Annotated in this window: 64 protein-coding genes (2 of these 64 only partly in view); 27 read left to right on the top strand and 37 right to left on the bottom strand. The window is 57.6% G+C overall.

Features of this window, described 5'->3' with window-relative positions:
* Together ACP0GE_RS05690 and ACP0GE_RS05685 are read left to right on the top strand one after the other, a co-directional pair.
* On the top strand, window positions 1-210 hold the end of the coding sequence (locus tag ACP0GE_RS05690; protein ID WP_424831025.1) for a TolC family outer membrane protein. Its footprint begins 1,209 nt before the window's first position; 210 of the gene's 1,419 nt are visible here — the last part of the coding sequence; its start codon lies beyond the left edge, outside the window; its stop codon occupies window positions 208-210.
* A 76-nt stretch (window positions 211-286) separates the two neighbouring features.
* A complete protein-coding gene (locus ACP0GE_RS05685; RefSeq protein ID WP_424831024.1) occupies window positions 287-1,075 on the top strand; it encodes a hypothetical protein in 789 nt (262 codons plus the stop codon).
* Here ACP0GE_RS05685 and ACP0GE_RS05680 read toward each other — a convergent pair.
* Together ACP0GE_RS05680 and ACP0GE_RS05675 are read right to left on the bottom strand one after the other, a co-directional pair.
* A complete protein-coding gene (locus ACP0GE_RS05680) occupies window positions 1,056-2,519 on the bottom strand; it encodes a cobyric acid synthase (protein ID WP_424833815.1) in 1,464 nt (487 codons plus the stop codon). The genes ACP0GE_RS05685 and ACP0GE_RS05680 overlap by 20 nt on opposite strands.
* 226 nt (window positions 2,520-2,745) lie before the next feature.
* Window positions 2,746-3,066: a DUF6280 family protein gene (locus ACP0GE_RS05675; protein ID WP_008757056.1), complete on the bottom strand. Its 321-nt coding sequence runs from the start codon at window positions 3,064-3,066 to the stop codon at window positions 2,746-2,748.
* A 218-nt stretch (window positions 3,067-3,284) separates the two neighbouring features.
* Here ACP0GE_RS05675 and efp point away from each other — a divergent pair, with 218 nt between their 5' ends.
* Entirely contained in the window at window positions 3,285-3,848 is a 564-nt protein-coding gene (gene efp, locus ACP0GE_RS05670; protein ID WP_170530793.1) for an elongation factor P, read from the top strand.
* Window positions 3,849-3,906: 58 nt separating this feature from the next.
* On the opposite strand, the gene ACP0GE_RS05665 is transcribed toward efp, so the two are convergent.
* The 4 genes from ACP0GE_RS05665 to ACP0GE_RS05650 form a co-directional block, all read right to left on the bottom strand.
* Window positions 3,907-4,587 (bottom strand): ABC transporter ATP-binding protein, encoded by a 681-nt coding sequence (locus ACP0GE_RS05665; RefSeq protein ID WP_424831023.1) that lies wholly within the window; start codon window positions 4,585-4,587, stop codon window positions 3,907-3,909.
* A 13-nt stretch (window positions 4,588-4,600) separates the two neighbouring features.
* Entirely contained in the window at window positions 4,601-4,843 is a 243-nt protein-coding gene (locus ACP0GE_RS05660; protein WP_424831022.1) for a hypothetical protein, read from the bottom strand.
* 106 nt (window positions 4,844-4,949) lie between these two features.
* Complete coding sequence (locus ACP0GE_RS05655) at window positions 4,950-5,687, bottom strand: YgfZ/GcvT domain-containing protein (RefSeq protein WP_424831021.1); 738 nt, start codon at window positions 5,685-5,687, stop codon at window positions 4,950-4,952.
* Window positions 5,688-5,773: 86 nt separating this feature from the next.
* Window positions 5,774-6,619, bottom strand: coding sequence for a hypothetical protein (locus tag ACP0GE_RS05650; RefSeq protein ID WP_424833814.1), 846 nt, complete (start codon window positions 6,617-6,619; stop codon window positions 5,774-5,776).
* A gap of 105 nt (window positions 6,620-6,724) precedes the next feature.
* Here ACP0GE_RS05650 and ACP0GE_RS05645 point away from each other — a divergent pair, with 105 nt between their 5' ends.
* A complete protein-coding gene (locus ACP0GE_RS05645; protein ID WP_424831020.1) occupies window positions 6,725-7,495 on the top strand; it encodes an alpha/beta hydrolase in 771 nt (256 codons plus the stop codon).
* Window positions 7,496-7,513: 18 nt separating this feature from the next.
* On the opposite strand, the gene ACP0GE_RS05640 is transcribed toward ACP0GE_RS05645, so the two are convergent.
* The 3 genes from ACP0GE_RS05640 to parE all read right to left on the bottom strand — a co-directional run bounded on the left by ACP0GE_RS05640 (window position 7,514) and on the right by parE (window position 10,828).
* Window positions 7,514-7,795 carry a hypothetical protein gene (locus ACP0GE_RS05640; protein ID WP_424831019.1) on the bottom strand — a complete coding sequence of 94 codons (282 nt, stop codon included), beginning with the start codon at window positions 7,793-7,795 and terminating at the stop codon, window positions 7,514-7,516.
* Window positions 7,796-8,094: 299 nt separating this feature from the next.
* The gene (locus ACP0GE_RS05635) at window positions 8,095-8,877 is read right to left on the bottom strand and encodes a hypothetical protein (RefSeq protein WP_424831018.1); all 783 of its coding nucleotides are present in this window, start codon (window positions 8,875-8,877) and stop codon (window positions 8,095-8,097) included.
* Entirely contained in the window at window positions 8,870-10,828 is a 1,959-nt protein-coding gene (gene parE, locus ACP0GE_RS05630; protein WP_424831017.1) for a DNA topoisomerase IV subunit B, read from the bottom strand. Before parE ends, ACP0GE_RS05635 begins: the two co-directional genes overlap by 8 nt.
* 157 nt (window positions 10,829-10,985) lie before the next feature.
* Here parE and ACP0GE_RS05625 point away from each other — a divergent pair, with 157 nt between their 5' ends.
* Together ACP0GE_RS05625 and ACP0GE_RS05620 are read left to right on the top strand one after the other, a co-directional pair.
* Window positions 10,986-11,594, top strand: coding sequence for a peroxidase-related enzyme (locus tag ACP0GE_RS05625; protein WP_424831016.1), 609 nt, complete (start codon window positions 10,986-10,988; stop codon window positions 11,592-11,594).
* 219 nt (window positions 11,595-11,813) lie between these two features.
* Window positions 11,814-13,166: an MATE family efflux transporter gene (locus ACP0GE_RS05620; RefSeq protein WP_424831015.1), complete on the top strand. Its 1,353-nt coding sequence runs from the start codon at window positions 11,814-11,816 to the stop codon at window positions 13,164-13,166.
* 4 nt (window positions 13,167-13,170) lie between these two features.
* Here ACP0GE_RS05620 and ACP0GE_RS05615 read toward each other — a convergent pair whose 3' ends face one another.
* Window positions 13,171-13,572 carry a hypothetical protein gene (locus tag ACP0GE_RS05615; RefSeq protein WP_424831014.1) on the bottom strand — a complete coding sequence of 134 codons (402 nt, stop codon included), beginning with the start codon at window positions 13,570-13,572 and terminating at the stop codon, window positions 13,171-13,173.
* 15 nt (window positions 13,573-13,587) lie between these two features.
* Window positions 13,588-14,790 carry a pyridoxal phosphate-dependent aminotransferase gene (locus tag ACP0GE_RS05610; protein ID WP_424833813.1) on the bottom strand — a complete coding sequence of 401 codons (1,203 nt, stop codon included), beginning with the start codon at window positions 14,788-14,790 and terminating at the stop codon, window positions 13,588-13,590.
* A gap of 91 nt (window positions 14,791-14,881) precedes the next feature.
* Here ACP0GE_RS05610 and ACP0GE_RS05605 point away from each other — a divergent pair, with 91 nt between their 5' ends.
* The 3 genes from ACP0GE_RS05605 (at window position 14,882) to ACP0GE_RS05595 (ending at window position 16,104) form a co-directional block, all read left to right on the top strand.
* Entirely contained in the window at window positions 14,882-15,274 is a 393-nt protein-coding gene (locus tag ACP0GE_RS05605) for a helix-turn-helix domain-containing protein (protein ID WP_424831013.1), read from the top strand.
* Complete coding sequence (locus ACP0GE_RS05600; protein WP_424831012.1) at window positions 15,271-15,528, top strand: succinate dehydrogenase assembly factor 2; 258 nt, start codon at window positions 15,271-15,273, stop codon at window positions 15,526-15,528. The genes ACP0GE_RS05605 and ACP0GE_RS05600 overlap by 4 nt, the downstream gene beginning before the upstream one ends.
* Window positions 15,529-15,606: 78 nt before the next feature.
* Entirely contained in the window at window positions 15,607-16,104 is a 498-nt protein-coding gene (locus ACP0GE_RS05595; RefSeq protein ID WP_424831011.1) for a MarR family winged helix-turn-helix transcriptional regulator, read from the top strand.
* A 3-nt stretch (window positions 16,105-16,107) separates the two neighbouring features.
* Here ACP0GE_RS05595 and ACP0GE_RS05590 read toward each other — a convergent pair whose 3' ends face one another.
* Entirely contained in the window at window positions 16,108-16,800 is a 693-nt protein-coding gene (locus ACP0GE_RS05590) for a DUF1194 domain-containing protein (RefSeq protein WP_424831010.1), read from the bottom strand.
* Complete coding sequence (locus tag ACP0GE_RS05585; RefSeq protein WP_424831009.1) at window positions 16,797-17,225, bottom strand: VOC family protein; 429 nt, start codon at window positions 17,223-17,225, stop codon at window positions 16,797-16,799. The genes ACP0GE_RS05590 and ACP0GE_RS05585 overlap by 4 nt, the downstream gene beginning before the upstream one ends.
* Before the next feature lie 176 nt (window positions 17,226-17,401).
* Between ACP0GE_RS05585 and thyX the strand changes: the two genes are divergently transcribed.
* Complete coding sequence (gene thyX / locus ACP0GE_RS05580) at window positions 17,402-18,313, top strand: FAD-dependent thymidylate synthase (RefSeq protein ID WP_424831008.1); 912 nt, start codon at window positions 17,402-17,404, stop codon at window positions 18,311-18,313.
* A gap of 62 nt (window positions 18,314-18,375) precedes the next feature.
* Window positions 18,376-18,675: a hypothetical protein gene (locus ACP0GE_RS05575; RefSeq protein WP_424831007.1), complete on the top strand. Its 300-nt coding sequence runs from the start codon at window positions 18,376-18,378 to the stop codon at window positions 18,673-18,675.
* Window positions 18,676-18,756: 81 nt separating this feature from the next.
* Here ACP0GE_RS05575 and ACP0GE_RS05570 read toward each other — a convergent pair whose 3' ends face one another.
* A complete protein-coding gene (locus ACP0GE_RS05570) occupies window positions 18,757-18,963 on the bottom strand; it encodes a cold-shock protein (protein WP_008758035.1) in 207 nt (68 codons plus the stop codon).
* 216 nt (window positions 18,964-19,179) lie between these two features.
* Here ACP0GE_RS05570 and ACP0GE_RS05565 point away from each other — a divergent pair, with 216 nt between their 5' ends.
* Both ACP0GE_RS05565 and ACP0GE_RS05560 read left to right on the top strand, forming a co-directional pair.
* Complete coding sequence (locus ACP0GE_RS05565; RefSeq protein WP_424831006.1) at window positions 19,180-19,497, top strand: arsenate reductase family protein; 318 nt, start codon at window positions 19,180-19,182, stop codon at window positions 19,495-19,497.
* A 41-nt stretch (window positions 19,498-19,538) separates the two neighbouring features.
* Window positions 19,539-19,907 carry a hypothetical protein gene (locus tag ACP0GE_RS05560; RefSeq protein WP_424831005.1) on the top strand — a complete coding sequence of 123 codons (369 nt, stop codon included), beginning with the start codon at window positions 19,539-19,541 and terminating at the stop codon, window positions 19,905-19,907.
* Between the two features lies 1 nt (window position 19,908).
* Here the strand turns inward: ACP0GE_RS05560 and ACP0GE_RS05555 are convergent, their stop codons facing one another.
* The 5 genes from ACP0GE_RS05555 to thrS all read right to left on the bottom strand — a co-directional run bounded on the left by ACP0GE_RS05555 (window position 19,909) and on the right by thrS (window position 24,594).
* On the bottom strand, window positions 19,909-20,427 hold the full coding sequence (locus tag ACP0GE_RS05555; protein WP_424831004.1) for a hypothetical protein: 519 nt from the start codon (window positions 20,425-20,427) through the stop codon (window positions 19,909-19,911).
* Window positions 20,424-21,185 carry a putative DNA-binding domain-containing protein gene (locus ACP0GE_RS05550; protein WP_424831003.1) on the bottom strand — a complete coding sequence of 254 codons (762 nt, stop codon included), beginning with the start codon at window positions 21,183-21,185 and terminating at the stop codon, window positions 20,424-20,426. The genes ACP0GE_RS05555 and ACP0GE_RS05550 overlap by 4 nt, the downstream gene beginning before the upstream one ends.
* Window positions 21,182-22,039 carry a DUF692 domain-containing protein gene (locus tag ACP0GE_RS05545; RefSeq protein ID WP_424831002.1) on the bottom strand — a complete coding sequence of 286 codons (858 nt, stop codon included), beginning with the start codon at window positions 22,037-22,039 and terminating at the stop codon, window positions 21,182-21,184. The genes ACP0GE_RS05550 and ACP0GE_RS05545 overlap by 4 nt, the downstream gene beginning before the upstream one ends.
* Window positions 22,040-22,111: 72 nt before the next feature.
* The gene (locus tag ACP0GE_RS05540) at window positions 22,112-22,414 is read right to left on the bottom strand and encodes a DUF2282 domain-containing protein (RefSeq protein WP_424831001.1); all 303 of its coding nucleotides are present in this window, start codon (window positions 22,412-22,414) and stop codon (window positions 22,112-22,114) included.
* Between the two features lie 221 nt (window positions 22,415-22,635).
* Window positions 22,636-24,594 carry a threonine--tRNA ligase gene (gene thrS / locus ACP0GE_RS05535; RefSeq protein ID WP_424831000.1) on the bottom strand — a complete coding sequence of 653 codons (1,959 nt, stop codon included), beginning with the start codon at window positions 24,592-24,594 and terminating at the stop codon, window positions 22,636-22,638.
* Window positions 24,595-24,805: 211 nt separating this feature from the next.
* Here thrS and ACP0GE_RS05530 point away from each other — a divergent pair, with 211 nt between their 5' ends.
* From ACP0GE_RS05530 to ACP0GE_RS05515, 4 genes are read left to right on the top strand one after another with little or no spacing between them, the layout of a single operon-like run.
* A complete protein-coding gene (locus ACP0GE_RS05530; RefSeq protein WP_424830999.1) occupies window positions 24,806-25,555 on the top strand; it encodes an alpha/beta fold hydrolase in 750 nt (249 codons plus the stop codon).
* A complete protein-coding gene (locus ACP0GE_RS05525; protein ID WP_424830998.1) occupies window positions 25,555-26,547 on the top strand; it encodes an alpha/beta hydrolase in 993 nt (330 codons plus the stop codon). Before ACP0GE_RS05530 ends, ACP0GE_RS05525 begins: the two co-directional genes overlap by 1 nt.
* Window positions 26,547-26,972 carry a VOC family protein gene (locus ACP0GE_RS05520; protein ID WP_424830997.1) on the top strand — a complete coding sequence of 142 codons (426 nt, stop codon included), beginning with the start codon at window positions 26,547-26,549 and terminating at the stop codon, window positions 26,970-26,972. Before ACP0GE_RS05525 ends, ACP0GE_RS05520 begins: the two co-directional genes overlap by 1 nt.
* 20 nt (window positions 26,973-26,992) lie before the next feature.
* Window positions 26,993-27,607, top strand: coding sequence for a hypothetical protein (locus ACP0GE_RS05515; RefSeq protein WP_424833812.1), 615 nt, complete (start codon window positions 26,993-26,995; stop codon window positions 27,605-27,607).
* Window positions 27,608-27,623: 16 nt separating this feature from the next.
* On the opposite strand, the gene ACP0GE_RS05510 is transcribed toward ACP0GE_RS05515, so the two are convergent.
* Together ACP0GE_RS05510 and phaZ are read right to left on the bottom strand one after the other, a co-directional pair.
* On the bottom strand, window positions 27,624-28,208 hold the full coding sequence (locus ACP0GE_RS05510) for a DUF6151 family protein (RefSeq protein WP_424830996.1): 585 nt from the start codon (window positions 28,206-28,208) through the stop codon (window positions 27,624-27,626).
* Window positions 28,205-29,476 (bottom strand): polyhydroxyalkanoate depolymerase, encoded by a 1,272-nt coding sequence (gene phaZ, locus ACP0GE_RS05505; RefSeq protein ID WP_424830995.1) that lies wholly within the window; start codon window positions 29,474-29,476, stop codon window positions 28,205-28,207. Before phaZ ends, ACP0GE_RS05510 begins: the two co-directional genes overlap by 4 nt.
* A gap of 111 nt (window positions 29,477-29,587) precedes the next feature.
* Here phaZ and ACP0GE_RS05500 point away from each other — a divergent pair, with 111 nt between their 5' ends.
* The 4 genes from ACP0GE_RS05500 to ACP0GE_RS05485 all read left to right on the top strand — a co-directional run bounded on the left by ACP0GE_RS05500 (window position 29,588) and on the right by ACP0GE_RS05485 (window position 33,420).
* Entirely contained in the window at window positions 29,588-31,390 is a 1,803-nt protein-coding gene (locus tag ACP0GE_RS05500) for a PHA/PHB synthase family protein (protein ID WP_424830994.1), read from the top strand.
* 130 nt (window positions 31,391-31,520) lie between these two features.
* Window positions 31,521-31,967, top strand: a complete 447-nt coding sequence (locus tag ACP0GE_RS05495) for a phasin family protein (RefSeq protein WP_424830993.1) — start codon at window positions 31,521-31,523, stop codon at window positions 31,965-31,967.
* Window positions 31,968-32,101: 134 nt separating this feature from the next.
* Window positions 32,102-32,656, top strand: coding sequence for a polyhydroxyalkanoate synthesis repressor PhaR (phaR, locus tag ACP0GE_RS05490; protein ID WP_424830992.1), 555 nt, complete (start codon window positions 32,102-32,104; stop codon window positions 32,654-32,656).
* 8 nt (window positions 32,657-32,664) lie between these two features.
* Window positions 32,665-33,420: a trypsin-like serine peptidase gene (locus ACP0GE_RS05485; protein ID WP_424830991.1), complete on the top strand. Its 756-nt coding sequence runs from the start codon at window positions 32,665-32,667 to the stop codon at window positions 33,418-33,420.
* Here the strand turns inward: ACP0GE_RS05485 and ACP0GE_RS05480 are convergent.
* The 5 genes from ACP0GE_RS05480 to ACP0GE_RS05460 all read right to left on the bottom strand — a co-directional run bounded on the left by ACP0GE_RS05480 (window position 33,408) and on the right by ACP0GE_RS05460 (window position 39,464).
* Window positions 33,408-34,622 (bottom strand): DegT/DnrJ/EryC1/StrS family aminotransferase, encoded by a 1,215-nt coding sequence (locus ACP0GE_RS05480; RefSeq protein ID WP_424830990.1) that lies wholly within the window; start codon window positions 34,620-34,622, stop codon window positions 33,408-33,410. The two genes, ACP0GE_RS05485 and ACP0GE_RS05480, sit on opposite strands and share 13 nt — an antisense overlap.
* A 112-nt stretch (window positions 34,623-34,734) precedes the next feature.
* Entirely contained in the window at window positions 34,735-36,045 is a 1,311-nt protein-coding gene (locus ACP0GE_RS05475) for an NAD(P)/FAD-dependent oxidoreductase (RefSeq protein ID WP_424830989.1), read from the bottom strand.
* Window positions 36,046-36,047: 2 nt separating this feature from the next.
* Complete coding sequence (locus ACP0GE_RS05470; RefSeq protein ID WP_424830988.1) at window positions 36,048-37,406, bottom strand: glutamine synthetase family protein; 1,359 nt, start codon at window positions 37,404-37,406, stop codon at window positions 36,048-36,050.
* On the bottom strand, window positions 37,406-38,086 hold the full coding sequence (locus tag ACP0GE_RS05465) for a type 1 glutamine amidotransferase (RefSeq protein ID WP_424830987.1): 681 nt from the start codon (window positions 38,084-38,086) through the stop codon (window positions 37,406-37,408). Before ACP0GE_RS05465 ends, ACP0GE_RS05470 begins: the two co-directional genes overlap by 1 nt.
* 58 nt (window positions 38,087-38,144) lie before the next feature.
* Entirely contained in the window at window positions 38,145-39,464 is a 1,320-nt protein-coding gene (locus ACP0GE_RS05460) for a glutamine synthetase family protein (protein WP_424830986.1), read from the bottom strand.
* 133 nt (window positions 39,465-39,597) lie between these two features.
* Here ACP0GE_RS05460 and ACP0GE_RS05455 point away from each other — a divergent pair, with 133 nt between their 5' ends.
* A complete protein-coding gene (locus ACP0GE_RS05455) occupies window positions 39,598-40,407 on the top strand; it encodes a zinc-dependent peptidase (RefSeq protein ID WP_424830985.1) in 810 nt (269 codons plus the stop codon).
* A 2-nt stretch (window positions 40,408-40,409) separates the two neighbouring features.
* On the opposite strand, the gene ACP0GE_RS05450 is transcribed toward ACP0GE_RS05455, so the two are convergent.
* The 10 genes from ACP0GE_RS05450 to secG all read right to left on the bottom strand — a co-directional run bounded on the left by ACP0GE_RS05450 (window position 40,410) and on the right by secG (window position 48,731).
* Entirely contained in the window at window positions 40,410-41,216 is an 807-nt protein-coding gene (locus ACP0GE_RS05450) for an ABC transporter permease (RefSeq protein ID WP_424830984.1), read from the bottom strand.
* The gene (locus ACP0GE_RS05445; protein WP_424833811.1) at window positions 41,213-42,100 is read right to left on the bottom strand and encodes an ABC transporter permease; all 888 of its coding nucleotides are present in this window, start codon (window positions 42,098-42,100) and stop codon (window positions 41,213-41,215) included. The genes ACP0GE_RS05450 and ACP0GE_RS05445 overlap by 4 nt, the downstream gene beginning before the upstream one ends.
* A gap of 72 nt (window positions 42,101-42,172) precedes the next feature.
* Complete coding sequence (locus ACP0GE_RS05440; protein WP_424830983.1) at window positions 42,173-42,886, bottom strand: transporter substrate-binding domain-containing protein; 714 nt, start codon at window positions 42,884-42,886, stop codon at window positions 42,173-42,175.
* 31 nt (window positions 42,887-42,917) lie between these two features.
* Entirely contained in the window at window positions 42,918-43,694 is a 777-nt protein-coding gene (locus tag ACP0GE_RS05435) for an ABC transporter ATP-binding protein (RefSeq protein WP_424830982.1), read from the bottom strand.
* 119 nt (window positions 43,695-43,813) lie between these two features.
* The gene (locus tag ACP0GE_RS05430) at window positions 43,814-44,566 is read right to left on the bottom strand and encodes a phosphate/phosphite/phosphonate ABC transporter substrate-binding protein (RefSeq protein WP_424833810.1); all 753 of its coding nucleotides are present in this window, start codon (window positions 44,564-44,566) and stop codon (window positions 43,814-43,816) included.
* A 5-nt stretch (window positions 44,567-44,571) separates the two neighbouring features.
* Window positions 44,572-45,009: a TerB family tellurite resistance protein gene (locus tag ACP0GE_RS05425; RefSeq protein ID WP_424830981.1), complete on the bottom strand. Its 438-nt coding sequence runs from the start codon at window positions 45,007-45,009 to the stop codon at window positions 44,572-44,574.
* A gap of 20 nt (window positions 45,010-45,029) precedes the next feature.
* Window positions 45,030-45,479 (bottom strand): TerB family tellurite resistance protein, encoded by a 450-nt coding sequence (locus tag ACP0GE_RS05420; protein WP_424830980.1) that lies wholly within the window; start codon window positions 45,477-45,479, stop codon window positions 45,030-45,032.
* 209 nt (window positions 45,480-45,688) lie between these two features.
* Window positions 45,689-46,465, bottom strand: a complete 777-nt coding sequence (locus tag ACP0GE_RS05415; RefSeq protein WP_424830979.1) for an isocitrate lyase/PEP mutase family protein — start codon at window positions 46,463-46,465, stop codon at window positions 45,689-45,691.
* A gap of 97 nt (window positions 46,466-46,562) precedes the next feature.
* The gene (locus tag ACP0GE_RS05410; protein WP_424830978.1) at window positions 46,563-48,206 is read right to left on the bottom strand and encodes a CTP synthase; all 1,644 of its coding nucleotides are present in this window, start codon (window positions 48,204-48,206) and stop codon (window positions 46,563-46,565) included.
* Between the two features lie 159 nt (window positions 48,207-48,365).
* Entirely contained in the window at window positions 48,366-48,731 is a 366-nt protein-coding gene (secG, locus tag ACP0GE_RS05405; protein WP_424830977.1) for a preprotein translocase subunit SecG, read from the bottom strand.
* A gap of 151 nt (window positions 48,732-48,882) precedes the next feature.
* Between secG and nthA the strand changes: the two genes are divergently transcribed.
* The 5 genes from nthA to ACP0GE_RS05380 all read left to right on the top strand — a co-directional run bounded on the left by nthA (window position 48,883) and on the right by ACP0GE_RS05380 (window position 52,255).
* A complete protein-coding gene (gene nthA / locus ACP0GE_RS05400) occupies window positions 48,883-49,497 on the top strand; it encodes a nitrile hydratase subunit alpha (protein WP_424830976.1) in 615 nt (204 codons plus the stop codon).
* Window positions 49,494-50,171: a nitrile hydratase subunit beta gene (gene nthB, locus ACP0GE_RS05395; protein WP_424830975.1), complete on the top strand. Its 678-nt coding sequence runs from the start codon at window positions 49,494-49,496 to the stop codon at window positions 50,169-50,171. The genes nthA and nthB overlap by 4 nt, the downstream gene beginning before the upstream one ends.
* Window positions 50,168-50,503, top strand: a complete 336-nt coding sequence (locus ACP0GE_RS05390) for a nitrile hydratase accessory protein (RefSeq protein WP_424830974.1) — start codon at window positions 50,168-50,170, stop codon at window positions 50,501-50,503. The genes nthB and ACP0GE_RS05390 overlap by 4 nt, the downstream gene beginning before the upstream one ends.
* Before the next feature lie 217 nt (window positions 50,504-50,720).
* Window positions 50,721-52,013, top strand: coding sequence for an adenylosuccinate synthase (locus ACP0GE_RS05385; protein ID WP_424830973.1), 1,293 nt, complete (start codon window positions 50,721-50,723; stop codon window positions 52,011-52,013).
* On the top strand, window positions 52,013-52,255 hold the full coding sequence (locus tag ACP0GE_RS05380; RefSeq protein WP_424830972.1) for a DUF2842 domain-containing protein: 243 nt from the start codon (window positions 52,013-52,015) through the stop codon (window positions 52,253-52,255). Before ACP0GE_RS05385 ends, ACP0GE_RS05380 begins: the two co-directional genes overlap by 1 nt.
* Window positions 52,256-52,380: 125 nt before the next feature.
* Here ACP0GE_RS05380 and ACP0GE_RS05375 read toward each other — a convergent pair whose 3' ends face one another.
* On the bottom strand, window positions 52,381-53,688 hold the 3' portion of the coding sequence (locus tag ACP0GE_RS05375) for a hypothetical protein (RefSeq protein WP_424830971.1). The gene runs 438 nt beyond the window's last position; only the last 1,308 of its 1,746 coding nucleotides appear in the window; the start codon falls outside the window, past its right edge — the gene reads right to left on this strand; it ends in the stop codon at window positions 52,381-52,383.

The raw sequence follows: 53,688 nt of genomic DNA, 5'->3' as shown, positions 1-53,688 counted from the left end.
TTGGCCGAAGTGGCATCGCGGACCGAGCGGTCTCGGGCAGCGTATGAACTGCTACAGGCACAAGGCCTTTTGACAGCGGAACGTCTGGGGTTGGCGGTTCAGATCTACGATCCGACCCTGTATTACAACCTGGTCAAGAAGGCACCTTCTCAGGTCAGCAAGCAGAGCCGCGATCTGGATAGGGTGCTCAAGGCCTTGCGGCGCGACTAACCGGTATTACTACCGGTTGTTCGGTTTGACAGTATTGGCTACACTTGGGGTCAGGGCTGAGAGCGGTAGTAACAAAATGTCAGATAGTCTCGTGAATACAGATCCTGAGGACGTATTGTCATCGATCAAACGGTTGGTCAGCGAAGGTGGAAGAGAGGAGTCGGAGTTCTTGTTCATTCCGACTGCTCCATCGCAAAAAAAGCCTGGCAAGCTGGTCCTAACGGATGCGTTGCGTGTCAGTGAGCAACCGTTGCGCGAAGACAAGCTTTCTCCGTTGAAGTTGTCGGCAGCAGACGATGTCGAGACCGATGCGGAGCAAGGAATTGCAAATGCGTCGGAAAAGCCCATGCGGCTTGAAGCTGAACGTGCCGTTGGACCAGAGCTTGCCGAAGTGTCCGCTTCCGAGGCGCCAACGTCGCCTGATGCAGATGAGACCGAACCAGAGGCCGCCAAGCGGGATCTGACAGGCAGCCTTAGTGCCAAGATCGCAGCGTTGGAAGCCGCCATCGCCCGTACGGAAGACCAGTGGGAGCCGGACGGTGAAAGCAATGATGCGTATTCCGGAACCAGGACGCGATCCGTCAATTGGTCGGTCCGCGATGGCTTTGACGAAGAGGAAACAGAAGAGGCAACCGGCCCGGTGACATTCATTCGTCACCCCGCCAAATCCGATTCTCGACCCGCTGAAGTGACGGATGCGCAACTCTCTGCCGAGTTCCCGGACGAAGAAGCGTTGCGCGCATTTGTTGCGCAGGTTGTTCGTGAAGAATTGCAGGGGGCCTTGGGAGAGCGCATCACCCGAAACCTGCGCAAAATGGTTCGGCGTGAAATTTACCGGGCCTTGGTTACTCAGAAGCTGGAGTAACCATCACGCGGTGCGGTTCCTGGGCCAGCGACAAAAGGTGATCCAGGTCCATATGACGCTCTAGATGATCTGCAAGGGCATCCAGCACCTGCTCAACACCGTCTTCGTATGCGATGTCGGACGTGACCCCTAGATTCGCCAGATAATCGGCCCGGAACGGGTCTGAGGTGAAGATGCCGTGCAGGTAGCTGCCGCGTATACGTCCGGTACTGTTGGTGGCCCCTTCGGAGCGCCCGTCGATTTCCAACCATGCGCGGGCGCAATCTGGCCCTTCTGTGCGCCCCATATGGATTTCGTATCCGCTGACGTCCGCCCCGCCCGGTAGCGCGCGCGCGCGTGTCAGCTTGACCTGCTTGCGCCCGGCCATAACCGTGTCGACATCCAGCAGGCCCAGCCCGTCGACTTTGCCGGGGCGACCGTCAACCCCATCGGGATCGGAAATGGTTTTACCCAGCATCTGATAGCCGCCGCACAGGCCCAGCACGTGGCCCCCGCGGCGTACATGTGCGTACAGGTCGACATCCCAGCCCTGTGCGCGGAAAAAGGCCAGATCGCCGATGGTCGACTTGCTGCCGGGCAGCAAAACCAGATCCGCATCGCCGGGCAGGGCGCGCCCGGGTGGTGTGATCTCGACCGTCACACCGGGCTCGGCGGACAAGGGGTCGAGGTCATCGAAATTTGCCATTCGCTCAAGCTGAGGGACCACGACCTTACAGGCTCCACCGGCATATGAGCGGATGTCCATCATGTCTTCGGCGGGCAGGCGCCAGGCATCCTGAAACCACGGGACGACACCCAGGCAAGGCCATCCGGTTCGCGCTGCGATATCATCGCGCCCTTCATCAAACAGCGTCACGTCGCCCTTGAACCTGTTTACTGCAAAACCCCGGATCATTTTAAGATCAGCGGCATCCAGCACCGCTTGCGTACCAACGATCTGGGCGATCACGCCGCCTCGGTGGATGTCGCCAACCAGCACGACAGGTACCCGGGCGGCGCATGCGAACCCCATATTGGCGATGTCACCTTTGCGCAGGTTCGTCTCGGCAGGGCTGCCCGCGCCCTCGATCAAGACCAGATCAGCATCTGCGCATAGCCGGTCAAAACTTTCCAGAGCCGCCCCAAGCAACTTGGATTTATCCTTGCGGTAGTCACCGGCCTTCATCGTGCCCGCGCGCTGCCCGTGAACGATGATCTGAGCACCTGTATCGGTTTCAGGTTTCAGCAGGATCGGGTTCATATCGGTGTGTGCCGGTCGGTTTGCGGCGCGGGCTTGCAACGCTTGCGCACGCCCGATCTCGCCTCCGTTTTCAGTAACGGCGGCGTTGTTCGACATGTTCTGAGGCTTGAACGGCGCAACCCGCAATCCACGCCGCGTATAGGCGCGGGCCAGACCGGCCACCAAGACCGATTTTCCGACATTGCTGCCAGTGCCCTGTATCATGATTGACCGCACCACTGGTTTGCCTCCTGTATCGACCCGCAGATGACCCGATTTGCAGGCAAAGGGAAAGCCCTGGATTGGAACGCTCGTATGAGTTTTGAGCGTGACCGTCATCTTTACCCATTCTGACAGGCGATCGCTGCACAGCGGTTCAGAATGATCGAAGCGCAAAAGAAAAACGCGCCCCTTCAGCAGGAGCGCGTTTTTTTACCAAAACAGGCTTGTTTCAGGCAGCTTCAGCCTGTTGGGCGGCGTTGCGACGTTCGCTTTCTTCACGCGACAGCGCGACCGAGGTCCGTACGCCACGGCCAACGAATTCCATCAGCCCACCGACAACCCGTTCGTTCGGGTCGATACCTGCACAGGACAGCACCTCGCGACCATCGCGCGAGCGGGCCCAGCGGGCAATTTGTTCCGGACCATTGCCGTATTTTTTATCATCGGCGATAGCATCATCCAGAGCGGCCAACACAACAGCCGCGAAAAGTTTGCGTGCACGATTGCCCTGTTCATTGTTAAAGGCAGTGCCGTCAACGAAATCTCTCATCTCGTCTTCCTTGTTTTTCTTGCTCTTGCATTTTCGGCGTGACGGTCCTTATGACCTATAAAGCGTGATTCGGATACAGCTAAAATGCATAGTTGCGTTGCGTCATTTGCATGGCTTGCTGCAAGTGCAGCACTAGGTGTCGTTGTCTTGTCAGGGTTGGTCCCGCCAGATATAGGGACGTCAACTGACGCATCAACCGTTTGTGAAGGATTTATGTCATGCCCAAGATAAATGGGAACGAAATTCGCCCCGGCAATGTGCTTGAGCATAACGACGGGCTGTGGGCCGCTGTCAAAGTAGATCACGTAAAGCCCGGTAAAGGCGGCGCTTTTGCCCAGGTCGAGCTGCGCAACCTGCGCAATGGCTCAAAGCTGAACGAACGGTTCCGTTCGGCGGACAAGGTCGAGCGTGTGCGTCTGGAACAGAAAGATCAGCAGTTCCTTTACGAATCCGACGGCATGCTGGTGTTTATGGATGCCGAAACCTATGAGCAGATCGAGCTGCCCGCTGATCTGTTGGGCGAACGCCGCCCGTTTCTGCAGGACGGCATGACCATTGTGGTCGAATTCTACGAAAGCGAAGCGTTAAACGCGACGCTGCCTCAGAAAGTGACCTGCAAGATTGTCGAGACCGAGCCGGTTGTTAAGGGCCAGACCGCAGCGAATTCGTTCAAACCGGCGATTCTGGATAACGGCGTCAAGGTCATGGTGCCGCCTTTCATCGGTCAGGATGAGATGATCATCGTGAACACAGAGACTATGGAATATTCTGAACGCGCGTGATTTCGGTCAGCGTTGCGAAACGGACCGTACATGCCGCGCATGTACGGTCTTTTTCGTATCAGGAAAGGCCATTGGGGTGCCGATAGCGTTCAGGGGTAGGGCCGAACAGTTCCAGCATCAGTTCGAACTTGATCCGATTGGCGCTGACCTGTCTGTAGAACGCGATCAGGAACGCCGTAGGCCCTTGTATCCGGCTCAACCCGCTTGTGGCGGCCACAACCGTACCGACATCTGTGCGCCCTTGCAGAACCAACCAGCCGCCAAGCATCAGGACACCAACAGTTCCCGCGCCGTTGATGACGCTCAGCAGAAACTTTGCCGAGAGCTTCCAGATGAACATCCGGCGTCGGGTTTCATAGATATCGTCAAATAACGCGTTGATATCTTTTGAAACGGCTTCGATATCCTCGGCTGTCAGCCGGTCGGTCGAGTGGCGCAGAATACGGACCCGCTCGGCCACGAAGACGTTCACGCGCCTTTGGGACGCAAGAACGATGATGATCTGCGGCACGATCATTGAAAATGCGATCAGACCCAGCCCGGGTTGCGTGGACGAGATATAGCCGATCACACTGATCAGCGTACCGATCTGCACCACCGGATCAGAGAATGCGCCACCGGCAAACTTACCAAGCTCTTCTGCTTCGGCGGAAACCGCAGTGCTCATGGTGCCTCGGCGGAAGGGTTCGCCGTCGTCTGAGAGGTCTGAGGCGCGGACCAGCAAACGTTTGCGGATCATCCTGATCAGATCTTCACCCAGCGCGGTAGCCCAGCACCCATTTCAACGCAAGGCTCAGCAGTATGACCCCCATCATCCCAGCGCCCAGCATCACCAGCCGTTCGGTCGCGATATCTTCTGAGGTCAAGTGGTTGATTATGTCGCGCTGAAACTCCAGCGGTACGGCGGCCAAGGCTGCGACGGCTAAAGACAGTATAATAAGTATGATTTGCCGACCGGCACTTGCGCGCCAGATCGCCTGATACAGGCGCAACATGTTCGTGTTCCCTCACAGTCCCGGCTTCAGTCATACCGCGCTGTCCGGCGGGTTTAAATGGAAGAGGGGATCAAGGAAGAAGGACGTGCTGCGCAGGCAACAAACCCTAACTGGACAACCGCAGCACCGCTTCGCCCGCCTGCATGTCTTCGCTGGCCCGATCCAGCCGCAGATAGGCGATCGCCCGGCCATTGGACTGTGTATACAAAAAGCCTGCCGGTTTTCCGTCAGCCGTGATCTCGGTTCCGACGGGAGCGTCGCCGGTGATGTCAACGATCCGCAGTCCTTTGCGCAACTCGGTCTTGTGCTTCATACGGGCGGTGACTTCTTGCCCGACATAGCAACCCTTCTTGAAGTCCAGCCCATTCAGCGCCTCGAACCCCGATTCCAGAATATAGCTGTCCGGATGGAGCTCGATTCCGGTCTCAGGGATGCAGTGCCGCACGCGGATGGCATCCCAATCGGTGTCGTCTGTGTCCTCGGGACCGGTCGAATAGGCCCGCCAACCCATATCAGGATGCCGGGGGTCGGTCAGGGCACCCTCGGGCGATGTTCCGGTGCCGCGCTGCACGTTCAACTCAGTCTCTGAGATGGAGACATCCGCACGCAACTTATACATCGTCAGACGCTTGATAAGATCGTCCGCCAGCCCCTCGGCCACGTCCAACAGAACCGTGTCGCCATCGCGCAAAAGAAAGAAATCCGCCAAATACTTGCCTTGCGGCGTCAACAGAGCGGCATACACCAGTCCGCTGTCCAACCGCTGCACGTCATTGGTAATGAGACCTTGCAGATAAGTGTCCGTGTCTGCTCCGGTCAGGCGCAGAATGCGGCGGTTGGGCATGGTGCATCCTCGTTCATTGGTCTGGCCCGTGATATAGGAGTTCTCGCAGCCATGACCAGAGGGTTTTGCGCCGAACCGGTTGGGCGCTACGAATTCTGTACACGTGACGCAGGCTCGGCCTCTGCAGTATTTGCCGTATCGTCCAAAGCCATCTCGGGCTCAGGTACGACCGGGCTGTATGCCATCCGCAACTCGACAATCGATTTTCCAAGCCGAAACGGTGCTGCAAAGCTGACCAGACACAGCGCGATGATCTGCAACATCAGAATATGAGCGTTAGCCTGTAGATATTCCCATTCGTCCTGCAGCTTTCCGACCTGCTCGATCAGATCATCATAGCTTTGGGCCAGAATCAGATAATCCCCGGCAATAGCGGGCACTTTACGGCGCATATTGTCGATCGCGGTCTGAGTTGCGTCGTCCAGTGACGTGAAGACCAAAAACTGATCGATGTCGAAAGCACTGGCCGTGGCGGTCATCTCTTCCATTTCATCCTTGTCCTGCCGACCGAACAGGAAATGCAGCCCCTGCAGCGGGGCGACCTCGTTTGTGACGGCGATGAACAATGGCAGTTCCGCGTTGCTGGCGGTGGATGCGGACAGAAACTCAACCTTTTCGCACAAAACGGCGGTGTCAGGATCATAGGCGGGATCACAGAACCGCAGCCGGAACCGCGCTGCGTCCCGGTCAAAGGCGGAAGAAGCCGCGTAGGCCACGTCGATCTGCCGGTCCAACCGCGAACTGTCTGACGTATAAAGCCCCGCCAGAACCGCCACCAACGCTCCGACGCCGCCCAGCACGACCCAGACCAGATCGGCCAGTTTCCAGGCGCGGTGACCGGCGGGTTTGCGGAACAGAAATCCTGTCCCCACAGACCCGATCAGAAAAAACAGGATCAGCAAAGGCAGCTGGTTTTCCGTCACAAAGCTCATGATCCCAAGTGTAAGTGGCCCACCCAACGGCGCAACAGCGATCACGCGTAGTTGTAACACCTTTCAGTTTGCTCATATGTGTAATGAGCGGAGAGGGAGGTTTTGATGACCAAAGAGATTGTTCTGATCCACGGCGCTTTTGCAGGGCCTTGGTGTATGGAAGACTACGCGAATTTCTTCCGCGAGCGGGGCTGGACGGTCCACACCCCCGCGCTGCGTTACCATGGCGGGGACCCCAAGGCCGAGCCTGATCCGGGTCTCACCGATACCAGCGTGGCCGACTATGCCAATGACATTGCCGAGTATGTTCAGGGGCTGGACAGCAAACCTGTCCTGCTGGGTCACGCAATCGCAGGTGTCGTGGCGCAGCAGGTGGCCTCACGCGGGTTGGCCAGTGCCATCGTTCTGATCAACCCGAACGCGGCTTGGGGCACGCTGCCCGAAACCGACGATGAACGCGCCGTGCCGCGTGCTTTGATGGAGGGCGGCGCGTTCTGGAAACAGCCCATGCGGGTTGAATTCGGCCTGATGGCCCCATTTGCGCTGAACAAGATGCCCGAGGCGCAGCAGCATGCCGTTTTTGATCGCCTGGGCGCAGAAAGCGGGCGGGTGATGTTCGAGATGTTCTTTTGGATGTTCGACGATCATCACGCGATGAAGGTGGATATCGACAAGGTCGATTGCCCGGTCTTGATCGTCTCGGGGACCGAGGACCGGGCCGTGAACCCGAATACCTGCCGCGCTCTGGCGAACCTGTACGGAGACCGCGCGACTTTCCTGCCCGTGGAAGACCACGCGCATTTCCTGTTCATGGAGCCCGGCTGGGAAAACCCCGCAGGCCAGATCGCAGACTGGCTGGATCAGAAAGTAGGCTAGATCACCCGCCTGTCGCGTTCAGTTATTGGTCGAGAACGTGCTCTGCGGTTTCCACTTGAGCGTTCCGTCGCTTTCGCGATGGCAACGCAGCAGGCGTTCCTGGATCGTGCTGACCGTCTGGGTGACCGTGTTGTCGCCGGTCAACAGGACAAAGGCGTCCTCGGAATAGGCCATGCCGTCGTAATAGCAAAACCGCGTCTCCGCCCCGTCCGGAATGGGTGATGCGGTGCTTAGCGTCTGCTGCGCGAAGGTTTGCGAGGCCAGCAGGGTCAGGGCCAGCCCGAGGGTTAATGTCTTCATGTCGTCCTCCCGTTCGAAAATCTGTTGTTGGTCAAATTGGGTCTTGGACGCTCGGAACCTCAAATGTCGTTCTTGGGTGACGGATTGAGGGTAACTGTGAACGGGATCAACGGGTTAGGCAAGGGGGTTGCGATGTGCCGGGCTGAAGCCCGACCTACGGGTTTTGGAGAGGTTCTGCGCTATTCATCCAGTGCATAATGAGAGTCATCATACACACGCCCGACTCGCCCCCATGGGCAGGCGCGTTCCGCACGCATCATATTGCCAAAAAACTCTCTACGAAAATGAGTTGCTTAACTTTATGCTGCAGCTTGATGATTGGCATCCTCATTTTGAAAAAACCTCTGCAACGTCGGCCAGAGAGGATGCATTTCCGCATACAGGTCTACACGGAATTGGAATTTCTTTTCCAAGTCTTCACAACAGGCCGATGAAATAAAGAAATCATCTTGTTCGAGGCGGGCGTATTTGAAGGCGCTTTCGCTCACTAAGAGAAATTCAAAAAGTTGGTCTATTGCCTCAGATCGCGAAACGAGTGTGTTTTCGACGCTCAACAGGTCTTCACTGTTTGGGAGTGATGTGAGATTTCGGCTTTCTAGGAGAGATTTGTGACGAGCGCAAACAATCTGCGCTTGGTTCATCAGTTCTGCCAGATTTCGCGCAGTTTCTCCTTCTTCATCTTCTATGCACTCACTTATTTTGAAACAACGTTCTGTTATTCGGCCCCAATCCAACGTGAAGTCTTCGTGCGGCCTCCAAAGCTGCTGTACACAAGCCAAAAAGATGTCGTGTAGGTCATGGAGGGCGAACCCTAGTTGCGCGCGTTTACCCGCAAGCCGGCTCAATCTTTGCTCATCAGTCAACTCGCGTTCTTGTTGCATTTGTAGGCGGATCGAACGAACTGAGAAAAAAGCTGCCAAGATTGCAGCGCTACCCAAAAACAGATCCGCAATCGTTTCTTGATTTAATCGCCAGTCTTGAACTGCGCCATAAGTGATAGCACAAGCAACCGCCGTCAAAAACAGCCCTAATGCCAACCCCTCGTGAAATTCTACGTTTCGAAGGGCTTTGTCTTTAGACATCCAACTCCTCCACAAACCGCGCGTTCTCCTGAATGTACTGGAACCGCAGTTCGGGTTTCTTGCCCATCAGGCGCTCGACCAGATCACCGGTCTCGCCGGGTTCGTCTTCGTCGATGGTGACCCGGATCAATTTCCGGGATTTGGGGTCCATTGTGGTCTCTTTCAGGTCCTTGGCGTCCATCTCGCCCAGACCTTTGAAGCGCGAGACATCGATCTTGCCCTTGCCGCCCAGACCTTTCTCAAGCCACTCGTCGCGCTCGGCCTCGTCCAGACAATAGACGCGTTTGGCGCCCTGGGTCAGGCGGTACAAAGGCGGGCAGGCCAGGTACAGGTGGCCCGCGTCGATCATCGGGCGCATTTGGGTGAAGAAGAACGTCATCAGCAGCGAAGCGATATGCGCCCCGTCCACATCCGCGTCGGTCATGATGATGATCTTGTCATAGCGCAGGTCGTCGACGTTGAACTTGGTGCCAAGGCCGACACCCAAAGCCTGCGTCAGGTCATTGATCTCGGCATTGGTTCCCAGTTTCGAACTGGCCGCGCCCAGAACGTTCAGGATCTTGCCGCGCAGGGGCAGCAGGGCTTGGGTCTTGCGGTCGCGGCCCATTTTTGCGGAACCGCCCGCCGAGTCGCCCTCGACGATGAATAATTCGGTGCCGTCGCGTGTTGAACTGGAACAGTCCACCAACTTGCCGGGAAGACGAAGTTTCTTAGTGGCGGACTTGCGTTGTGTTTCCTTCTCGGCCCGTCGGCGCAGGCGTTCCTCAGCCCGCAGGATGAGGAAGTCCAAGATAGCGCCGGCGGATTTCGTGTCGGCGGCCAGCCAGTTGTCGAAATGGTCGCGGACCGAGTTTTCGACCAGCCGTTGCGCCTCGACCGTGGCAAGGCGGTCTTTGGTCTGGCCAACGAATTCCGGTTCGCTGATAAAGCAGGACACCAGTGCGCAGCCACCGGTGATCAGGTCATCGCGGGTGATCTGCGCGGCCTTTTTGTTGTTGATCAACTCGCCATAGGCTTTGATGCCCTTGAGGATCGCCGCCCAGAAGCCTGCCACATGGGTACCACCTTCGGGCGTAGGGACGGTGTTACAGTAGGATTGGATGAACCCGTCGCGCGACGGGGTCCAGTTGATCGCCCATTCGACCTTGCCGGGGGTGCCAAACTTCTCATTGAAGTCCACGGTGCCGGCAAAGGGCTGTTCGGAATAGGTCGACGAGCCGTTCATCGTCTCCTTCAGGTAGTCCGACAGGCCACCTGGAAAGTGGAAGCTGGCCTCAGTTGGAGTTTCCCCGTCATCGATGGCGGATTTCCAGCGGATTTCGACGCCCGAGAACAGGTAAGCCTTGGAGCGGATGGATTTGAACAGGCGGGCGGGTTTGAATTTGTGGTGGCCGAAGATGTCGGCATCGGCATGGAAGGTCACCGTGGTGCCGCGCCGGTTAGGGGCCGCGCCGACCTTTTCAACCGGTCCCAGAGGGATGCCGCGCGAGAACCGCTGTTCGAACAGCTGCTTGTCGCGGGCTACCTGAACGACCATCGAATCTGACAGGGCGTTCACGACGGATGCACCCACGCCATGCAGACCGCCCGATGTCTGATAGGCCTTGCCCGAGAATTTGCCGCCCGCGTGCAGGGTGCACAAGATCACCTCCAGCGCGGATTTGTCCGGGAACTTGGGATGCGGGTCGATCGGAATGCCACGCCCGTTGTCGCGGACGGTCAGAGCGTAATCCTCGTGCAGTTCAACCTCGATCCGGTTGGCGTGACCGGCGACGGCCTCATCCATCGAGTTGTCGAGGATTTCGGCGACCATATGGTGCAATGCACGCTCATCCGTGCCGCCAATATACATGCCGGGGCGTTTGCGGACAGGCTCCAGACCCTCAAGCACCTCAATCGAGGAGGCGTCATAGGTAGAGGTCACGCTGGGCGTCAACAGATCATCTGGCATCGGTGCTGCTCTTGTTTTTGAGTTTCCCCCATTATGGCAGGTGATGTGGTCCGGGGGAAGAGGGGCGCGAAGTGTTGTGGGCAACAAAGAAGTTCATTCGGGTTGTAATCCCAGGTAGGGCTGGTTCATTTGTTCGGCAAAGAGGGAGGACAATGTGATGAGCTGGATCAAGACTGTACCGTTCGAAGAAGCGACGGGTAAGCTTAAGAAACTCTATGAACGGGTCACCGGGCCCGACAACAACGTCGACAACATCATGATGGCACATTCGCTGCGTCCGCATTCGATGGAAGGCCATATGGCGCTGTATAAGAATGTCCTGCACCATTCGGCCAATAAAATCCCCAAATGGTTTCTGGAAACGCTTGGTGTTTGGGTCAGTGCGCTGAATCGCTGCTCATACTGCGTGGAACATCACTTCAGCGGTTTGCAGCGCCTATTGGATGATCAACCGCGGGGGGACGCCATTCGGTCCGCGATTGAGGCAGAGACGCCCGAGGATGCTCCGTTGAGTGAAGCGCAAAAGGCGGCGATGCATTACGCGCGTAAACTGACTGAAACTCCGGCGGACCTGAACGAGGCGGACGTGATTGCCCTGCGCGATGCGGGTTGGGAGGATGGTGAGATCCTCGAGATCAACCAAGTTTGCGCCTATTTCTCATATGCCAATCGAACCGTGTTGGGACTGGGATGTTCGACCGAAGGAGACGTCCTGGGCCTTTCGCCCAACAATTCCGACAATCCAGAGGATTGGGGGCATCGTTAGGTGCCTGTCCCCGGTTTTACGGTTTCACATATGCAGGCAATATCTGTGAATTAACCCGTTTGCCTTTCGACGATGGCGCTTACAGAACGTTCGCCAGGGGTGCCCTGGATCAAAAGGCCGGGTGGGAAATCATCGGCAAAAGTCTCATCTTGAAATAAATTGGTTCCTCTCTTGTTTCTGCTGCGGGGCAGGCCTAAGGCTGGCGGGATGACGAAGGTGATGACATATCCTGCCCATTGTCGCGCGATTGCCGTGCTGGGCCTGCCGCTGATTGGGGGGCATCTGGCGCAGTTCGCGATCGGGCTGACCGATACGATCATGCTTGGATGGTATGGGGTCGAGGCGTTGGCCGCGGTAACTCTGGCCAACAGTTATTTCTTTGTTCTGTTCCTGTTTGGCGCCGGATTCGGTTGGGCGGTCATGCCGATGGTGGCCACAGCCGCTGCTGAAGATGATGAGACCAGCATTCGAAGGTCGACCCGCATGGGGCTGTGGTTATCGCTGCTTTATGCATCGGTCGTCATGCCTCTGCTCTGGTGGTCCTACCCGGTTCTGATCGCCTTGAAGCAAGAGCCAGAGGTTGCGGCCACCGCCTCGCAATATCTGCGGGTCGCCGGATGGGGACTGTTCCCGGCTTTGCTGGTTATGGTGCTAAAGTCCTATCTGGCAGCCTTGGAGCGGACGCAGATCGTCTTATGGATCACGGTGCTTGCGGCGCTGGTGAACGGGCTGACGAACTATGCGTTCATCTTCGGCAACTGGGGCGCGCCCGAGTTGGGGGTGACCGGTGCAGCCATCGCATCGGTCGTCACACAGTTGGTCTCGCTGGTTTGTGTGGTGATTTACGCCATCCGTGCGCTGCCGGAACATGGCCTGTTCCAACGCTTCTGGCGTCCGGACTGGGAGATGTTCCTGAGCGTTCTGCGCCTTGGCGTTCCCATCGGTCTGACGACCCTGGCCGAGGTTTCACTGTTTGCGACGTCTGCCGTGATGATGGGTTGGCTGGGGCAGGTGCCGCTGGCGGCACATGGGATCGCGCTGAACTTGGCCTCGGCCACCTTTATGGTGCATCTGGGTTTGTCCAACGTGGCGACAATCCGTGCCGGCAATGCGCTGGGTCGTCGTGACCGGGCGCATCTTGAAAAAGGGGCCATCGCGGTGACGGGAATGTCACTGGTGATGTCGGCCCTGACCATAGTGCTGTTCCTGACGTGCGCCGATCCGCTGATTTCACTTTTCATCGAACCGGATGATCCGCAGCGACCGCTTATTGTGGCCATCGGCGTCGGCCTGCTGGCCATGGCGGCATTGTTTCAGTTGGTGGACGGCGCGCAGGTCATTGCCTTGGGTCTTTTGCGCGGCCTTCAGGACGCCAAGGTGCCAATGGTCATGGCTGCCCTCAGCTATTGGGTCATCGGGATTCCGGCCTCGTACTACTTTGGCTTTATTCGGGGAATGGACGGAATCGGTGTCTGGCTGGGCCTGGTGCTGGGCCTTGCCTTTGCCGCCGTGTTGCTGATGGCCCGGTTCTGGCTGCGATCCGTGCGGGAGATTCCGGTACAGGCGGTTTAAGCCGTCAGCCTTTGGTCAGACGGTCCGCCTTTTTGCGCACCAGTACGGTGCGCAGGTCGTGCATTGCCATCAGCAAACGGTCGGTGACCTCGTCCAACTGGGCGTCTGACGCCTTGGATTGCGCCCACTGGGTGGTCAGGTTCAGGGTGTCCACCGCACGCTGTATGTCGTCCATGCCACGCTTTTCCAGCAGTGCCCCACGTTCCTCCATCCATCGTCTGATTTCGGCGGTCTCGGTTTCGGTCAGCACATGTTGACCGTTGGGCTTGACCTCACCATTGCGGATGTTGACGACCGCGATCTGGGTCATCTCAATCCGATGCTGAGGATTGTCTGCGGAAACACGAAACACAGCCGCACCGTTTTCACGAACACGAAAATAAAACTCGGGCAGTTCGGCTGTCATGCGGGTCTCCGGGGTTTAGGTCAGGGCGGCGCAGAACCTCTGGATGCGGGTGCAGGCTTCCTTCAGTGCTTCGTCCGAGGTCGCATAGCTGACCCGGAAATTGGGTGATAAGCCGAAGGCCGCACCAAAGACCACGGCTACGTCGGCCTCTTCCAGCAGGGCATTGGCAAAGGTTTCGTCAGTATCGATGATCGTACCGGCAGGTGTTGTCTTGCCAATCAGACCCGAGATTGACGGGTAGACATAGAACGCGCCCTCTGGTGTCGGGCACGAGATCCCGTCGATTTCGTTCAGCATGCCGACCACCAGATCGCGGCGCCGTTTGAAGGTTTCAGCATTTGGGGCCAGAAAGTCCTGCGTGCCGTTCAGTGCCTCAACCGCCGCCCACTGGCTGACCGAGCAGGGGTTCGAGGTTGATTGAGACTGGATCTTGCGCATGGCTGCGATGATCTCGACCGGACCAGCGGCATAGCCAATGCGCCAGCCGGTCATGGCATAAGCTTTGGAGACGCCGTTGCAGGTGAGCGTCCGATCATAAAGTCCCGGCTCTACCTCGGCCGGGGTGCAGAATTCGAACCCATCATAGGCCAGGTGTTCATACATATCGTCGGACATGATCCAAACCTGGGGATGCCGCATCAGCACATCCGTCAACGCCTTGAGCTCTGTGCGGCTGTATCCTGCGCCCGTTGGGTTCGATGGCGAATTAAAGATAAGCCATTTTGTTTTGGGCGTGATTGCCGCCTCCAATTGTTCGGCGGTCAGCTTGAAACTGTTCTCTAATCTGGTTTCGACCACGACAGGGGTTCCGCCTGCCAGCAGAACCATATCCGGGTAGCTGACCCAATAGGGGGCGGGGATGATAACCTCATCCCCCTCATTCATTGTCGCCATCAGTGCGTTATAAAGCGTTTGCTTTCCGCCGGTGCCCACCGAAATCTGGGCCGGGGTATAATCCAGCCCATGATCGCGCTTCATTTTGGCGCAGGCCGCCTGTTTCAATTCCGGGATGCCGTCCGGGGCAGTGTATTTCGTCTTGCCTGCTGCAATCGCGGCTACAGCAGCGTCTTTGATGTTCTGTGGCGTGTCGAAATCCGGCTCACCCGCGCTCAGCCCGATGACATCACGCCCGGCCTCTTTCAACTCAGCCGCTTTCGCTGACATCGCGATGGTCGGAGAGGGTTTTACGCGCGACAATGTCGCAGACAGGAAAGTCATGGCTGCCTCGGTTTGTATGTTGTTCCTGACTGTCATAGGGTGCGCCCGGGCAACGATCAAGGGATACAGGATGCAGGTGCAGGAGACCGCGATGAACGATGAAACCGACTGGTTCGGACCAGACGCGGCAACCTTTGGGGATCGTGTTGCCGGGGCACGCGAAGCGGCGGGAATGAGCCAGGCTCAGCTGGCGCGCCGCCTTGGGGTCAAGAAAGCCACAATTGTTTCGTGGGAGGACGATCTGTCCGAACCGCGCGCCAACAAGCTGTCAATGATGGCTGGGATGCTGAACGTTTCGATCATGTGGCTTATCACCGGAGAGGGTGAAGGCATGGACGCGCCCGACGCAATGGGCCTTGCCGGAACAGAGCTGGGCCCTTTGGTTGCCGAAATCCGCTCAATTCGCGGTGAGATGCGCGCAAGTGCCGAACGGCTGGCCCGTGTTGAAAAAGCGCTGCGCAAACAGTTGGAACCAAGCGAATGACCGAAACCCGCGAGACGCGGATCAAACGTATGAAAATGCGGTCGATGCGGCGTGGCATCAAAGAGATGGATTTGATCCTGTCCGCCTATGCCGACCGCCATCTGGACAGCATGGATGCGGCAGCGCTGGACACCTATGATGCTCTGCTGCGCGAAAACGATCAGGACCTGTACCAATGGGTCACAGGTCAGGCAGCGGCACCGGCAGCACTGTCTGATTTGATCGGTGACATTGCCCAAACTTTTCAAAAATAGGCAAAAATCCAGCTTAACTGATTTTTCGGGAATTCGCGTCACTGTGCCCTAAACGACGCGAGTGAATCGGAGGATCGTATGAGTATGGAAACGCAGGTCTTCGGGCAGGGGACCAAGGGTTTTATGTCCAGCTATCTGGAGGCGCTGGCGTTGGTCGAGCGGTTGCACCGCTTGCTGTTGGACGTCATCAAGGATGAGTTTGAACGCGTCGGTGTCCTGGAGATCAACGCGGTACAGGCCTTGTTGCTGTTCAATATCGGCGACCACGAAGTCACCGCGGGTGAGCTGAAAAGCCGTGGATACTATCAAGGCAGCAATGTCAGCTATAACCTCAAGAAGCTGGTCGAGATGGGTTATATGCACCACCAGCGCTGCGAGATTGACCGCCGTTCGGTCAGGGTTCGGCTGACCCCGCGTGGGCGCGAGATTCGGGATATCGTGTCAGAGCTTTTTGCGCGCCATGCTGACGGGCTGCAAAACCGGGGCGTTCTGGCGTTGGATGGGATTGAAGACATCACCGGGTCTTTGCGGCGGGTCGAGCGGTACTGGACCGATCAGATCAGATATATCTACTGAAGCTTATGGGCGGAGTTCGGACAAAACCGCTCCCCTCAGTTCTCTCTCCAGTTTGCGGCGCATGGCGCGTTCAAAGTCTTTGAAGCCGTCTGCGATCTCCAGAAATGCACCGGGGCCGTGTAGAACATTTTCCTGAAAGAACGGAATCAGGTCGATTTCACCTTCGAAATCGGCGGCATTGATTACCAACCCGTTGACCGTGATCGTGTCGAAGGGAAAATGCTTGTATGCGGTTCTTGGCCCGTACCCGTTGTTGTTTATTCCGTCCCCTGACAGATCGATTGTGTTGAACAGGCAGCGCGGCGCGCGTTCCAAAAGCCTTGAACCATAAGCCAGGGCGTGGCCCATCGCCGTCGGTGAGTCGTTGGCGGACCGTTTGGATTGCCCGATCTGATATGCAGCGGTTACCAGATCGGCGCGGGTTTCGATCACCGTCCAATCCAGCAGAAGAACCTGATTGAAATTACCCGACCATTCATAGACGGCAATTGCCACCGGCAGCGGTGATTCAAAAAACGCTTCTTCAACCTCGGGCGCGATCAAGGCGGCAGCGACGCCTTGCCGTTGCAAAGTGTCCTCGGTTGCGTCAACGGATGATGAAATATCCAACGCAAGCGCAAGCGCCAGACGGCATTCCGTGGCCGAAAGAGGGCTGGCGGAAAACGCCAGCCACAACGCTATGCCCCAACGGATCACCAGTGCCCGGTGCTTTCCATGCTGACCCAAGGCTCGGCAGGTTCTAACGCCGCCCCGTTCTGCAACAGCTCGACCGAGATATTATCAGGGGATCGCACAAAGGCCATGCGCCCGTCTCGCGGCGGACGATTGATCACAATGCCATTGTCCTGAAGGTGCTGGCAAACCTCGTAGATATTGTCGACACCATAAGCGAGGTGGCCGAAATGGCGGCTGTCACCGGGCAGTTCGTCGTCTCCGTCCCAATTATATGTCAGTTCGATCGGCGCATTCTCTTGCCCAGGAGGTGCCAGGAAGATTAACGAGAAACGCCCGGCCTCGCTGTCATAGCGGCGGGTTTCCTGAAGGCCCAGCAGCTTGTAGAACGCCATGGATTTCTCCAGATCCTTCACGCGGACCATGGTGTGAAGATATGTCAGCGCCATCGTGGCTTCCTTTCGATACTTGGGGTTGCTTGCACATTAGCGCGCCGATCCCGCCTGTCGAGTGCGTCGTGAAAGGGGATTCGCAAAATTGACGGATGTGCGAAGATATCGCGGTTCCGATGGTCACAGTGTCGATATATAGTAGATCACGACTCATTGATCGAAAGGAGAGTTCCATGCCTTTGTCGTCCGACCAACTGGCCGAGATCGAAGCACAACGCGCGCAAACGCAGACGACGCGCCGTGTCGTGGCCGAGGGCATGGAGGATCACCTGTACAGCGCGCATCAGGTGCTGGACCACGGTTTTGTGCGTGTCATCGACTATATGGGGGACGACGCGGCGATCTGTCAGGCGGCCCGTGTTTCTTACGGCAAAGGCACCAAGTCGGTACAGAATGACGAAGGTCTGATCCGCTATCTGATGCGGCACTGGCATTCGACTCCGTTTGAGATGTGCGAGGTCAAGCTGCACGTAAAACTGCCGGTTTTTGTGGCGCGCCAATGGATTCGGCACCGGACGGCAAATGTGAATGAATACTCGGCCCGCTATTCGATCCTGGATCGGGAGTTCTATATCCCCGCGCCGGAACACGTCGCCGCACAGTCCGAGGTAAACAATCAGGGCCGCGGTGACGCGTTGCAGGGGGAAGAGGCCGCACGCGTGCTGGAAATCCTCAAGGCGGACAGCACGCGCTGCTATGACAATTATGAGGCGATGATCAATCAGGACGGCCAGCAGGGGCTGGCCCGTGAATTGGCGCGGATGAACCTGCCTGCGAATGTCTACACACAGTGGTATTGGAAGGTGGACCTGCACAACCTGTTCCATTTCCTGCGCCTGCGCGCTGATCCTCATGCCCAGTATGAAATCCGCGTTTACGCCGAAACCATGTGCAAGATCGTCGCCGACTGGGTTCCTTTCGCCTATCGCGCGTTCGAGGATTACCGGCTGGGAGCGGTCAACCTGTCCGCTCAGATGGTGAACTGTTTGCGTCGCATGCTGACCGGAGAGGATGTCACGCAGGAAACCTCAGGTCTGACGGCTCGCGAATGGCGTGAGTTTCAGGATGTGATCCGCGAAAGCTGATTTCGCATATCATTTGTCTATACGAAGTGTCATGTATCTGTTACATTTAATGCATGACAATGATGGCCCATATTCGCAATGCCGCGCTTGCCGCAATGCTGGCTGTTCCAGCCATTGCTCAGTCGCCTATTGCCGAGGTGATCTGCGAACCTACAGGCCGGATGCACGACAAACTGGCGCAGCAATTCAGGTCGCAGCAAGCGGCATCCGGCATGCGTGGTCCTGAACAGATCATGGAAGTCTGGACCAGTGAATCCGGCGATTGGACCCTGGTCATCACCTACGCTACGGGTACGTCCTGTATCGTTGCGATGGGCGAAGACTGGTTTACCCATGCCAAGGAAGATCCTGCACGAGGGTAAACGTTCCTGAGAAGAGTGGTCAACGGCCGGAAATTGGCCGCTAACCTTCTTTGAATTGTCCCACCTGTGGCGAGAGCAAATTTATAATGGCTTCAAATCAGCCGCCATCTGACGACCGTCACGTCCGTCCTGCAACTCGTACGAGACTTTCTGATTATCAGCGAGCCCGGTCAGACCGGATCGTTCCACGGCTGAGATATGAACAAACACGTCCTTGCCGCCTTCATCGGGGGCGATAAACCCATAGCCTTTGGTTGTATTAAACCATTTCACGGTGCCGGTTGGCATTTCCCGTGTCTCCTTCCTACTTACACGTTCTCCCCCAAATTGGCGGGGGTAGTGGTTGACGCGACCGCAACACATCACTGTTTCGTCCACACGAGACGGCCCGAATTGCGTGTTTCGTCTTTTTCAACATTGCACGGTGAAGTAAAAAATCAAGAATAACTGGGGTAAGCTTTTCATTTTGCCCAATTTTGCATCAAATACGGGATCGACCTAATCATGCGCCTATACGGCTTGAAAACCTGCGACACCTGCCGCAAGGCTTTGAAATCACTTCCTAATGCTGAGTTTGTTGATATCCGTGTGCAAGGTGTGCCGGACTCTGTGATGTCGGCCGCCTACGGGAAATTCGGCAAAGCCTTGCTCAATACCCGGTCAACCACCTGGCGCGGACTGGGTGAAAATGACCGGTCTCGTGCGCCTTTGGAACTGATGGCCGAGCATCCGGCATTGATGAAACGACCTTTGATCGAGGCTGAGGGGGATTTGTTTCTGGGCTGGACGGATGAAACCCGCCGGGGTCTTGGCGTCGCCTGACGCACCACATATCTGATATCTGCAACTTTGGAGATTTGCGTATGCGTAACGCTGCAATGATATTGGGCGTCATCGCCGGTTTGATCGGAATGATTGTCGGTTTTTTTGGATATGGTTTTGTCGAACTGGTCGACCGTTTCGGCGAGATTGAGGGGCTTGCTGAACAGGTCGAGAACCCGGAACTCATTCAGGCGGCTTCGATTCTGGCACCTCTGCTGGCCATAGCCGGTGGTGCAATGGCGCTGTCGCGCGCTTTGGTAGGTGGAATCTTGCTGCTGCTCTCGGCGGCGGGCATGTATTACGCATTCGGCTTTGGCGTCTTCACCATGTTCCCGATTGCCTTTGCCGCTGTGGCAGGGGTCCTTGGGCTGGCCGCGGGAAAACCGGACGAGCCCAAGGCACATTTTTAGGTTATTTCAGGCGCAGGAGACGATCCAGTGAGATGGGACCTGCGCCGTTTATCACGATCACCAACAGCATGAACGTCCACATAACGCGCTGATCCATCAGGGAAATTGCGTTATCGAACAATCTTCCCAGATTGATCCCGTGCCCCGTTGCATCAACGATGGTTTGGACCCAGACAAAACCGATCATGCCCAGCGCAGCAAGACGTGTCAGAAGGCCGACCAGAAGAAGGGCAGGCAGCACGAATTCCGCAACCGTGCCAAAGAAGATGACGATGCGCTGGAAAATCGTCATCTGAGTCACATCGTACAACACCGCCTCGGCAGCCTTGGGAAAGATCTGACCGAAAGCGCCCGCTGATGGGGAAAAGATCGATCCGTCTATCTTCAGCATTGCTGAGTTCCAGTAGTAGACCAGCAGCACCGCGATAAAAACCAGCCGTGCCAAGGTCGGTGTCAGCCAGCCGGACGCGTGGTCCACTTTTTCCATCGAGTTGTTGTAGGTTGAGATCAGGGCAGTCATGTGTCCAGCCTTTCGATAGTCACGGAAGTTATTGCACCGCCCTGCAAAAGCAGTGCCAGAGTGGTTCCTAGGTCAAATTCGGGGATTTCTGCGGTTGTCGCCTCGAAAGCCGCGCCGATGGTCTGACCATCGTGAACGCGCGCGATCCAGTCTGCGCCACCAGACGGGAGCGCATGTGGGGCAGGGTCGTATTCTGGCCGAGTGATCAGAACATCCTGCGCACCGGCAGTTGGTTTGGGCGCATCGGCTTGGGTGTTGTATTGCCAGATTGCGTGAATGGGCCATTCCGACCGGACGACCATAGCCGCCGGAGCAAAGGATAGTTTTGCCCGCATCAAATCCTCGGGCGGGATGGCCAGCGCCTCGGGGGCTATCGCTTGACTGTCCGCCGCGTGATAAGCGCGCCTAAGTGCCAATTCCAGGCGGGCAACGTCCGGGAGGTAGCCCAGATGAGACAATTGCTCCATCCCGGCCAGAAAGTCTGGAAAGGCCTCACCATAGAACATCATCAATGGCGAGGATGGGGGGTGTTGCCGCAAAAATATCCCGGCCAGACCATCCATGTTCTGGGTGCCTAAAAGCTTGGTAATAACGGGAAAGGCCTGGTGCATCGCCTCGGTCAGTGAGACGGCGACATTGTTGCGATAGACGCTGAACCGTCGCCCGGCAGGCTGTGCCGCTGCATCGCGCAGACCGTCCGGTATTGGAAGGTTGGCATCCAAAAGGGCCGCATGGAAGGAGGTTTGCGACACATTCATGCCGGAACCCGCTCCAGTGCTGCCTGCGCGCGTTCTGCTTCGGCCCTAAGGACTGGCCAGTCGGGAACATCCGTATCCCATTCGACCAGCACGGGTTTTGGGCCTGAGCGTTCTAGGACATAATCCAGCAAGGCCCAAACCGGATCGACCACTTCACGCCCATGGCTGTCGATCAGCAGGGGGTGGCCGTGATCGTCTTCGTCCTCATCATGACCGCCCAGGTGAATCTCTGCCACTTGATCCAAAGGATATTCATCAATGTAGCCTTGCGGCACGTAGTCCAGGTTTGTTGCCGACACAAACACGTTGTTCACGTCCAGCAACAGACCGCAGCCGGTGCGACGTGTTATTTCGCGCAGGAAATCGGTCTCGGACCAGGTGCTTTCTTCAAAGGCCAGATAGCTGGACGGGTTTTCAAGAAGCATCTGCCGTCCGACAACCTCCTGCACCTGATCGATATGATCGCAGACCCGCGACAGTGTGGCGTCGGTATAGGGCAGGGGCAGCAGATCGTTCAGGAAATGGCTGTCGTGTGTGGACCAGGCCAGATGCTCGGAAAAGCTGGCGGGGTTCAGCCAGCCAATCAGATGTTTCAGGCGTGCAAGATGATCGGTGTCCAACGGGGTTTCCCCACCGATGGAGAGGCCAACGCCATGAACCGAGATTGGAAACTGTTCGGAAAGATGCCGCAGTTGCGCAAGGGGCCGACCGCCGTCGCCCATATAGTTTTCAGCGTGAATTTCCAGCCAGGCTACCGGCTTGGCACTTTCGAGAATCTGCGCGAAATGCTGCGGTTTATATCCCACGCCCGGTGCTGCGGGCAGGCGATTTGACCGGAGTGCATCATCCAACATTAGCGCGTTCCCTGTTTACGACAAAGGGGCGGGCGAAAGGGCCCGCCCCGAAATTCTTCGTATGAGCTGGCCTTATGCCGGCAGGTCGCGCTCCAACGGCTCAAGCGAGCCACTGCGTGGTGTGCCGTTTGCTTCGGCAGGCAGTTCGATATCGGCGCAAGTGCCAGCGTCGACCAACGTCCAGGCGTTGCCCTGATAGTCAACGGTCGAAGTGCCCGCGCAGGTTGTGCCGGGGCCTGCGGCACAGTCGTTCTGACCGGCCAGCGAAACGCCATAGCACTTTTCTTTGGCTTGTGCGGTTGCGGTGGTTGCTGCGCCCGATACAGCGGCTGCAACTGCGGTTGCGATGACCAGGGACTTTGCGGTGTTCGACATCTCGGTAATCCTCTTGATGACTGGGTATGTCTGCTTGTGACAATGATAAAGGTAGTGGCTTGTGAGCCAGAGTTGAATTCACGAGCCCGTGTCTCACAAGCGTGTCAGGGTTAGTCATGACACCTTGTATGTTAACAATCTGTTTTTGAAGTAAAAATCTCGAATTATTTCAAATCGGCCCCACAAAAGGGGCCGGTTTCCCGGCAATTTGCTGCCGAATGTTACAGCAGGTCCGGCGGGGTTGCCGCACGGCTCAGCTCAATTGTTACAGCTTCAAGTGGTTGAACCTGTGTCTGTTTCTCGCCCAGTCGGCGGACGCTGACGGTGCGGTCCTCAACCTCGCGGTGGCCCACGGCCAGAATGATTGGGACCTTGCCCAACGAGTGCTCACGTACCTTGTAGTTGATCTTTTCATTGCGAACGTCAGCTTCGGCCCGGACACCTTCAGCTTTCAGGGTTTCGACCACTTCCATCACGTAGTCATCCGCCTCGGATGTGATCGAGGCGACAACAACCTGACGCGGGGCCAGCCAGAACGGTAGCTTGCCCGCGTGTTCCTCGATCAGGATGCCGATGAAACGTTCGAACGAGCCAAGGCAGGCGCGGTGAAGCATGACCGGCGTGTGCCGTTCGCCATCAGCAGCGATATAGGTCGCCCCCAGACGCTCGGGGATGATAAAGTCCACCTGCAAGGTGCCGCATTGCCAGTCGCGCCCGATGGCGTCGGTCAGAACAAACTCCAGCTTGGGTCCATAGAACGCGCCTTCGCCCGGGTTTAGGTCATAGGCACATCCTGCCGCGTCACAGGCTGCTTTCAGCAGCTCATCGGCCTTGTCCCATTGTTCGTCGGTTCCGGCACGCACCTCGGGCCGATCCGAGAACTTGACCTTGAAGTTCTCAAACCCGAGATCCTTGTAGACGTTGGACAGGAAGTCGAGGAAAAGTTTGGTCTCATCCGCGATCATATCTTCGGTGCAGAAGATATGTGCGTCGTCCTGCGTGAACCCGCGCACCCGCATGATGCCATGCAGCGCGCCCGAAGGTTCGTACCGGTTGCACGATCCGAACTCGGCCATGCGCAGCGGCAGATCGCGATAGGATTTCAGACCCTGCTTGAAGATCTCGACGTGGCAGGGGCAGTTCATCGGCTTGAGCGCGTTGACCGCCTTGTCGCGTGCATGTTCCTCATCGACTTCGACGATGAACATATTCTCCTGATACTTATCCCAGTGGCCCGAGGCCTCCCACAATTTGCGGTCGACGACCTGCGGGGTGTTGACCTCGACATAACCGCCGCGTTTCTGCTGACGGCGCATATAGTCCTGCAGCATGGTGTAGATGGTCCAGCCGTTCGGGTGCCAGAAAATCTGACCAGGAGCTTCTGGCTGCAGATGGAACAGATCCATTTCCTTGCCTAGCTTGCGGTGGTCGCGCTTGGCGGCTTCCTCCAGCATGTGCAGGTGGGCTTTCAGTTTTTCCTTGCCGGTGAAGGCTACGCCGTAGATGCGTTGCAGCATGGCGCGGTCGCTGTCGCCGCGCCAGTAGGCGCCCGCGATGGACATCAGTTTGAACGCGTCGCCCGGCACCTGACCGGTGTGCTGCAGATGCGGTCCGCGGCACAAATCCTGCCAATCGCCGTGCCAATACATGCGCAGCGGTTCATCCCCGGGGATGGCTTCGATCAGCTCGACCTTATAGGGCTCGTTATTGGCGGTGTAGAAATCAATCGCGCGCTGACGGTCCCAGACCTCGGTGGTCACTGGGTCGCGCTTGTTGATGATTTCCTTCATCTTTTTTTCGATCAGGCCGAGGTCTTCGGGGGTGAAGGGCTCGGCGCGGTCGAAATCGTAGTACCAGCCGTTCTCGATGACGGGGCCGATGGTAACCTTGGTGTCCGGCCAGATTTCCTGTACTGCGCGCGCCATGATATGCGCCAGATCGTGACGGATCAGCTCATTCGCTTGAACCTCATCCTTCATGGTGTGGATGGCGAGGTCGGCGTCGACATCGATGGGCCATTGCAGGTCCCAATGTTGGCCGTTCACAGTGGCCGAGATGGCCTTTTTCGCCAGCGAGGTTGAAATATCAGCTGCGACCTGCGCGGGCGTGACGCCCGCGTCGTAAGAACGTGCATTGCCATCGGGAAAGGTGAGTGAGACGGATTTTGAATCCAGGGCCATATTGGCTCTCCTCGTCGGTTTGGCGCCCACTGAACGCCCGGTTGCGGGTTATTTGCGTTCGGCTCATGTGGCAGGTGGTTGTGCCTGTGTCAAGGGCAGGAGCGAGGGGCCAGCCCCTCACACTCCCCGGAGTATTTGGTAAAAGATGAAGGTGGCGGAATTGCACTTGGGGGTCGGGCGTGCATGATGCTGCAAAAGGAAAGAGAGTTTCATGGCAGCAACTGAATTTTTGGAAACCGCGCAGGGGCGGCGACTGGCCTATCACAAGAGCGAGGGTGCGGGGCCGACCGTTGTTTTTCTGGGTGGACTGAAATCGGATATGGAGGGCACCAAGGCAATATATCTTGAGGCCTGGGCGCGTCAGCGCGGACAGGCGTTTTTGCGGTTTGACTACTCGGGCCATGGGGAAAGCTCAGGGGCTTTTGCCGACGGGTGCATTGGTGACTGGCACGAAGACACGATAGCTGCGGTTTCGGCGCTGACCGAGGGGCCGTTGGTTGTAGTTGGGTCCTCGATGGGCGGATGGCAGGCATTGCTGCTGGTGCGCGAGATGCCAGAACGTGTAGCTGGCATGGTGACCATCGCCGCTGCGCCGGATTTTACCGAGGATGGGTATTGGGCATCTTTTACCGATGCGCAAAAGGCCGCGCTGGATACGGTTGGGCATGTGGAATTGCCGTCGGACTACATGGAGCCATATGTGATTACCCGCCGGATGATCGAGGATGGTCGTCAAAGGTTGGTTTTGCGATCTCCGCTGCATCTGCCATTCCCCGTTCGGTTCCTGCAGGGGACTGCAGATACGGCGGTATCGACCGAGACAGCGGTTCGACTGCTGGAGCATGCGCAAGGCACGGATATGCGTCTGACCCTTGTGAAGGATGCGGATCACAGATTTTCGGATGGGCCCTGCCTCGGCATGATTGAACAAGCGGTTCTGGATGTGATCGGGGCCGAGTGATGCGGCGACTGGGATGGATCCTGGGTCGGGTACTGCTGGCCTGTCTGGTTATTGGCGGGCTGATTTTTTGGTTTGGGCCGAGAGAGCACGTGAACCTGAATCCCAGTTTTGAGTCGCGTAAGTTTGGTGAAGGCGTACAGGTTTATTTCGAAAGTACCGAGGCGGCCTTTGATGACATCGTGCCTGGCGTCGAAAAACGAGTGATCTGGCAGGAAGGGTTCAAGGAACAGCGCACACCCTATTCTGTGCTTTACGTCCATGGATTTTCGGCCTCGTCCGAGGAGATACGCCCTGTGCCCGACAGAGTCGCAGAGGCGCTGGGCGCCAATCTGATTTATACGCGCTTGCAGGGGCATGGTCGGGACAGTAGCGCGATGGCCGAGGCAACAGCCTCGGGCTGGATGCGGGATATGGCCGAGGGGCTTGCTGCCGCGCGGGCTGTGGGTGATCGGGTTATCGTGATCGCGACATCGACAGGGGCAACATTGGCCGTTGCGGCGGCCCTGAATCCGGAACTGAGTGAGGGTGTCGCCGCCATGGTTATGGTTTCACCCAACTTCGGAGTGAATATGGCGGGTGCCTGGGTGCCCACTTTGCCCTGGGCGCGGAAGTGGCTTCCGGTTCTGATGGGGGCGGAGCGGGACGTTTCGGGACCGGACCCCGAGAAGAACAAGTACTGGACGGTAGTCTATCCTTGGGAAGCGGTTGTGCCCATGTCTGTGCTGGTCAGTGAGGTCTATTCGCTTGATTTTTCAAAGGCTTTGGTTCCTACGCTGTTTTGGTTTTCGGATGACGATCAGGTGGTGCGCCCGGATTTGACCCACAAAGTTGCCGAGGCATGGGGGGCATCTGCAACCGTCCATCTTGTGACGATGGGGCCGGGCGACGATCCGGCGTCGCATGTGGTCGCAGGGCGTCTGATGTCTCCGGGGCAGACTGAAGCTGCGGTGACAGGTATTCTTGAATGGTTGCAGGAACAGGGAATTGAGTAATGGAACAGCGTGTCAGCCTGATCACGGTAGGAGTTGATGAGCCAGAGGTCGCAGCCAGTTTTTATGAGAAACTGGGGTGGCAAAGGGTCGAAAGCCCAGATGGCGTCATCGCGTTTGATCTCATCGGCCAGACGCTGGGCCTGTATCCGCTTGCGGCGCTGGCGGACGAGATCGGTGTCGAAATTGGGACGCTGGGGCAGGGGGCGTTAACGCTCAGTTATAATTGCCGCTCGAAAGAGGACGTCGCACAGGTATTGAGCAAAGCTGGTGACGCAGGCGCTGAGGTTTTGAAACCTGCTTCGGATGTGTTCTGGGGTGGCCACCATGGCTATTTCCGCGCACCTGAAGGAACGATCTGGGAGGTGGCGTTCAACCCGTTCTCCAAGCTTGGGCCGGATGGTGCGTTTCGCTGGAACGGATATTGAGGATGCGCAGGCCTGGCAGCATGTGGAGCCTTGAAACGCTGGGCCGCGTGCGTTTGTCCCGGCATTTCTTCATGCGGGATTTTCTGTATTCCGAGATTGGCAATTTTCACGGCCTCCAGAACATCCCCGACAATCCCGATCTGGCGATCGAAACCGGGCAGGCGTTTTGCAAGACCCTGCTGGATCCACTGGAAGAGACTTTTGGTCGGATCGCCGTGCGCTCGGGCTATCGGTCGCCGTCCCTGAACAGGTTCGGGAATGAAAACCGGCTGAACTGCGCCCGGAATGACAATCCGCTGGAGTGTCATATCTGGGACCGGGGCATTGGGGAGGCGCGCATTGCGGGGGCCTCGGTCGTGATCCCATGGTTTGCGGGTCAATACGATCAGGACCGGGACTGGCGCGATCTGGCGTGGTGGATGCACGACCATTTGGATTATTCCGAGATCTGGTTTTTCCCCAAGCTCTGTGCGTTCAATCTGGTCTGGCGACCGTCCCCTTTAAGGCGGATCGACAGCTATATCGCCCCAAGGGGGTGTCTGTTGAGGCCCGGCGCCGAGCCGGACGAGCCCTTGGAGGTCAGGCAGAAGCGATATGCCGATTTTCCCGCGTTTCGGGGTATCTCTTTCCCGTGAGGCCGGGCCGTAAGGCTTAATCGTAGAAAGCCGCGCGTTCTTCTTTTGTCAGAACGATTGGGGTGACCGTGGGCTTGCCGGTATCAGGGTCGAAGAATGCCGATGTCTTCCATCTTCCCGACAGGCGGGATGCGATCGTGCGTTTGATCAGACCCGCAACTGCATATCGCAGCTTTTCGTGCCGTTGCTTTCCGCCCGGTGCGGGTACAAACCCTCGGGTGGTGACTGGCCCCAATGGCGTTGAATCCGCAAGCCGATTGACGACGAATCCGCCAAAGGGCAGCCTTGGCGACCCGGGCGTGGTCAAAAGCGGTGCGTTGCAGCAATTTGCGTACCAGCGCAACATGCCCCTGGGGCTCAGCTGCATTGCAGCCAGATGCTCTGCCCCTTTGTCGATGATGATATCTTCCGGAGTGGTTTGCAGAATCTCAATCGGACCGGGTGCCGGGTCGGGTTGGCCAAAATATAACTGGGCTGCCCTGCAATCATGGCAGTAACAAACGACATGGGTGCCGGATTTTACACCGCGTGCACTTATGTGGCCTTGTAGCGCGCCACATGTGCAGGAAAAGGTCAGGTCCTTCGCTGCTTTGCCGGTCATGCCACCTTGTTCTGGTTTGCTGCCTTGCGTCGAGACTTGCGGCTGTTTTCATTCATGAAATCAATCACAAGCGGGCGGATGTTGTCCCGCCAGCTGCGCCCTGCGAAAATGCCGTAATGGCCCGCGCCGGGTTCCACATGGTTGGCTTTTTTGCTGTCGGGCAGGCCGGTGCACAGGTCCAGCGCCGCAATGCACTGACCGGGGGCCGAGATGTCGTCATTTGCGCCTTCGACCGATTTCACCGCTACATCGGTGATCTTGCCGATATCCACCTTGTGGCCTGCAACGACGAACTCGTTTCGGGCAATTTCACGGTTCTTGAAGACCCTTTCGACCGTGGACAGATAGAACTCGGCTGTCATGTCCATAACGGCGAGGTATTCGTCGTAAAACCGGTTGTGAGCATCGTGGTCCGATGCCTCATCCCGAATTACGCGGTGTATCTGGTCAGAGAAGGCTTTGCTGTGGCGCTCCGCGTTCATCGACATGAACGAGGCCAGTTGCAGCAGGCCCGGATACACCATGCGGCCCACGCCCTTGTACTTGAAACCGACCCGCTGGATCATCGTTTCTTCCAACTGGCCCATGGTCACGCGGCGCCCGAAATCGGTGACCTCGGTCGGGGTCGCGTCCGGATCAACTGGTCCGCCGATCAGGGTCAATGTGCTGGGCTGCGCTTTTGGTTCCAACTCAGCCAGATAGGCGGTGGCGGCCAGCGTCAGCGGGGCAGGCTGGCAAACAGCGACCACATGGGTATCCGGCCCCAGCTCTTTCATAAAATCGACAAGGTAAAGCGTGTAATCCTCGACATCGAACTTGCCTTCGGAAACCGGAATATCACGCGCGTTATGCCAGTCGGTAATATAGACTTCGCAATTGACCAGCAGGCTTTTGACGGTCGAACGCAACAGCGTCGCGTAATGTCCCGACATTGGCGCGACCAACAGCACCTTGCGTGGCTGAGGCTTGCGCCCGTTGATGCGAAAATGGATCAGATCGCCGAAGGGACGTTCCAGAACGGTGGTGACGTCGACCAGATGGTCCTTGCCATCTTCGCAGGTAAAGGTGCGGATGCCCCAATCGGGTTTGACTACCATGCGCTGAAAAGTGCGCTCGGTAACTTCGCCCCAGGCAGCCATCCATTTGAAAGCGGGGTTCGGAATCATCGAGAACTGGGGATAGGATGCCATCGCGCTGGCTGTCGCGCCAAGCCACTGGTTGGTGTTGCGCATGGTTTCCATCAGGTCGTAGGTCATCATGTAGCGCATAAATGGGGCCTCCCGCGTGTCAGCCTGAGAATTCGGACCATTCGTCGCTTTGCCCCCCAGCACCCACGACGTTATTCTGCATAGCAGCGAGGTTAGGGGGGAATTGTTAAAATGACAACTAGTGATGGCCAGGCTCCGGAAGTGACCGAAGAACATATTGAACGGCTTACGGAAAATATGGAAAAGGTCGAACAACTGTCCAAACGCCTGATCGAGATCATGGCGGGGAAAACGCCGCATAACCACGCACTAGACGGCCCGAATCAAGAACTTTATGCAAAGGCAGCAACTGCCTATTGGGCGGAGGTTTGGCAAAATCCCGCCAAGCTGATGGAGCAGCAGGTCGAGTTCTGGAGCAAATCCGTTCTGAATTTTGCCGAGGCGCAGCGGGCGATGACCACCGGTGAGGCCGAAGACACCCCTGGCCAAAAGCCCGACCGCCGGTTTTCCAACCCGATGTGGGATACCAACCCCTATTTTCGCTTTATTCGGCAGCAATATCAGACCAACGCGCAGGCGATTGAACAGGCAGTGGCCTCGGTCGAGGATCTGGATGTCAAAGACAAACAGCGCCTGTCTTACTTTTCGCAGCAGATCATTGACATGATGGCGCCGACGAACTTCCTGGCCACCAACCCGGATGCGTTGGAAAAGGCGGTCGAGACCGAAGGTCAGTCTCTGATCAAAGGGCTTGAAAATCTGGTGTCGGACCTAGAGGCCAATGATGGCGAGTTGGTCGTAAAGCTGGCAGATGAAAGTGCTTTTGAGATCGGCGGAAATATTGCCACCACCCCCGGTGATGTCATCTTTCGCAATCGGATGATGGAGTTGATCCAGTACAAGCCAGCCACGGAGACGGTGCATGAAACACCGATCGTGCTGTTCCCACCTTGGATCAACAAGTACTATATTCTGGATTTGAAGGCGCAGAACAGCCTGATCAAATGGGTGACCGAGCAAGGGTACACTCTGTTTGTTGTCAGTTGGGTGAATGCCAACAAATCCCACGCTGACATAGGGTTGGACGACTATATCCAAGAGGGTTTTCTGACCGCAATCGACGAGGTCAAGAAGATCTGCAAGGTAAAGCAGGTCAATGCCGTGGGCTATTGCATCGCTGGCACCACGCTAAGCCTGACCCTGTCCTTGTTGAAGCAACGCGGCGACAAGTCCGTCAAATCCGCCACCTTCTTTACAACATTGACGGATTTCGGGGAGCAGGGCGAGTTCACGCCATTCCTGCAAAATGATTTTGTAGACGGAATCGAACAGCAAGTCTCCAAGGATGGAATCCTGAAGGCCTGGATTATCGGGCGTACCATGTCTTTCCTGCGGTCGCGGGATTTGATCTACACACCCGCGATCCGCAGCTACATGATGGGCGAAACTCCACCTGCATTTGATCTGCTGTATTGGAACGGGGATGGGGCCAATTTGCCGGGCCGGATGGCAATGCAGTATCTGCGCGGATTGTGTCAGAGCAACGATTTTGTCGGTGACGGGTTCGAGTTGATGGGCCACAAGCTGAGTATCAAGGACGTGGACGTGCCCCTGATGGCCATTACTTGCGAAACCGATCACATTGCCGCGTGGAAGGATTGCTACCGCGGGGTTCAGCAGATGGGGTCAAAATCCAAGACGTTTGTAGTGTCGGAATCCGGCCATATCGCGGGGATTGTGAATCCGCCCAGCAAAAAGAAATACGGGCACTATACCAACCCTGATCTGAAGGCTGATGCCGAAACATGGTTGAAAGAGGCAGACTTCCACGAAGGCTCTTGGTGGCCGTTATGGGAAGCCTGGCTGAAAAGGCGTTCGGGCAAGCAGGTTCCTGCACGTGAACCCGGCGATTCGAAGCATCCAAGCCTATGCCCGGCGCCCGGGACCTATGTTCTGGTTAAGGCAAACAACTGATTCCATTGTGAAACTAAAATTTTTCTGCGACGCAGCAAAAAAAACTTGAAATGCTGCGACGCAGCAATCATATTGTCCTCAAGCTGATGAAACCCGGGGTGGGCCCGGACCGGCTAAAAGGATTAGGACAATGGCAAAGACCCAAGACTTTACCGCGACCCTGAAAGACATGATGGGCGCGTTCCCGGTTGACACAACCGCCCTGGAAGACGCATTCAAATCGACCGCGTCGCTGAACGAAAAGCTGTCTGGCGTTGCGCTGGACGCTGCCGAAAAATCGGCTGAAATCTCGAACAAATGGACCAAGGAAACCCTGGCCAAGCTGACCGAGATGTCGAAAGCAAAGGCAGAGCCTGCTGACTACGCCAAAGCCGCAACCGATTTCGCAAGCGCATCGGCCGAAGTTGCTGCCGAAAACATGGCTGCTTTCGCTGAAATCGCGAAAAAAGTTCAGACCGAAACCGTTGAGCTGCTGATGGCTGCTGGCAAAGACGTTGCGGAAGACGCGACTGCTGCCGTCAAGAAAGCAACCAACGAGGTGACCGCTGCTGCTAAGAAAGCCGCGACCGCCAAGTAAGAACGACCGCAATCGGCACCCAACCCTCCCATTAGGTGTGATTGCTGCGGGCAGGTCTTTTGACCTGCCCTTTCTTTTTGTTCTGCGCTCGCATAATCTCTGCTGCAACGCATCATCCTTGGGGAGGGTTCTAGGTGTCAGAACAAGAAAAACCGCTGCTGATCAAACGCTATGCCAGCCGTCGGCTGTATAACACCGAGACCAGCGACTATGTCACGCTTGAAGACATTGCCGGGTTCATCCGGGATGGGCGTGAGGTTCAGATCATTGATCTGAAAACCGGTGATGACCTGACGCGTCAGTACCTGCTGCAAATCATTGCGGAACATGAAAGCCGGGGCGAGAATGTGCTGCCGGTCAATGTACTGAATGATCTGGTGCGCAGCTATATGGTGCCGGGCGGGGGCATGATGCCGCAATTCCTGCAAAGCTCGTTCGAAATGCTGCGCGAAAGCCAGTCCAAGATGATGGAAAACATGAACGCCATGAACCCGATGTCTCAGATGCCGGGATTCGATGCGTTGCAGGCGCAGCAGCAGGCCTTTCTGAAGGCTATGACCGGCGGTTTATCTGGAAACTGGTCCAGCCCCGAGGCCGAGTCTGAGGAAGCTTCGGAACCCAAAGAAGATCTGGCAGACATCAAGAAACAGCTGGCCGATCTGCAACAGAAACTGTCCAAACTCAGCTAATAGTCCGTATGCGCCTGCTGCTTCTGATCGCCGCGCTGATCTGGGCGGTCGAGGCGCTGGCGCAGGGCAAGTTCACTGAAATCTGGGAGCCCGTCTGCACTTTGGGGCAGGACGCCGGGGCCGGTTGTGACGCCATTCGTGCGCGTGAGGTTATTGATGCCGCACAGACCCCGTGGCGTGCAATTGGGCGGGTCAATTTCGCCGGTCTGCGCCAGCGGTCGCATTGCACCGGGGTATTGGTGTCCGACCGGTACGTGCTGACAGCAGCTCATTGCCTTTACAACATGGATCGAAAAAGCTGGATACCTGCCAGCAGCATTCGATTTGCCGCAGGCTACCAACGCGGAGAAGCCGCAGCACTGTCGACCGTCGCGAACTATCGACTGGCTGCCGGGCAGAACGTGAACGGTGCATTCGACCGACGTGCCGAATTGGACTGGGCGATACTGGAATTATCCGAACCAATCGGGCTTGAGGTTGGTTTCCTGCCCATAGTGTCTGATGCCAAAGCAGGAACCGTCGCCGGGTATCCGGGCCTGCGGTCGCATGTGCTGAGCCGAACAAACAGCTGCGAGCCACATTCCGTATCCCACGAACTGATCCAAGCGATTTGCCCGGTGATGATGGGGGATTCCGGTGCGCCGCTGCTGGTCCACACGGACGAAGGGCTGGGTGTGGCCGCCATCCTGTCGCGCATTGCGCCAACCCCGGGTGGGATTGCCGCGCTGTTTCTGTCCGTCGATCTGTTCGATCAGGTACCGTAGACCGGAACCGGTCCGGTGACATCTGCGACCGAGGCCAGCAGAATATCGGCAATCACGTCCAATTCGTCCCGCGTCAGGCGAACAGGCAGGCGAACATCGCAGGCTTTCATCAGCATCGCGCGGGTCTGCGGCAGCTCTGCCTGTTCCGGCAGGAATTGCCAGTTCCAAAAGGCGCGGGCGTTGTCCTCACTCAGGCCAAATACCTGAACCTTGACCCCGCGTGTTTCAGCGGCTTGGGCAAAGGCGCGGATTTCGGCCTCATCCATACCGACCAGATTGAACTGGATCGAATCCGGGGCGCGCCGTTCGGGCATCAGAGGGGCCGGAACATCAATGTAAGAGGAAGCATTCAGGCGATCCGCGACATAGTCGTGGTTTTCCAGCCCGACACGCACGCGCCGCGCCAGTTCCGGGATTTGTGGACGGATGACCGCAGCGCTGAGGTTGCTCATCCGCAGGTTATACAGCGGCAACTGGTTCTGCCAGCGGGCAAAGGCTTGTTCCAGTTCGGGCGAGTTGTCGCCATGGGGGCCTTTGTGTTTTTTCCAGTTGTGTTCATACGCGCCGGACATGATCACGGCCCGCGCGACCAAATCGGCGTCGTCCGTGATCAGGATGCCACCTTCACCTGCGTTGATCATCTTGTAGGACTGGAACGAGAAACAGCCGACTTTTCCGATGGTGCCGATGTTGCGACCATGCCATGTGGTGCCGAGCGAATGCGCGGCGTCTTCAATCACCGGAATACCGCGCGCGTCACACAGCTCCATGATTGCGTCCATGTCCGAGGTATGGCCACGCATATGGCTGATGATGACCGCCTGAACGCCATCCAGCTTGACCGCAAAATCCGCCATATCGATGCGATAGTTCTCGCCCACTTCACACAGAACCGGGATGCAATCTGCGTGTACGATGGACGAAGGGACGGCGGCAAAGGTAAAGCCCGGGATCAACACACGCGCGTCGCGCGGCAGCCCCAGCGCCTTAAGCGACAGGAACAGCGCGGCCGAGCAGGACGATACGGCCAAAGCGTATTTTGTGCCCAGAAGTTCGGCAAATTCCGCCTCAAGCAAGGCCACCGGAGCATCCTGCGGCGCGGTATAGCGGAACAGGTCGCCCGATTGCATCAGGGCTTCGATGGCTTCTTTTGCGGCTGCGGGGATGGGTTCGGCGTCATGGACGTTGGGTGGTAGCGTCATATTTGGTTTTCCCGAATTCTATTATTCGGAAATATAAAGTAAGGATTTCTGCAAACCAAGACTTCATTCTGCTCATGGGCGGAATTTCACCAAACTGTCGCAATTCCAGAGATCAGACCCCCAGCCGATCCCTCAGTGCATACCAGGTCATTGCCAACACCAGCAGCGGGTTGCGCAGGGCGGGGCCGCCGGGGAAGGGTAGGGCGGGGACGCGGGCCATTGTATCGAAGCCGTTAGTCTGGCCTTGGATCGCCATGGCCATCAGCTGGCCGGCATGGGTTGCGGTTCCGACTCCATGCCCGGAATACCCCGAAGCAGACAGTATATTGGGCGCGATCCGCGCCAGATACGGCATGCGCCGCATGGTGATGGCCAGCGTTCCACCCCATGCGTAGTCGATCCGGGCATCGCGTAGATGCGGGAAAATCTCGGCCATCGGTTTGCGCACCTTGGCGGCAATATCCGCAGGGAAGCGATACCCATAGCTTTCGCCACCCCCAAACAGCAGTCGGTTATCGGCGCTGAGCCGGAAATAGTTCACCACGAATTTCGTGTCGGCCACCGCGACATTGCGGGTAAGGACTTTGTTTGCGCCATCACCAAGAGGTTCTGTCGCCGCGATGAAATTATTGATCGGCATCACCCGGGCTGCGACCTTTCGGTTCAGATCACCCAGATAACCGTTGCAGGCCAGAATGACGTGATCTGCAGTGACCCGCCCGTTTGTGGTGCGGATCGACACTTTCGAACCTTCTTCGATGCCCAGAACCTCGGTGCCCTCAAACAGGCGAACGCCTGCTTCTACCGCTGCCCGGGCCAGCCCGAGCGCGTAGTTCAGGGGATGCAGATGCGCGGCCCCCATATCCAAATAGCCGCCCTTATATGCGGGTGACGGACACAGGATGTGGCCTTGTTCCGTGCTGAGTGGCTCGATCTGGTCATAACCATATCGGGACGACAGATGGGCGGCGTGATCGTGCAGGTCTGAACGCTCGGCATCGCTTAGCCCTAGCACGGCGATTCCGGGTTTCAGGTTGCACTCAATCCGATGCTTCGAGATCAGTGATTTGACCAGATCCTTCGCATCTTCAGCCAGGTCCCAAAGCTTGGCGGCATCCGCGTCGCCGACCAGCTTTTCCAGATCCTCCTGATCCATCCGCTGCGCACTGCCCAGCTGCCCGCCATTGCGCCCAGAGGCGCCGAACCCCACCCGATGCGCCTCGAGCAGAGCGACATCGAATCCGGCTTCGGCCAAATGCAATGCGGCAGACAGGCCCGTATACCCGCCCCCGACAATACAGACATCGGCCCGGATGTCCGCGGCCAGCGCGGACCACGGGTCCATATGGTGCGCGGTCGCCGCGTACCAGCTCGGCGGGTACTCGGTTTTGCGGTCATTTGAATAGAGTAGGTTGAGCGCCATTGTCAGACGTTCAGCAGCAGGTGCTCACGTTCCCACGGAGAGATCACCTGTAGGAACTCTTCGTACTCTGCGCGTTTGACGATGCTGTAAACGCGGGCGAATTCGGGGCCCAACACCTCGTGCAGGGCTTCGGCCTGGTCAAACAGGTCAAGCGCTTCTCCCATCACCTGCGGGATATCACCGTCGCCGTCGTAAGCATCGCCGTAGAACTGACGACGTGGGCGTTCCTGATTGACCAACCCAAGATAGCCACAGGCCAGTGAAACCGCGATACCCAGATAGGGGTTGCAGTCCATACCTGCGATGCGGTTTTCGATCCGGCGGCTTTCGGGGCCGGACAGGGGCACACGGATACCCGTCGTGCGGTTATCACGGGCCCATTCCAGATTGATCGGCGCGGCGTGGTCTTTCACATAGCGGCGATAAGAATTCACATAAGGCGCCATGACGGCCAGCCCGGCGGGCAGGTGGTTCTGCAATCCGGCAATGAAGTTGTAGAACGCATCGGTTTCCCCGCCCTGAGGCCCGGAAAAGATGTTCTGGCCGGTCTCGATATCCGTGATCGAATGATGGATGTGCATGGCCGAGCCCGGCTCATCCGCGATCGGTTTGGCCATGAAGGTCGCAAAACAATTGTGGCGCAGGGCGGCTTCTCGGATAAGGCGTTTGAAATAGAACACCTCATCCGCCAGTTTGACGGGATTACCGTGGCGCAGGTTGATTTCCAACTGACCGGCGCCGCCTTCCTGTGTGATACCGTCAATCTCGAACCCCTGATGCTCGGCGAAATCATAGATGTCGTCGATCACCGGGCCGAATTCATCCACCGCCGTCATCGAATACGCCTGACGCGCCGCTGCCGGGCGGCCTGAGCGGCCCATCATCGGCTTGATCCCCTGTGCAGGGTCGACATTCGGAGCGACCAGAAAAAACTCCATCTCAGGCGCAACAACCGGCTTCCAGCCCTTGTCGTGGTATAGCTGCACGACACGTTTCAGCACGTTGCGTGGGCTGAACGGGATTGGTTCCCCGTCGCGGTCATAGGCGTCGTGGATCACCTGAAGCGTCCAATCTCCGGTCCACGGTGCAGCGGATGCAGTTGACAGGTCGGGTTTCAGGATCATGTCCCGCTCGATAAATCCGTCATCGCCTGCGGCCTCACCCCAGCCGCCGGTTATGGTTTGGTAAAAGATGCTGTCCGGCAGGTGGAAATAGTCCTGCTTTGCAAATTTCGTCGCAGGCACGGCCTTGCCGCGTGCGATACCAGGTAGGTCGGCGATCACGCACTCGACCTCGTCCAGCCGGTTTCCTTCAAAATAGTCGCGTGCTGCCTGAGGCAGTTTTTCCGTCCATTCGGCCATCAGGCCCTCTCTTTCTTCAGAAACTCGGCCATATGGCGCCCGATGGCAGAGTTGTCATCCTGACCGCCAGCGCGGTTTACGGCATCTTGCAGCAGGTTGTCCGGCACCACGCCCTTACCGCGGGTGCGTACCAGGCCTGAGATAAAATCGTCGCCATATTCCGGATGGGCCTGCACTGTCCAGATCGTATCGCCATAGGCCACCATGGCGTTTTTGCAGAAATCATTCGACCCCAGAACGCACGCGCCCTTGGGCAAACGGGTCACCTGATCCTGATGCCAGGCGTTCAAGGTCACTGTATCGCCATCAAAGTCATAGCTGGTACGACCAACGGCCCAACCGCCTTGAAACTTTTCGACCGTCCCCCCCAAGGCCTGCGCGATGATCTGGTGGCCGAAACACACGCCGATCAGCGGCTGGCCCGCATCGCGGATGGCGCGGATCAGTTCCTCCAATGGGGGTATCCACGGGTGATCCTCATACGCCCCGTGACGCGAGCCGGTAATGACCCAGCCATCAGCATCCACGATGCTTGAAGGAAACTGATTATCCACGACGGCAAAGGTTTCGAATTCGAAACCGTTCCCATCCAGCAATTTGCGGAACATGCCATCATATTCGCCGAACTGGTCGTAAAGTTCGTCCGGTGGGTGGCCGGTTACAAGGATGCCGATTTTCATGGGTCACCAAATTTGATCAAATTTCTTTTAGCGCAGCCTGACTGACCGGGCAAGTGGATCATACGGCTTCGAGATAGCTGATCCAGTGCTCATCCGGCGGGATATCTGCAAATCGCGCAATTTCCTGCCGCTTGGTCATCGCCATATTACGGATCAGCTCGGCAGGAAAGATGCGTGCTATCAGCGGGTCGCTTTCCCACGCAGCGATTGCCGAGGGCAGGTCGGGTGCCATCTGAGGCAGGCCATCGACCTCGTATGCATTGCCGGTGATCGGGTCGGGGGGTGTCAGACCGTCCTCAATGCCCAAAAGCGCAGCACCCAGAACAGAGGCGAGCATAAGATAGGGGTTGATGTCGCCGCCCGCGACCCGATGTTCGATCCGCCGCGCTGCGGGTGCCCCACCCGGAATGCGCAGGGCCGCGGTTCGGTTCTCATAGGCCCAACTGGCCCCGGTTGGGGCATGTGCGCCGGGTACCAGGCGTGCAAAAGAATTGCCATGAGGCGCAAAGATCAGAGTGCTTCCGGGCATGGCTGCAAGGCACCCAGCGACGGCGGCGTGCAGGGTGTCGGTTCCCTTAGGGCCGCCATTGTCGAATACGTTACGTCCCTGTGCGTCCAGGACCGAGAAATGCACATGCATGCCGTTGCCTGCGTCCGCCAGGTAGGGTTTGGCCATAAAGGTAGCCGTAAACCCATGTTTCCGTGCAAGACCGCGGGTCAGAGCCTTGAAAAGCCACGTATCATCAGCACAGCGCAGGGCATCCTGATGGTTCAGATTGATCTCGAACTGACCGATTCCGCTTTCTGAGATGGCCGTCTGGGCAGGGATTCCCATCGCAGTACAGCCGTCGTAAAGATCGGTGAAGAACCCGTCGAACGCGTCCATTTCTGCCATTGACAGGACGGCCTCGTCGCTTAGGCGACGCCCGGTGAGTGGGTTCTGCGGAGGCCGAGGTTGCGCAGCCGACGAATCCAGTAAGGTGAACTCCAGCTCGGTCGCCGCGATAACGGTCCACCCTCGCTGGGCATAACGGTTCAGGATGGCAGATAACGCGTGTCGCGGATCGCCGGCAAAAGGTGCTCCGTCGTCGTCATAAAGGCACATCGGCACCAAGGCGGTAGTGGTGTTCAACCAGGGCATTGGCACTGGTCTCCTTTCGGTGGGGCGCAAAACCCCATCAGCGTCACCGCTTTCGAAAACCAGTGGGCTGCCCTCGATATCAGCACCCCATAGATCAACGTTCAGTGCCGAAAACGGCATCCGTACCGCGCCCTTGGCCAGCTTGTCGGCGTATGAAGGGGGAACGCGTTTGCCGCGCATCTGGCCGTTCAGATCACTGGCTGCGACGCGAAAAGTGTGCAGGGCGTTCAGGTCCATCGGGGGCTCCGTTCGTCTGGTGCGGACAGGTGTACCGAAGCTTCTGCATGTTGTCACGAAATTTGATCAAATTTCCAGGGATGCGCCTTGACAGGAATTGTGTCCCGACCTCCGATCCGTATAGTGATCCGCGATGACCCTGTTTCTTGCCCTTATCCTGCTTATAGCCGGTTTTCTGGCCTATCGCTTCTGGTCGAAAAAGCAGGCTCGCGCGGCTTTGCTGACCGCGCCGCTGTCGAACCAACAACGCGCCATTATTGCGGATCAGGTCCCCATCATCCGTCGCTTGCCCAAAGACTTGCGAGACAAGCTGGATGGCAAAGTTAATCTGTTTTTGGATCAGGTAGATTTTCAGGGGTGTGACGGCCTTGAGGTCACCGAAGAGATGAAGCTTTCGATCGCCGCGCAGGCCTGTCTTTTGGTGATTAACAGCGACCTTTGGTACGACAACCTGACCACGATCCTGATCTACCCCAACGCGTTCAAATCCCGGCAGCAAAGGCGCTCGGGCTATGTGGTGACGGAAAAGGAAATCGTGCGAACCGGGGAAAGCTGGGATCGCGGCCCGGTCATCCTGTCCTGGGCTCATAGCAGGCAAGGGGCGCTGGATGATCACGATGGGCAGAACGTCGTGTTCCACGAATTCGCGCATCAGATCGACGATTTGTCTGGCGGCACCAACGGAGTCCCTGTCCTAAGCAAAGGGCAGAGCTTTGCCGAATGGGAACATGTTTTTCTGGCCGCGTATGACGCGCATGTGCAGGCCGTGGAACACGGTCAGCACACCGTCATCGACCCTTATGGCGCCACCGGGCATGAGGAGTTTTTTGCGGTCTCGGTTGAGGTCTTTTTTGAAAAACCTCAGGCCCTGAAACGCGACGTGCCCGAGGTTTACGAACAACTGTCCAAGCTGTTTCACCTGGACCCGGTGAACTGGCGCTAAACTCAGCGCGCCAGGTTCAGGCGGAAGCGCATTTTTGCTTTCTTCTCGGCTGGAAGGTGCCGGTTCAGCCGCTTGTTGATCATGCCAAAACCCCAGATGACCACCAGTGTCAGCAGGATGAAGTAAAAGGCCAGGATCGGGTAAGGGACAAATGGGTTGAACGTCTTATCCGCGAAATAGCCCGCATAATACAGCGCATCCCCCCGTTGCTGCCAGACCGGGAACGCCGAGAAAAAGACCAGGGTGGTGGCATGGAACAGAAAGATTGCCTCGTTTGTATAAGCGGGCCAGGCCAGCCGCAGCATGGTGGGCCAGATGACCCGGCGAAAGCGCGACCAACCGGTCATGCCATAGGCGTCCGCAGCCTCGATATCGCCTTTGGGGATCGACCGCAGCGCACCGTAAAAAATCTCTCCGGAATAGGCGGCGGTGTTGAAGAACAGGACGATCAGCGCCCCCAGCCAGGCCGAGGTGAGCGCGTCGAGAAACGGATAACTCTGTTTCAATGACAGGAAGAAGAAATAGGCAAAGAAGAACTGGATGAACAGCGGTGAGCCCCGGAACAGGAAGATGAACCACTCACAGGGTTTGCGCAGCCACTTCTGTCCTGAGGCTTTGCCCACAGCCAGCGCAGTGGCCAGAAAGAACCCGGTCGCAAGCGCCATTATCCCAAAATAGATATTCCAGATCATGCCCGAGCCGATCAGGGTGAAATGCTCGCACAGGGTGAAATCATCCTTGGGCAGCAAACGTTCGCCAATACCGATCGAGCGCAGGCCGTAATCCTGTATCGTTTGCAAGCAGCTCATGCTGTGGTCTCCTTGCGCAGCAGCTCTCCGCCCGAGGTGGCCTGACCGTGTGACAGTCGCCGCATCAGCCGTTCCAGACCTATTTCAGAGACCCGGGTCATGCCGAGATAGAAGACCAGCAGGAACAGGAAGTACCACATGCGCCAATCGCCATGCGGGTATTGCGTGAATTTCGGGTTCTTGAACGCGCCCAGTTCGCGCGCCCAATAGACGATATCTTCGATGCCCAGCAGAAACAGCAGTGGTGTGGCTTTGATCAGCACCATCCAGAGGTTTGACAGGCCGGGCAGGGCATAGACCCACATTTGCGGCACCAAAATGCGCCAAAAAGTCTGGCGGCGGGTCATACCATACGCTTCGGCGGTTTCGAGCTGAGCGCGCGGGACAGCCCGCATTCCACCGAAAAGCACATTGGCTGCGAAGGCCCCGAACACGATTGAGAATGTGATCACCGCCAAAAAGAATCCATAGGTTTCATGCACCCATTCCGGTGCGGTTCCCAAAGGCAGCTTGGCGGCGGAACAAACAATGAAATCATTGCCTTGCCGAATTGGATCGGTCCATTCCGGGCACAGGGCCTGATGGCGGGTCCATTCGAACGCCTGATCCAGCGCAATGACAAAGAACAAGAAAAACGCGATATCCGGCACGCCCCGGACGATAGCGATATAGCCCTTGCCCAACAGGCTGAGCGGCAGCACATGAGACCGGGCAGCCATGGCCCCCAGAAAGCCAAAGCTCAACGCCACCGGAGCCGTGATCGCCAGTAACAGTAGGACCTTTAGAAACGACAGGTAAAACAACCAATGCACGCCGGTTGTCAGATAGCAGGAGAACCATCTGAACGTGCCCAGCGTATCGGGATCAGTGCAGAACGAAAAAATGGCGAGCCTCTTTGACTGGCAAAGGCGCAGGTGCGGCGCGCCCTTGTGTCAGGCGCGCCGCAGATAGCAAGATCAGAAGGTCGAGGACACTTCCCACTTGGTGATCAGCTCGTTCAGGCTTCCATCATCCTTCATCGACTGGATGGCTGCGTTGAACTTTTCTTTCAGCTCGGTATCCGATTCGCGGATACCCATGCCGACGCCGCCGCCCAGCGGAACCTCGTCACCGACGAAGATCAGGCCCGAGCCATCTTCGGTGAAGGGCACGAGGAAGGATTTGTCGGCCAGAACCGCGTCTGCTTCGCCGTCACGTACGGCGGCGATGGTTTCTTCGGGGCTTGCGAATTCCACCAAGGTTGCGCCGGATTCGGCGATGTAACCCGACTGAATCGTACCGGTCTGCGCCGCAATCACGCCGCCAGCCAGATCGACACCGTCGTTCAGAGCCAGGTAGGCCGACGGATCCGGCGGCGTGTAGTTCTGGGTGAAGTCGATGACCTCATCACGCTCGTCTGTGATCGACATGCCAGCGATGATGGCGTCGTAGTTGCCCGAGACTAGATTCGGGATGATCGAATCCCAGTCGTTCTTAACCCATTCGCAATCCAGGCTGGCGCGCTTGCACAGCTCATCGCCCAGTTCGCGTTCGAAACCGTCGATCTCGCCCGCGTCATTGACGAAGTTCCAGGGCGCATAAGCCCCTTCGGTGCCCAGGCGGACGGTGTCCGCCATCGCCATACCGGCGGTCATCGCCAGTGCTGCTGTGGTCAGAATCAGGTTTTTCATGTTTGCTCCCCTTATTGGTTCTGTCCGTTGCTTATGCCGCCTGAGAGGCGGAGAGAAAGCCCTGAAGCCGTTCGGATTCAGGGGTGGTGAAAATGTCCTCGGGTGTGCCTTCTTCTTCGATCAGGCCCTGATGAAGGAATACAACATGGCTTGAGATATCGGCCGCCATTTTCATGTCATGGGTCACGATGATCATAGTCCGGCCTTCCCCCGCCAGATCCTTGATAACCTTGATCACTTCCTGTTCCAGTTCAGGGTCAAGCGCCGAGGTCGGTTCGTCAAACAGCAGCGCCTCGGGCTCCATGCACAGTCCGCGCGCAATGGCTGCCCTCTGTTGCTGGCCGCCGGACAATTGTGCCGGATACACATCGCATTTGTCGCCTATGCCAACCTTCTCAAGGTATTTGCGGGCGCTGTCCTCGACTTCGGCCCGGTCCCGGCCCAAAACCGTGACGGGGGCTTCCATCACATTTTGCAGGATCGTCATGTGGGCCCATAGATTGAACTGCTGGAACACCATCGACAGATTGGTACGAATACGCAGGACCTGTTTCGGGTCAGCCGGGCGGCGGCCGTGGCTGTTGCCGGTCCATTGCACGGGTTCACCCTTAAATAGAATCTCGCCTTCCTGACTGTCCTCCAACAGGTTGCAGCAGCGCAGTAGGGTAGATTTTCCAGACCCCGAAGATCCGATCAGCGAAACGACGTCTCCGCGGTGAGCTGTAATATCCACTCCTTTAAGCACCTCGAGATTTCCGAAGCTTTTGTGCAGGTTCCTGATCTCGATGACGGGTGTGGTTTCTGTCACGGGTATTCCAAGTGTTCTGAGTGGTGCTGGTGCGGTACTAGGGCTGAAAAAATCGTCCTTTGCAATGCGCAAATGACACGTTCGAGACCGGAAATCGTCAAAATGACCATAGGTTCTGGTCATTTTGACCTGAGGTTGGGTGCAATGACCTCTGGTTCCGGGGGATTGGGCACCGCCAGATATAGCTCGGGTGGGATGTCGATCAGGTCCTGAAGATGCAGCAATTCACGATCACCTTCTGAAAGTTCTTCTATTGCGGCGCGTACGGCGCCAGCAATGCGCGGCACGTTCAGCCCATTGGCGGTGATGTAGGGCAGGGCGGGAGTCGGGTGGGTCGCCGCGACTTCCCGTAAGCGGGTACCCAGATCGGTGTGCTCTTTGAGCAATTCCCACGTCAGCGCGTCCAGAGAGGCATAATCGGCGCGTCCATTGGCCACGGCTTGTGCCGAGCGCGCGTGCCCTCCGGTCGCAACCAGCGCGTGAGGCAGCTTGCTGTGCTGGCCCAGGTGCACGATCGGCGCAGCCCAGCCGGACTGAGATAACGCTTCGTTGTAGGCAAATGTACCTTCCGCAAGCTGGTCCAGATCGCGTGGATCATCATCACGCGCAACAAGGATTGATCGATAGTATCCCGGTGGGCAATCTGGCAGCCCGTAATCCGGCGTACCGACCAGTTGCACTTTGCCGTGAAGACGCGTGCGGTAGGGCATGCCGCAGGTTTGGGCAAAAACCAGATTGGGGTCCAGCCAGATGTCCCAGACATTGGCGTCGCGGGTCAGTTGGGCGGGGCCATGGCCCAGTTGTAATCGAATCAACCCCCAAAAGCGGTCATTCGCGGCGTGCAGGGCGGGCATGTCATACATGCCCAGCATCGCCGTCACGACTTTTCGGCCTTTTGCCGGGCCAAAGCAGAATCGACATCGCTGACGCCAAGAAGGCTGACCACCAACCGCAACAACGAATCCTCTTCCCCGGTGCGCTGACCGTCAGCCAGAGCGACCGACCACATCGCCTGCACCACGGCGAGGCGATCCTCATAGGCCACCGCCTCTTTGATCGCGCGTGTAAACCGCACTGTGTCGGGGGCTTCCGCCTCAAGATCTTCGGCGCGCGCCCGCAAGGCCGCAGCTTCAAACGGAGACAGACCATATCGCTGGTTTGATATCTTATCGATCCGGGCCATTTCCGTGTCGGCATAGTCATTGTCGGACCGGGCGATACGCACCAATAGGGCTGTCAAAGCCAAACGGGCGTCATCATCGGCAAGCGGGTCGGGCTGCGGCTGTGTCAGCCGGGACAGGAAATCCTTGAACATGAGCAAGATATAGCTGCGGCTTAGCTGGCTTCCAAGCGGCTTTGTACCCGGTCGCGTGCAGCTTTGCTGTCGTTAAAGCTCAGGCCCATGGCAACGCGGGCTTCTTCGACAATCTTGATCTCACCCTCATCCGAGTCACCATCGGCCAGTACGACCTCCCACAGGGCATCCAGAGCGGCCAGCCGTTCCTCAAGGCCCGTAGTCTCACGGATCAGCTTACCGAACGTGTCGGTTTCGGGCGCGGCGGCATGCAGTTTTTCGCAGGTTGCGCGCACCTTGGCCGCCTCGATTGCGTTGTGCTGATACAGGCGCGCCAGGATGCGGTCGATCAGGCTGATCTCTTCCAGCTTATAATCCCGGTCCGCCTGTGCCACACGCACCATCAACGCACCCAATGCCAGTTCGGCATCCGGGTCGGGGAGGGCGGTCTGCTGCGGCGGGCGAAACGCCTGAAAGAACTTTTTTAACATGGGCCTAGAATATTCCGATATTTGCAATCCGCCAAGCGGAGACTAGCCAGCAAAGCCCCCGATGAACACAAGATCGCCCAACAAGACCGGATCACGCAGGGCTTGAGCCTGCTGAGAGTTGTCGCTTTCATAGCAGGTCCAAGCATCCTCCTGCGGTTCTGGGGGCAAGGTGCGAAGGAAACTGCAAAATTGCAATCCCTCAAAGCAAGTCAACCCTGAGGGTGCAGAGCTTCGCTGGCTTTGTCCTGAAGCCAAGCGATCATTTGCCGGTACGGCACGGGGCCATAGCTGATACGCCCCACGCCGAGTTTCGCCAAGGTTGGTGTATCGGGCGTGCCGGGCAGGGCGATGATGTTAACGGGCAACTCGGTTGCATCGCACAGGCGGGAGATCAGTGTCTCATCCTTCAGACCGGGCGCGAAAAAACCACTGGCACCGGCATCGGCATAAGCCTTGGCGCGGGCAATGGCGTCATCCAGCATCTCATTATTATGGGTGTCAGGATGCGCCTTAAGGAAAATGTCGGTCCGCGCATTGATAAAGGCCGGAACGCCCAACGCATCACAGCCTTCGCGCATGGCGGCAACCCGGGCAGCCTGAGTTTCGGTATCATACAAGTCTTTGGTTCCAACGACTTGGTCTTCGAAATTAAAGCCAACAACTCCGGTCTCAAGTGCGCGCTTTACATTGGTGGCCACGCCCAGAACATCCTCGGCATAGGCACCTTCGAAATCCAGAGTAACCGGGATATCGACTGCCTCGACAATACGCCGCACGTTATCCAGCGCCACATCGATTGGAATGTTCTGACCGTCGCCAAACCCTTGCGCCATCGCAACTGGCGCGCTTCCGGTTGCTATTGCCTGGGCACCCGCGTCGCGCACCGCGCCCGCGCTGCCGGCGTCCCAAATATTGTAAAGTATGACGGGGTCGCCCTTTTTATGCAGGGCAGTGAAGGTTTCGGCACGTTGGGCTTGCGTGGTCATGGGGCATCTCCTGTCGAAGCGTGCTCAACAGTTAACCCCATGCGCGAAAATCGCTAAGCGCTTAATTGTGTCGGTACATCACTTTGCAGCGACGGGATCAGACCAGGCGCGAGGTGTCCTTGGCTGCACGCACAAAGTCGCGGAACAACGGGTGAGGATCAAACGGCTTGGATTTCAGTTCTGGGTGATACTGAACCCCGATGAACCAAGGATGATCCGACCATTCGACGATTTCCGGCAGGCGACCATCCGGCGACATGCCCGAGAAATTCAGGCCCGCTTTTTCCAGCTTGTCGCGATATTTGATGTCAACTTCATAGCGGTGACGGTGGCGTTCCTCGATCTGAGTCCCGCCATAAACCTCGGCAACTTTGGAGCCGTCAGCCAACACAGCGTTGTAGGCACCCAGACGCATGGTGCCGCCCTTGTCATCGCCAACCTTGCGTTCGACCTTGTGATTGCCCTGCACCCACTCTTTCAGATGATAGACAACCGGCTCAAAACGCTTTTTCCCGGCTTCGTGGTCAAATTCTTCCGAACCGGCCTCGGTGATGCCAGCCGCATTCCGCGCCGCTTCGATCACGGCCATCTGCATACCCAGACAAATACCCAGATAGGGCACTTTGTGCTCACGGGCGTATTGCGCGGCCTTGATCTTGCCTTCCGTACCACGCTCGCCGAACCCGCCGGGTACGAGGATCGCGTGAAAACCTTCCAGATGCGGAGCGACATCTTCATTGTCGAAAACTTCGGCATCAACCCACTCGACCTTGACCTTGACTCGGTTGGCCATGCCGCCATGAGTCAGCGCCTCGGCAATCGATTTATAGGCATCTTCCAGCTGAGTATATTTGCCAACAATGGCGACCTTCACCTCGCCCTCGGCGTTGTGGATGCGGTCGCTGACGTCTTCCCATTTGGCCAGATCGGGCTTGGGGGCCGGGCTGATCTGGAACGCATCCAAAACCGCCTGATCCAGACCTTCGCGGTGATAGGCCAGCGGGGCGTCATAGATGGTGCTCAGGTCCTGTGCCGCGATCACACTGTCGGGGCGCACGTTACAGAACAAGGCCAGCTTTTCGCGTTCTTTGGCCGGGATCGGGCCTTCGGACCGGCAAACCAGAATATCGGGGGCCAGACCGATCGAGCGCAGCTCTTTCACCGAGTGCTGTGTCGGCTTGGTTTTCAACTCGCCCGAGGCCTTGATGTAGGGCAGCAGCGTCAGGTGCATGAAAATACACTGACCGCGCGGCTTGTCCTGGCTGAACTGACGGATGGCTTCGAAAAAGGGCAGGCCTTCGATGTCGCCAACGGTACCGCCGATTTCACAAAGCATGAAATCGACCTCATCCTCGCCAATGGCGATGAAATCCTTGATCTCGTTGGTGACGTGCGGGATCACCTGAATGGTTTTGCCGAGGTAGTCTCCGCGGCGCTCTTTTTCCAACACGTTGGAATAAATCCGCCCGGAACTGACCGAGTCGGTCTTGCGCGCGGCCACACCGGTGAAACGTTCATAATGGCCCAGGTCCAGATCGGTCTCGGCCCCGTCATCGGTGACGAACACTTCGCCATGTTCGAACGGTGACATCGTACCAGGATCGACGTTCAGATAGGGGTCCAGCTTACGCAGCCGCACCGAGTACCCCCGGGCCTGCAAAAGCGATCCCAAAGCCGCCGAGGCCAGTCCTTTGCCCAAGGACGAAACCACACCACCAGTGATGAAAATAAAACGCGCCATGTTTTTCGGCTGCTCCCGTGAGACGTCAAAATCAGCTGCCCGACGGTTCCGAAAAACCGCTGCATCACGGGACTTCACGTATAAAGGATTCGCGCCCATAGCGCAAGAGAACCGCAAGATGCTGTTGCAGCTCTCTTTTAGATTTCTAAGTGTAGTGGATCAGTCGGCTTGCGGGATCAGCGGTGCGTTGTCGCCCTGTGCCGGGGGCAGCAGGTCATCCGCCGACGGAACCGCCGGTGTGCTTTCCTCGGTCGACGCCGGAGCGGGAACGCCCAAACGGTCGATTACCGAGCTGCCCGAAGACTTCTGCGCGGCCAAAATAGTCAGCGTGATCGACGTCACAATAAAGCAGGCCGCCAGAATCCAGGTCAGTTTACCCAAAGCCGTCGCTGCGGCGCGACCGGTCATGGCGCCACCACCACCACCACCCATGCCAAGGCCACCGCCTTCGGACCGCTGCATCAGAACAACGGCGATCAGGCCAAGGGCCAACAGAAGGTGGATGATGAGAACGACGTTTTCCATGGTGGTCCTGTACAGCGTGGCGTGTATCGCGAGGTACTTATGCAAGTTTGCCAGCGGGGGCAAGGGAGGAGTTGGTATCAATACCCGTGATGCCCCATATCACGTCAAAGAGACTGGACAGCGGGGCCGCACCTCGCGCAGGCTGCGGCCCATGCCACATGACGATCACGACCACCCGCACGCCCTGTTGCCGCCGGAACCTGCGCTGCGCGTCAAAGCGCTGGAAACCATTCTGACCCGCAAGGGCCTGATCGACCCGGCGGCGCTGGATGAGATTATCGACACCTATCAGAACAAGATTGGCCCACAGAATGGCGCACGTGTGGTCGCCAAAGCCTGGAGCGATCCTTCTTTCAAAGCCGCGCTGCTGGAAGATGCCACGCCGGTTGTTGCCGATCTTGGTTATTACGGTCGGCAGGGCGAGCACATGGTCGTGGTCGAAAACACCCCTCAGCAACATAACATGGTCGTTTGTACCTTGTGCAGTTGCTACCCTTGGCCGCTGCTGGGTATCCCGCCCGGCTGGTATAAATCCGACGCCTATCGCGCCCGCGCGGTGCGGGAGCCGCGCAAGGTATTGGCAGAATTCGGTGTCACCTTGGCCGAGGGCACTTCGGTACGGGTCTGGGATTCAACCGCTGAGGTCCGTTATCTGGTCCTTCCCATGCGCCCCGCCGGTACGGACGGGATGAGTGAAGACGCACTGGCTGCGCTGGTGACACGCGACAGCATGATCGGAACCGGCCTGCCGAAGGTGCCATCATGACACGCGTTCATGACATGGGTGGCCGTTTTGGGGACGGTCCGGTTGTGCCCGAAGCCGAGGACGCCCCGGTCTTTGCCGAGGATTGGCACGCCAGAGCGCTGGCGGTGACGCTGGCCTCGGGGTTTCTTGGGCAGTGGAACATCGATGTGTCCCGCCATGCGCGGGAACGCCTGTCACCCAAAGACTACGCTCGGTTTTCGTACTACGAAAAATGGATATCCGGCCTTGCTGATCTTTTGGTGCAGAAAGATGTCCTGACGCCGGATGACCTGCGCGGGCAAGGGGAAGATGGCTCGCATCCTTTGACGCACAAGATTCTCAGGGCTGAAAAAGTTGCCGCAGCATTGGCCAAAGGCGGACCGGCGGATCGACCTTCGAATGCGGCCGCCCGGTTTGCTGTCGGGCAGGACGTGGTGGCGGCGAGCCCCGCGTCAAATCGGCTTGTTGATGGTGGTCACACCCGCTTGCCCATGTATGCCGCCGGAGCCAGAGGCCGAATCCTGCGGCTGCACGGAACACATGTGCTGCCCGATTCCAACGCACACGGCCTTGGCGAGGCCCCCGAGCCAATCTACGCTGTGGTTTTCCCGGCATCAGAGCTTTGGGCCAACCCGGAACATCCTGGCGACGAAGTGGTTCTCGATCTCTGGCAAAGCTATCTTGAACCTGCATGAGCGATTGCATCACCCATACCGCGCCCGAACCTGTATTTGCCGAACCCTGGCACGCTCAGGTTTTTGCGGTCACGGTCGCTTTGAACGAAGCGGGACGGTTTGACTGGCCTGACTGGGCCGCGCGTTTCTCGGAGACCCTTAAACGCAATGGCCTTGCACGAGAATTGGACGGTGGGGAGGACTATTTCCGCGCCTGGCTGGAAACACTCGAAGTTCTGCTGGCAGAGCAGGGCGCAGCGTTGCCGGATGATGTGCGCGACCTGCATATTGCTTGGGAAGAGGCGTATCTGACCACGCCTCACGGGCAACCGGTGCGTTTGTCGCAAAGCTAGGTAGGGGCTCTGCCCCCACCGCCCGTTCCGGGCGGCTCCCCCGGGATATTTTCAGCCAGATGAAGCAGGGGATCCGTTCTTCATCTGGCCCCAAATATCCCCGCCGGAGGCATCGCGCGTTGCGCGATTTGCGTCTGCGGCGAAATATCGGTTTCCCTGTCGCTTGTGCCCCGCTATATGAGCCGGGTTTGATTACTCAGCACAAAAAGGACCGGATATGGCCAACGTGGTTGTTGTCGGCGCACAGTGGGGCGACGAGGGAAAAGGCAAGATCGTCGATTGGCTCAGCGAACGAGCGGACGTGATCGCGCGTTTTCAGGGCGGGCACAACGCCGGACACACTCTGGTCATTGATGGCGAGGTTTATAAGCTGCATGCGCTGCCGTCCGGTGTCGTGCGGGGCGGTAAGCTGAGCGTTATTGGCAATGGCGTCGTTCTGGACCCGTGGAACCTGCTGAAAGAAATTGAGAGCATTCGGGCTCAGGGTGTTGAGATCACGCCGGACACCCTGATGATTGCCGAGAACACTCCGCTCATCCTGCCGTTCCACGGCGAGTTGGATCGGGCGCGCGAGAACCAGAACTCAGTCGCAAAGATTGGGACCACAGGTCGTGGCATCGGCCCGTGTTACGAAGACAAAGTCGGGCGCCGGGTCATTCGGGTGGCTGATCTTGCGGATGACGCCACTTTGGCGTTGAGGGTAGATCGTGCGTTGGTGCATCACAACGCATTGCGTAATGGTTTAGGGCTGGAACCGATTGACCGGGATGCGCTGATCGCTCAGTTGAAGGATGTTGCGCCAAAGATTCTGGAATTTGCCGGGCCTGTCTGGAAAGTGATGAACGAAAAGCGCAAAGCCGGTAAGCGTATTTTGTTCGAAGGGGCGCAAGGTGCTCTGCTGGACATTGATTTTGGCACCTATCCGTTCGTCACCTCTTCGAACGTGATCGCTGGTCAGGCCTCAACCGGTGTTGGTATCGGTCCCGGCTCAATCGACTTTGTTCTGGGTATTGTGAAGGCCTACACGACGCGCGTCGGTGAAGGCCCTTTTCCGACCGAGTTGGATGATGATGATGGTCAGCGTCTTGGTGAGCGCGGGCATGAGTTTGGCACCACAACCGGCCGCAAGCGACGCTGCGGGTGGTTTGATGCCTGTTTGGTGCGTCAGACCTGTGCAACCAGCGGCGTCAACGGAATTTCACTTACGAAACTTGACGTTCTGGACGGGTTTGAAACGCTGAAAATCTGCGTCGGGTATGAGTTGGATGGCGCGCGTCTGGACTATTTGCCCACGGCGGCCGATCAGCAGGCGCGGTGCAAGCCGATTTATGAAGAAATGCCGGGGTGGAGTGAATCCACCGAAGGCGCGCGGAGCTGGGCCGATTTGCCCGCAAACGCGATCAAATACGTCCGCCGGGTTGAAGAACTGATCGAGTGTCCGGTCGCGATGCTGTCCACCAGCCCGGAGCGGGACGACACCATTTTGGTGACCGACCCGTTTGCTGACTGATGGGTGGCGGTGGCAAACCTGGCCTGAGCTATAAGGCGCGGCGGCGGTGGTCATTGATTCTGCTGCTTATCGGATTGCCTTTGTACATCGTTGCTGTTGTGACGATAGTAAACTGGCTGGACCGTCCGCCGATCTGGCTGGAATTGTTGGTGTATGTCGGTCTGGGCGTTCTATGGGCCCTGCCGTTCAAATTTGTGTTCCGGGGTGTGGGCCAAGCGGACCCGGATCAGGACGCGGACTGATCTTGCCCCGTCTGCGCAGTGATATGAAGTCGTTGATCTAAGGCGCACCCGTTGTCCAATGATTTAGGGCCGGAGAAAACTCCGGCCCGTTCTTCGAGGGGGTAATCACTGGGTTTTGGTGACGCTCAACCGGCGGCGCGTTTATCGTCAGGGCGGAACCCGATCTCGGTCGAGGCCGCAAAACGACCGCCTCCGGCCTTTTCGATTTTGCCATCACGCAGCAGTTGACCAAAGGACCGCAGGCTTTCCTCGCGGTCGAACTCATCCGGCTTGAGAGAGCGGACCTTGTTCATCAATTGCGGGCGCGAGAATTGCTCTTGCCCTTCGATGAAGGAAAGATAGGCGGCGGCGGCTTCGAGAAGATCCGACAGGGACTGGGCCCCTTGTTCCTGTGCGAAGCTCGCAAACCCACCTTCTTCCACCATACCTTCCATATCCGACTGGACGCGGCGGGGCGTGACAGGGCCGGTATCACCACTGTCAGTGTCGACGCGCTGTTCAGCCACCAGTTTCAGCGGGGCAGGCGAGTCGGACCGGGGGCGGGTGCTGGTTACAGCCACTTCGGGGCGGCGCGGGCTAACGACGGACGCCAGATCACCGCGATACTCGGCGTCTTCGGTATCGTTTTCGTCGCTGGTCTCGCGTTCGGCCTCGGTTGCGGCAACTGCTGTGCGCAGGTGCGAATAGGTTTCCCGCTGGTCGTTTGTGGCCGGGTCGTCCATGCGGGCGTCGGCTGAATCCATAAGGCGCGAGACGTCTTCGTCCAGATTGTTGGCATCCTCAACAACCTGGTCCGCGTGTGCGGTCAACTCCGCCTCGACCAAAGAGATTTCTTCCAGCAGATCGGCCTCGTCCTCGGCGCTGAGTACGTTTTGGTCGGTTAAAGGTTCGTCATCAACCTGGGAGTCTTCTTCCAGAATGGAGCGAATGTCTTCGTCAGCCGCCCCGTCGTCCTCGGCAAACATGACGTCTTCCGATGTGACTTCGGGTTGGGCAGGTTCTTCTTCAACTTTGTCGGCACCGGTCAGGGCCAGAATTTCGTCCAGAGTATCCTCGTCCTGTTCAAACGCGGACTCGATCGAAACTTTGACCTCTTCCAGATCGACTGTTTCTTCCTCTTCGTACTCGTCGGTCGGGACGTCGAACGAGGATATGATCGACTCTGGCATCTCTGCCACGTCTTGTACCTCGTCCGCCACGGATGCTTCTGCGACTTCATCTTCGACCTCGACGTGGGCTTCAACCTCGGTTTCGTCCACGCTTACTTCATCGATCGCTGGTTCTTCGGTCGCCGCATCAGCGGATGCGTCCTGAGAATTTTCTTCTGCAAGGTCGGCCGGGTCCAAAGCGCCAGCCGCAAAGGCCTCGGCGATTGCGTCGACCGGAGGTTTGGCAGGCTCGATGTAACCGGTGTCCACATCCTCACCATACTG

The organism is Ruegeria sp., assembly GCF_965243365.1.
Taxonomy (GTDB): Bacteria; Pseudomonadota; Alphaproteobacteria; order Rhodobacterales; family Rhodobacteraceae; genus Ruegeria.
Note: the sequence above shows the minus strand (reverse complement) of the source record. Positions and strands in the feature narration are given on the sequence as shown.

Coding starts and splice junctions, on each gene's coding strand:
- ACP0GE_RS05685 (WP_424831024.1), top strand. CDS start 287: ATGTCAGATAGTCTCGTGAATACAGATCCTGAGGACGTATTGTCATCG.
- ACP0GE_RS05680 (WP_424833815.1), bottom strand. CDS start 2,519: ATGATACAGGGCACTGGCAGCAATGTCGGAAAATCGGTCTTGGTGGCC.
- ACP0GE_RS05675 (WP_008757056.1), bottom strand. CDS start 3,066: ATGAGAGATTTCGTTGACGGCACTGCCTTTAACAATGAACAGGGCAAT.
- efp (WP_170530793.1), top strand. CDS start 3,285: ATGCCCAAGATAAATGGGAACGAAATTCGCCCCGGCAATGTGCTTGAG.
- ACP0GE_RS05665 (WP_424831023.1), bottom strand. CDS start 4,587: ATGATCCGCAAACGTTTGCTGGTCCGCGCCTCAGACCTCTCAGACGAC.
- ACP0GE_RS05660 (WP_424831022.1), bottom strand. CDS start 4,843: ATGTTGCGCCTGTATCAGGCGATCTGGCGCGCAAGTGCCGGTCGGCAA.
- ACP0GE_RS05655 (WP_424831021.1), bottom strand. CDS start 5,687: ATGCCCAACCGCCGCATTCTGCGCCTGACCGGAGCAGACACGGACACT.
- ACP0GE_RS05650 (WP_424833814.1), bottom strand. CDS start 6,619: ATGAGCTTTGTGACGGAAAACCAGCTGCCTTTGCTGATCCTGTTTTTT.
- ACP0GE_RS05645 (WP_424831020.1), top strand. CDS start 6,725: ATGACCAAAGAGATTGTTCTGATCCACGGCGCTTTTGCAGGGCCTTGG.
- ACP0GE_RS05640 (WP_424831019.1), bottom strand. CDS start 7,795: ATGAAGACATTAACCCTCGGGCTGGCCCTGACCCTGCTGGCCTCGCAA.
- ACP0GE_RS05635 (WP_424831018.1), bottom strand. CDS start 8,877: ATGTCTAAAGACAAAGCCCTTCGAAACGTAGAATTTCACGAGGGGTTG.
- parE (WP_424831017.1), bottom strand. CDS start 10,828: ATGCCAGATGATCTGTTGACGCCCAGCGTGACCTCTACCTATGACGCC.
- ACP0GE_RS05625 (WP_424831016.1), top strand. CDS start 10,986: ATGAGCTGGATCAAGACTGTACCGTTCGAAGAAGCGACGGGTAAGCTT.
- ACP0GE_RS05620 (WP_424831015.1), top strand. CDS start 11,814: ATGACATATCCTGCCCATTGTCGCGCGATTGCCGTGCTGGGCCTGCCG.
- ACP0GE_RS05615 (WP_424831014.1), bottom strand. CDS start 13,572: ATGACAGCCGAACTGCCCGAGTTTTATTTTCGTGTTCGTGAAAACGGT.
- ACP0GE_RS05610 (WP_424833813.1), bottom strand. CDS start 14,790: ATGACTTTCCTGTCTGCGACATTGTCGCGCGTAAAACCCTCTCCGACC.
- ACP0GE_RS05605 (WP_424831013.1), top strand. CDS start 14,882: ATGAACGATGAAACCGACTGGTTCGGACCAGACGCGGCAACCTTTGGG.
- ACP0GE_RS05600 (WP_424831012.1), top strand. CDS start 15,271: ATGACCGAAACCCGCGAGACGCGGATCAAACGTATGAAAATGCGGTCG.
- ACP0GE_RS05595 (WP_424831011.1), top strand. CDS start 15,607: ATGAGTATGGAAACGCAGGTCTTCGGGCAGGGGACCAAGGGTTTTATG.
- ACP0GE_RS05585 (WP_424831009.1), bottom strand. CDS start 17,225: ATGGCGCTGACATATCTTCACACCATGGTCCGCGTGAAGGATCTGGAG.
- thyX (WP_424831008.1), top strand. CDS start 17,402: ATGCCTTTGTCGTCCGACCAACTGGCCGAGATCGAAGCACAACGCGCG.
- ACP0GE_RS05575 (WP_424831007.1), top strand. CDS start 18,376: ATGGCCCATATTCGCAATGCCGCGCTTGCCGCAATGCTGGCTGTTCCA.
- ACP0GE_RS05570 (WP_008758035.1), bottom strand. CDS start 18,963: ATGCCAACCGGCACCGTGAAATGGTTTAATACAACCAAAGGCTATGGG.
- ACP0GE_RS05565 (WP_424831006.1), top strand. CDS start 19,180: ATGCGCCTATACGGCTTGAAAACCTGCGACACCTGCCGCAAGGCTTTG.
- ACP0GE_RS05560 (WP_424831005.1), top strand. CDS start 19,539: ATGCGTAACGCTGCAATGATATTGGGCGTCATCGCCGGTTTGATCGGA.
- ACP0GE_RS05555 (WP_424831004.1), bottom strand. CDS start 20,427: ATGACTGCCCTGATCTCAACCTACAACAACTCGATGGAAAAAGTGGAC.
- ACP0GE_RS05550 (WP_424831003.1), bottom strand. CDS start 21,185: ATGAATGTGTCGCAAACCTCCTTCCATGCGGCCCTTTTGGATGCCAAC.
- ACP0GE_RS05545 (WP_424831002.1), bottom strand. CDS start 22,039: ATGTTGGATGATGCACTCCGGTCAAATCGCCTGCCCGCAGCACCGGGC.
- ACP0GE_RS05540 (WP_424831001.1), bottom strand. CDS start 22,414: ATGTCGAACACCGCAAAGTCCCTGGTCATCGCAACCGCAGTTGCAGCC.
- thrS (WP_424831000.1), bottom strand. CDS start 24,594: ATGGCCCTGGATTCAAAATCCGTCTCACTCACCTTTCCCGATGGCAAT.
- ACP0GE_RS05530 (WP_424830999.1), top strand. CDS start 24,806: ATGGCAGCAACTGAATTTTTGGAAACCGCGCAGGGGCGGCGACTGGCC.
- ACP0GE_RS05525 (WP_424830998.1), top strand. CDS start 25,555: ATGCGGCGACTGGGATGGATCCTGGGTCGGGTACTGCTGGCCTGTCTG.
- ACP0GE_RS05520 (WP_424830997.1), top strand. CDS start 26,547: ATGGAACAGCGTGTCAGCCTGATCACGGTAGGAGTTGATGAGCCAGAG.
- ACP0GE_RS05515 (WP_424833812.1), top strand. CDS start 26,993: ATGTGGAGCCTTGAAACGCTGGGCCGCGTGCGTTTGTCCCGGCATTTC.
- ACP0GE_RS05510 (WP_424830996.1), bottom strand. CDS start 28,208: ATGACCGGCAAAGCAGCGAAGGACCTGACCTTTTCCTGCACATGTGGC.
- phaZ (WP_424830995.1), bottom strand. CDS start 29,476: ATGCGCTACATGATGACCTACGACCTGATGGAAACCATGCGCAACACC.
- ACP0GE_RS05500 (WP_424830994.1), top strand. CDS start 29,588: ATGACAACTAGTGATGGCCAGGCTCCGGAAGTGACCGAAGAACATATT.
- ACP0GE_RS05495 (WP_424830993.1), top strand. CDS start 31,521: ATGGCAAAGACCCAAGACTTTACCGCGACCCTGAAAGACATGATGGGC.
- ACP0GE_RS05485 (WP_424830991.1), top strand. CDS start 32,665: ATGCGCCTGCTGCTTCTGATCGCCGCGCTGATCTGGGCGGTCGAGGCG.
- ACP0GE_RS05480 (WP_424830990.1), bottom strand. CDS start 34,622: ATGACGCTACCACCCAACGTCCATGACGCCGAACCCATCCCCGCAGCC.
- ACP0GE_RS05475 (WP_424830989.1), bottom strand. CDS start 36,045: ATGGCGCTCAACCTACTCTATTCAAATGACCGCAAAACCGAGTACCCG.
- ACP0GE_RS05470 (WP_424830988.1), bottom strand. CDS start 37,406: ATGGCCGAATGGACGGAAAAACTGCCTCAGGCAGCACGCGACTATTTT.
- ACP0GE_RS05465 (WP_424830987.1), bottom strand. CDS start 38,086: ATGAAAATCGGCATCCTTGTAACCGGCCACCCACCGGACGAACTTTAC.
- ACP0GE_RS05460 (WP_424830986.1), bottom strand. CDS start 39,464: ATGGACCTGAACGCCCTGCACACTTTTCGCGTCGCAGCCAGTGATCTG.
- ACP0GE_RS05455 (WP_424830985.1), top strand. CDS start 39,598: ATGACCCTGTTTCTTGCCCTTATCCTGCTTATAGCCGGTTTTCTGGCC.
- ACP0GE_RS05450 (WP_424830984.1), bottom strand. CDS start 41,216: ATGAGCTGCTTGCAAACGATACAGGATTACGGCCTGCGCTCGATCGGT.
- ACP0GE_RS05440 (WP_424830983.1), bottom strand. CDS start 42,886: ATGAAAAACCTGATTCTGACCACAGCAGCACTGGCGATGACCGCCGGT.
- ACP0GE_RS05430 (WP_424833810.1), bottom strand. CDS start 44,566: ATGCTGGGCATGTATGACATGCCCGCCCTGCACGCCGCGAATGACCGC.
- ACP0GE_RS05425 (WP_424830981.1), bottom strand. CDS start 45,009: ATGTTCAAGGATTTCCTGTCCCGGCTGACACAGCCGCAGCCCGACCCG.
- ACP0GE_RS05420 (WP_424830980.1), bottom strand. CDS start 45,479: ATGTTAAAAAAGTTCTTTCAGGCGTTTCGCCCGCCGCAGCAGACCGCC.
- ACP0GE_RS05415 (WP_424830979.1), bottom strand. CDS start 46,465: ATGACCACGCAAGCCCAACGTGCCGAAACCTTCACTGCCCTGCATAAA.
- ACP0GE_RS05410 (WP_424830978.1), bottom strand. CDS start 48,206: ATGGCGCGTTTTATTTTCATCACTGGTGGTGTGGTTTCGTCCTTGGGC.
- secG (WP_424830977.1), bottom strand. CDS start 48,731: ATGGAAAACGTCGTTCTCATCATCCACCTTCTGTTGGCCCTTGGCCTG.
- nthA (WP_424830976.1), top strand. CDS start 48,883: ATGCCACATGACGATCACGACCACCCGCACGCCCTGTTGCCGCCGGAA.
- nthB (WP_424830975.1), top strand. CDS start 49,494: ATGACACGCGTTCATGACATGGGTGGCCGTTTTGGGGACGGTCCGGTT.
- ACP0GE_RS05390 (WP_424830974.1), top strand. CDS start 50,168: ATGAGCGATTGCATCACCCATACCGCGCCCGAACCTGTATTTGCCGAA.
- ACP0GE_RS05385 (WP_424830973.1), top strand. CDS start 50,721: ATGGCCAACGTGGTTGTTGTCGGCGCACAGTGGGGCGACGAGGGAAAA.
- ACP0GE_RS05380 (WP_424830972.1), top strand. CDS start 52,013: ATGGGTGGCGGTGGCAAACCTGGCCTGAGCTATAAGGCGCGGCGGCGG.